The organism is Sphingomonas floccifaciens, assembly GCF_042681125.1.
In the GTDB taxonomy this organism is placed as follows: Bacteria; Pseudomonadota; Alphaproteobacteria; order Sphingomonadales; family Sphingomonadaceae; genus Sphingomonas; species Sphingomonas floccifaciens.
Genome location: NZ_JBHUFC010000003.1, coordinates 960,739 through 1,015,352, shown reverse-complemented (window position 1 = coordinate 1,015,352; position 54,614 = coordinate 960,739). Strand labels below are relative to the sequence as shown.

Annotated in this window: 56 protein-coding genes, 2 tRNA genes and 1 pseudogene (2 of these 59 only partly in view); 29 read left to right on the top strand and 30 right to left on the bottom strand. The window is 65.7% G+C overall.

Annotated features, from left to right (window positions below; genetic code table 11):
* Positions 1-548, top strand: the 3' portion of a protein-coding gene (locus ACFSC3_RS11890) for a LysR family transcriptional regulator (RefSeq protein ID WP_380940651.1). Its footprint begins 337 nt before the window's first position; only the last 548 of its 885 coding nucleotides appear in the window; its start codon lies beyond the left edge, outside the window; its stop codon occupies positions 546-548.
* Between the two features lie 254 nt (positions 549-802).
* Here the strand turns inward: ACFSC3_RS11890 and ACFSC3_RS11885 are convergent, their stop codons facing one another.
* Together ACFSC3_RS11885 and ACFSC3_RS11880 are read right to left on the bottom strand one after the other, a co-directional pair.
* The gene (locus tag ACFSC3_RS11885) at positions 803-1,462 is read right to left on the bottom strand and encodes a methyl-accepting chemotaxis protein (RefSeq protein ID WP_380940650.1); all 660 of its coding nucleotides are present in this window, start codon (positions 1,460-1,462) and stop codon (positions 803-805) included.
* Between the two features lie 58 nt (positions 1,463-1,520).
* Entirely contained in the window at positions 1,521-1,937 is a 417-nt protein-coding gene (locus tag ACFSC3_RS11880) for a globin family protein (RefSeq protein ID WP_380940649.1), read from the bottom strand.
* A 544-nt stretch (positions 1,938-2,481) separates the two neighbouring features.
* Between ACFSC3_RS11880 and ACFSC3_RS11875 the strand changes: the two genes are divergently transcribed.
* From ACFSC3_RS11875 to ACFSC3_RS11865, 3 genes are read left to right on the top strand one after another with little or no spacing between them, the layout of a single operon-like run.
* A complete protein-coding gene (locus ACFSC3_RS11875) occupies positions 2,482-2,976 on the top strand; it encodes a 2Fe-2S iron-sulfur cluster-binding protein (protein WP_380940648.1) in 495 nt (164 codons plus the stop codon).
* On the top strand, positions 2,973-3,962 hold the full coding sequence (locus ACFSC3_RS11870; protein WP_380940647.1) for an FAD binding domain-containing protein: 990 nt from the start codon (positions 2,973-2,975) through the stop codon (positions 3,960-3,962). Before ACFSC3_RS11875 ends, ACFSC3_RS11870 begins: the two co-directional genes overlap by 4 nt.
* Positions 3,959-6,304, top strand: a complete 2,346-nt coding sequence (locus ACFSC3_RS11865) for a xanthine dehydrogenase family protein molybdopterin-binding subunit (protein ID WP_380940646.1) — start codon at positions 3,959-3,961, stop codon at positions 6,302-6,304. Before ACFSC3_RS11870 ends, ACFSC3_RS11865 begins: the two co-directional genes overlap by 4 nt.
* Before the next feature lie 185 nt (positions 6,305-6,489).
* Here the strand turns inward: ACFSC3_RS11865 and ACFSC3_RS11860 are convergent, their stop codons facing one another.
* Positions 6,490-8,427, bottom strand: a complete 1,938-nt coding sequence (locus ACFSC3_RS11860) for a M13 family metallopeptidase (protein WP_380940645.1) — start codon at positions 8,425-8,427, stop codon at positions 6,490-6,492.
* Positions 8,428-8,618: 191 nt separating this feature from the next.
* Between ACFSC3_RS11860 and ACFSC3_RS11855 the strand changes: the two genes are divergently transcribed.
* Positions 8,619-9,149 carry a PadR family transcriptional regulator gene (locus tag ACFSC3_RS11855; RefSeq protein ID WP_380940644.1) on the top strand — a complete coding sequence of 177 codons (531 nt, stop codon included), beginning with the start codon at positions 8,619-8,621 and terminating at the stop codon, positions 9,147-9,149.
* Positions 9,150-9,428: 279 nt separating this feature from the next.
* Here the strand turns inward: ACFSC3_RS11855 and ACFSC3_RS11850 are convergent, their stop codons facing one another.
* Positions 9,429-10,037 (bottom strand): hypothetical protein, encoded by a 609-nt coding sequence (locus tag ACFSC3_RS11850; protein ID WP_380940643.1) that lies wholly within the window; start codon positions 10,035-10,037, stop codon positions 9,429-9,431.
* Between the two features lie 197 nt (positions 10,038-10,234).
* Between ACFSC3_RS11850 and ACFSC3_RS11845 the strand changes: the two genes are divergently transcribed.
* On the top strand, positions 10,235-11,005 hold the full coding sequence (locus tag ACFSC3_RS11845) for a response regulator (RefSeq protein WP_380940642.1): 771 nt from the start codon (positions 10,235-10,237) through the stop codon (positions 11,003-11,005).
* Here ACFSC3_RS11845 and ACFSC3_RS11840 read toward each other — a convergent pair.
* Positions 10,980-12,092: an anthrone oxygenase family protein gene (locus ACFSC3_RS11840; protein WP_380940641.1), complete on the bottom strand. Its 1,113-nt coding sequence runs from the start codon at positions 12,090-12,092 to the stop codon at positions 10,980-10,982. The genes ACFSC3_RS11845 and ACFSC3_RS11840 overlap by 26 nt on opposite strands.
* A gap of 591 nt (positions 12,093-12,683) precedes the next feature.
* The gene (locus ACFSC3_RS11835; protein WP_380940640.1) at positions 12,684-14,492 is read right to left on the bottom strand and encodes an ATP-binding protein; all 1,809 of its coding nucleotides are present in this window, start codon (positions 14,490-14,492) and stop codon (positions 12,684-12,686) included.
* Positions 14,493-14,632: 140 nt separating this feature from the next.
* On the opposite strand from ACFSC3_RS11835, the gene ACFSC3_RS11830 reads away from it, so the two are divergent.
* From ACFSC3_RS11830 to ACFSC3_RS11810, 5 genes are all read left to right on the top strand, one after another.
* Positions 14,633-15,241: a response regulator transcription factor gene (locus ACFSC3_RS11830; RefSeq protein WP_380940639.1), complete on the top strand. Its 609-nt coding sequence runs from the start codon at positions 14,633-14,635 to the stop codon at positions 15,239-15,241.
* Positions 15,242-15,506: 265 nt separating this feature from the next.
* A complete protein-coding gene (locus ACFSC3_RS11825; protein WP_380940638.1) occupies positions 15,507-15,923 on the top strand; it encodes a BLUF domain-containing protein in 417 nt (138 codons plus the stop codon).
* Between the two features lie 224 nt (positions 15,924-16,147).
* Positions 16,148-18,046: a sensor domain-containing phosphodiesterase gene (locus ACFSC3_RS11820; protein ID WP_380940637.1), complete on the top strand. Its 1,899-nt coding sequence runs from the start codon at positions 16,148-16,150 to the stop codon at positions 18,044-18,046.
* On the top strand, positions 17,962-18,825 hold the full coding sequence (locus ACFSC3_RS11815) for a PilZ domain-containing protein (protein WP_380940919.1): 864 nt from the start codon (positions 17,962-17,964) through the stop codon (positions 18,823-18,825). The genes ACFSC3_RS11820 and ACFSC3_RS11815 overlap by 85 nt, the downstream gene beginning before the upstream one ends.
* 224 nt (positions 18,826-19,049) lie before the next feature.
* Positions 19,050-22,280, top strand: coding sequence for a PAS domain S-box protein (locus tag ACFSC3_RS11810; RefSeq protein ID WP_380940636.1), 3,231 nt, complete (start codon positions 19,050-19,052; stop codon positions 22,278-22,280).
* Between the two features lie 569 nt (positions 22,281-22,849).
* Here the strand turns inward: ACFSC3_RS11810 and ACFSC3_RS11805 are convergent.
* The 3 genes from ACFSC3_RS11805 to ACFSC3_RS11795 form a co-directional block, all read right to left on the bottom strand.
* On the bottom strand, positions 22,850-24,796 hold the full coding sequence (locus ACFSC3_RS11805) for a site-specific integrase (RefSeq protein ID WP_380940635.1): 1,947 nt from the start codon (positions 24,794-24,796) through the stop codon (positions 22,850-22,852).
* 92 nt (positions 24,797-24,888) lie between these two features.
* Positions 24,889-24,963 (bottom strand) — tRNA-Gln (locus tag ACFSC3_RS11800).
* A gap of 50 nt (positions 24,964-25,013) precedes the next feature.
* A complete protein-coding gene (locus ACFSC3_RS11795) occupies positions 25,014-26,096 on the bottom strand; it encodes a branched-chain amino acid aminotransferase (RefSeq protein WP_380940634.1) in 1,083 nt (360 codons plus the stop codon).
* Between the two features lie 79 nt (positions 26,097-26,175).
* On the opposite strand from ACFSC3_RS11795, the gene ACFSC3_RS11790 reads away from it, so the two are divergent.
* On the top strand, positions 26,176-26,679 hold the full coding sequence (locus tag ACFSC3_RS11790; RefSeq protein WP_380940633.1) for a MarR family winged helix-turn-helix transcriptional regulator: 504 nt from the start codon (positions 26,176-26,178) through the stop codon (positions 26,677-26,679).
* A gap of 163 nt (positions 26,680-26,842) precedes the next feature.
* Here ACFSC3_RS11790 and ACFSC3_RS11785 read toward each other — a convergent pair whose 3' ends face one another.
* From ACFSC3_RS11785 to ACFSC3_RS11755, 7 genes are all read right to left on the bottom strand, one after another.
* On the bottom strand, positions 26,843-27,427 hold the full coding sequence (locus tag ACFSC3_RS11785) for a hemerythrin domain-containing protein (RefSeq protein WP_380940632.1): 585 nt from the start codon (positions 27,425-27,427) through the stop codon (positions 26,843-26,845).
* A 93-nt stretch (positions 27,428-27,520) separates the two neighbouring features.
* Positions 27,521-28,333, bottom strand: coding sequence for a pyrroline-5-carboxylate reductase (gene proC / locus ACFSC3_RS11780; RefSeq protein WP_380940631.1), 813 nt, complete (start codon positions 28,331-28,333; stop codon positions 27,521-27,523).
* Entirely contained in the window at positions 28,330-28,836 is a 507-nt protein-coding gene (locus ACFSC3_RS11775; protein ID WP_380940630.1) for a type III secretion system chaperone family protein, read from the bottom strand. Before ACFSC3_RS11775 ends, proC begins: the two co-directional genes overlap by 4 nt.
* A gap of 139 nt (positions 28,837-28,975) precedes the next feature.
* Positions 28,976-29,254 carry an accessory factor UbiK family protein gene (locus ACFSC3_RS11770; protein ID WP_380940629.1) on the bottom strand — a complete coding sequence of 93 codons (279 nt, stop codon included), beginning with the start codon at positions 29,252-29,254 and terminating at the stop codon, positions 28,976-28,978.
* 15 nt (positions 29,255-29,269) lie between these two features.
* Complete coding sequence (locus ACFSC3_RS11765; protein WP_380940628.1) at positions 29,270-29,824, bottom strand: TspO/MBR family protein; 555 nt, start codon at positions 29,822-29,824, stop codon at positions 29,270-29,272.
* A 31-nt stretch (positions 29,825-29,855) separates the two neighbouring features.
* Positions 29,856-30,623 (bottom strand): TlyA family RNA methyltransferase, encoded by a 768-nt coding sequence (locus tag ACFSC3_RS11760; protein ID WP_380940627.1) that lies wholly within the window; start codon positions 30,621-30,623, stop codon positions 29,856-29,858.
* Positions 30,624-30,748: 125 nt separating this feature from the next.
* Positions 30,749-31,582 carry an outer membrane protein assembly factor BamD gene (locus ACFSC3_RS11755; RefSeq protein ID WP_380940626.1) on the bottom strand — a complete coding sequence of 278 codons (834 nt, stop codon included), beginning with the start codon at positions 31,580-31,582 and terminating at the stop codon, positions 30,749-30,751.
* Positions 31,583-31,698: 116 nt separating this feature from the next.
* Between ACFSC3_RS11755 and ACFSC3_RS11750 the strand changes: the two genes are divergently transcribed.
* Both ACFSC3_RS11750 and ACFSC3_RS11745 read left to right on the top strand, forming a co-directional pair.
* Positions 31,699-32,538, top strand: coding sequence for a class I mannose-6-phosphate isomerase (locus ACFSC3_RS11750; RefSeq protein ID WP_380940625.1), 840 nt, complete (start codon positions 31,699-31,701; stop codon positions 32,536-32,538).
* 80 nt (positions 32,539-32,618) lie between these two features.
* A complete protein-coding gene (locus ACFSC3_RS11745; protein ID WP_380940624.1) occupies positions 32,619-33,185 on the top strand; it encodes a glycine zipper 2TM domain-containing protein in 567 nt (188 codons plus the stop codon).
* Positions 33,186-33,239: 54 nt separating this feature from the next.
* Here ACFSC3_RS11745 and ACFSC3_RS11740 read toward each other — a convergent pair whose 3' ends face one another.
* Positions 33,240-33,461, bottom strand: a complete 222-nt coding sequence (locus tag ACFSC3_RS11740) for a hypothetical protein (protein WP_380940623.1) — start codon at positions 33,459-33,461, stop codon at positions 33,240-33,242.
* A 146-nt stretch (positions 33,462-33,607) separates the two neighbouring features.
* Here ACFSC3_RS11740 and crcB point away from each other — a divergent pair, with 146 nt between their 5' ends.
* The 6 genes from crcB (at position 33,608) to ACFSC3_RS11710 (ending at position 37,592) form a co-directional block, all read left to right on the top strand.
* Positions 33,608-33,982 carry a fluoride efflux transporter CrcB gene (crcB, locus tag ACFSC3_RS11735; protein ID WP_380940622.1) on the top strand — a complete coding sequence of 125 codons (375 nt, stop codon included), beginning with the start codon at positions 33,608-33,610 and terminating at the stop codon, positions 33,980-33,982.
* Complete coding sequence (locus ACFSC3_RS11730) at positions 33,979-35,193, top strand: RluA family pseudouridine synthase (RefSeq protein ID WP_380940621.1); 1,215 nt, start codon at positions 33,979-33,981, stop codon at positions 35,191-35,193. Before crcB ends, ACFSC3_RS11730 begins: the two co-directional genes overlap by 4 nt.
* A gap of 218 nt (positions 35,194-35,411) precedes the next feature.
* The gene (locus ACFSC3_RS11725; RefSeq protein ID WP_380940620.1) at positions 35,412-36,011 is read left to right on the top strand and encodes an FMN-binding negative transcriptional regulator; all 600 of its coding nucleotides are present in this window, start codon (positions 35,412-35,414) and stop codon (positions 36,009-36,011) included.
* Positions 36,008-36,694, top strand: coding sequence for an HAD-IA family hydrolase (locus ACFSC3_RS11720; protein WP_380940619.1), 687 nt, complete (start codon positions 36,008-36,010; stop codon positions 36,692-36,694). The genes ACFSC3_RS11725 and ACFSC3_RS11720 overlap by 4 nt, the downstream gene beginning before the upstream one ends.
* Positions 36,691-36,900, top strand: a complete 210-nt coding sequence (locus ACFSC3_RS11715; RefSeq protein WP_380940618.1) for a hypothetical protein — start codon at positions 36,691-36,693, stop codon at positions 36,898-36,900. Before ACFSC3_RS11720 ends, ACFSC3_RS11715 begins: the two co-directional genes overlap by 4 nt.
* Positions 36,897-37,592: an ATP12 family chaperone protein gene (locus ACFSC3_RS11710; RefSeq protein ID WP_380940617.1), complete on the top strand. Its 696-nt coding sequence runs from the start codon at positions 36,897-36,899 to the stop codon at positions 37,590-37,592. The genes ACFSC3_RS11715 and ACFSC3_RS11710 overlap by 4 nt, the downstream gene beginning before the upstream one ends.
* A 133-nt stretch (positions 37,593-37,725) precedes the next feature.
* Here ACFSC3_RS11710 and ACFSC3_RS11705 read toward each other — a convergent pair whose 3' ends face one another.
* Positions 37,726-38,277: a Fur family transcriptional regulator gene (locus tag ACFSC3_RS11705; protein WP_380940616.1), complete on the bottom strand. Its 552-nt coding sequence runs from the start codon at positions 38,275-38,277 to the stop codon at positions 37,726-37,728.
* Positions 38,278-38,382: 105 nt separating this feature from the next.
* Here ACFSC3_RS11705 and ACFSC3_RS11700 point away from each other — a divergent pair.
* Positions 38,383-38,459, top strand: a tRNA-Pro gene (locus tag ACFSC3_RS11700).
* Positions 38,460-38,817: 358 nt separating this feature from the next.
* On the opposite strand, the gene ACFSC3_RS11695 is transcribed toward ACFSC3_RS11700, so the two are convergent.
* The 6 genes from ACFSC3_RS11695 to ACFSC3_RS11670 all read right to left on the bottom strand — a co-directional run bounded on the left by ACFSC3_RS11695 (position 38,818) and on the right by ACFSC3_RS11670 (position 43,442).
* Entirely contained in the window at positions 38,818-39,756 is a 939-nt protein-coding gene (locus ACFSC3_RS11695; protein WP_380940615.1) for a DUF808 domain-containing protein, read from the bottom strand.
* A gap of 19 nt (positions 39,757-39,775) precedes the next feature.
* Positions 39,776-40,432 (bottom strand): guanylate kinase, encoded by a 657-nt coding sequence (gmk, locus tag ACFSC3_RS11690; RefSeq protein ID WP_380940614.1) that lies wholly within the window; start codon positions 40,430-40,432, stop codon positions 39,776-39,778.
* 308 nt (positions 40,433-40,740) lie between these two features.
* On the bottom strand, positions 40,741-40,947 hold the full coding sequence (locus ACFSC3_RS11685; protein WP_380940613.1) for a hypothetical protein: 207 nt from the start codon (positions 40,945-40,947) through the stop codon (positions 40,741-40,743).
* Complete coding sequence (locus ACFSC3_RS11680; protein ID WP_380940612.1) at positions 40,944-41,159, bottom strand: hypothetical protein; 216 nt, start codon at positions 41,157-41,159, stop codon at positions 40,944-40,946. The genes ACFSC3_RS11685 and ACFSC3_RS11680 overlap by 4 nt, the downstream gene beginning before the upstream one ends.
* Before the next feature lie 53 nt (positions 41,160-41,212).
* Positions 41,213-42,595 (bottom strand): class II fumarate hydratase, encoded by a 1,383-nt coding sequence (gene fumC, locus ACFSC3_RS11675; protein ID WP_380940611.1) that lies wholly within the window; start codon positions 42,593-42,595, stop codon positions 41,213-41,215.
* A gap of 367 nt (positions 42,596-42,962) precedes the next feature.
* Positions 42,963-43,442, bottom strand: coding sequence for an SspB family protein (locus tag ACFSC3_RS11670; protein ID WP_380940918.1), 480 nt, complete (start codon positions 43,440-43,442; stop codon positions 42,963-42,965).
* A 99-nt stretch (positions 43,443-43,541) separates the two neighbouring features.
* Here ACFSC3_RS11670 and hisB point away from each other — a divergent pair, with 99 nt between their 5' ends.
* The 6 genes and pseudogenes from hisB (at position 43,542) to ACFSC3_RS11640 (ending at position 47,395) form a co-directional block, all read left to right on the top strand.
* Positions 43,542-44,129: an imidazoleglycerol-phosphate dehydratase HisB gene (gene hisB, locus ACFSC3_RS11665; RefSeq protein WP_380940610.1), complete on the top strand. Its 588-nt coding sequence runs from the start codon at positions 43,542-43,544 to the stop codon at positions 44,127-44,129.
* A gap of 1 nt (position 44,130) precedes the next feature.
* Positions 44,131-44,439 (top strand): YciI family protein, encoded by a 309-nt coding sequence (locus ACFSC3_RS11660; RefSeq protein WP_380940609.1) that lies wholly within the window; start codon positions 44,131-44,133, stop codon positions 44,437-44,439.
* On the top strand, positions 44,436-45,038 hold the full coding sequence (gene hisH, locus ACFSC3_RS11655; protein ID WP_380940608.1) for an imidazole glycerol phosphate synthase subunit HisH: 603 nt from the start codon (positions 44,436-44,438) through the stop codon (positions 45,036-45,038). Before ACFSC3_RS11660 ends, hisH begins: the two co-directional genes overlap by 4 nt.
* Before the next feature lie 163 nt (positions 45,039-45,201).
* Positions 45,202-45,912, top strand: a pseudogene (gene hisA / locus ACFSC3_RS11650) (1-(5-phosphoribosyl)-5-[(5-phosphoribosylamino)methylideneamino]imidazole-4-carboxamide isomerase); the annotation flags it as partial.
* A gap of 125 nt (positions 45,913-46,037) precedes the next feature.
* On the top strand, positions 46,038-46,796 hold the full coding sequence (gene hisF / locus ACFSC3_RS11645) for an imidazole glycerol phosphate synthase subunit HisF (protein ID WP_380940607.1): 759 nt from the start codon (positions 46,038-46,040) through the stop codon (positions 46,794-46,796).
* A gap of 284 nt (positions 46,797-47,080) precedes the next feature.
* Positions 47,081-47,395: a phosphoribosyl-ATP diphosphatase gene (locus ACFSC3_RS11640; RefSeq protein WP_380940606.1), complete on the top strand. Its 315-nt coding sequence runs from the start codon at positions 47,081-47,083 to the stop codon at positions 47,393-47,395.
* A 90-nt stretch (positions 47,396-47,485) separates the two neighbouring features.
* Here ACFSC3_RS11640 and ACFSC3_RS11635 read toward each other — a convergent pair whose 3' ends face one another.
* From ACFSC3_RS11635 to proS, 3 genes are all read right to left on the bottom strand, one after another.
* Positions 47,486-48,667, bottom strand: a complete 1,182-nt coding sequence (locus ACFSC3_RS11635; protein ID WP_380940605.1) for a BaiN/RdsA family NAD(P)/FAD-dependent oxidoreductase — start codon at positions 48,665-48,667, stop codon at positions 47,486-47,488.
* A 121-nt stretch (positions 48,668-48,788) separates the two neighbouring features.
* Positions 48,789-49,208 carry a hotdog fold thioesterase gene (locus ACFSC3_RS11630; RefSeq protein WP_380940604.1) on the bottom strand — a complete coding sequence of 140 codons (420 nt, stop codon included), beginning with the start codon at positions 49,206-49,208 and terminating at the stop codon, positions 48,789-48,791.
* Positions 49,208-50,743, bottom strand: coding sequence for a proline--tRNA ligase (gene proS, locus ACFSC3_RS11625; protein ID WP_380940603.1), 1,536 nt, complete (start codon positions 50,741-50,743; stop codon positions 49,208-49,210). The genes ACFSC3_RS11630 and proS overlap by 1 nt, the downstream gene beginning before the upstream one ends.
* A gap of 111 nt (positions 50,744-50,854) precedes the next feature.
* Here proS and ACFSC3_RS11620 point away from each other — a divergent pair, with 111 nt between their 5' ends.
* Complete coding sequence (locus ACFSC3_RS11620) at positions 50,855-51,154, top strand: alkylphosphonate utilization protein (RefSeq protein ID WP_380940602.1); 300 nt, start codon at positions 50,855-50,857, stop codon at positions 51,152-51,154.
* Positions 51,155-51,265: 111 nt separating this feature from the next.
* Here ACFSC3_RS11620 and ACFSC3_RS11615 read toward each other — a convergent pair whose 3' ends face one another.
* Complete coding sequence (locus ACFSC3_RS11615) at positions 51,266-51,715, bottom strand: DUF983 domain-containing protein (RefSeq protein ID WP_380940601.1); 450 nt, start codon at positions 51,713-51,715, stop codon at positions 51,266-51,268.
* 131 nt (positions 51,716-51,846) lie between these two features.
* Here ACFSC3_RS11615 and ACFSC3_RS11610 point away from each other — a divergent pair, with 131 nt between their 5' ends.
* Positions 51,847-52,752: a DMT family transporter gene (locus ACFSC3_RS11610; RefSeq protein WP_380940600.1), complete on the top strand. Its 906-nt coding sequence runs from the start codon at positions 51,847-51,849 to the stop codon at positions 52,750-52,752.
* Here ACFSC3_RS11610 and ACFSC3_RS11605 read toward each other — a convergent pair.
* On the bottom strand, positions 52,742-53,269 hold the full coding sequence (locus ACFSC3_RS11605) for a CcdC protein domain-containing protein (RefSeq protein WP_380940599.1): 528 nt from the start codon (positions 53,267-53,269) through the stop codon (positions 52,742-52,744). The two genes, ACFSC3_RS11610 and ACFSC3_RS11605, sit on opposite strands and share 11 nt — an antisense overlap.
* A gap of 174 nt (positions 53,270-53,443) precedes the next feature.
* Positions 53,444-54,614, bottom strand: the 3' portion of a protein-coding gene (gene gcvPB / locus ACFSC3_RS11600) for an aminomethyl-transferring glycine dehydrogenase subunit GcvPB (protein ID WP_380940598.1). 422 nt of this gene lie beyond the right edge of the window; the window shows 1,171 of its 1,593 coding nt (coding positions 423-1,593); its start codon lies beyond the right edge, outside the window; its stop codon occupies positions 53,444-53,446.

Genomic DNA, 54,614 nt, shown 5'->3' with positions numbered 1-54,614 from the left:
TGCCGCAATTTCTGCTCGATCATCCCGACGTGTCGGTAGAGGTCATCGTCGAGGATCGACTGACCGATCTGATCGCGGGCGGCTTCGATGCCGGCATTCGCCTTAACGAAACGGTCGAAAAGGACATGGTGACCGTCGCGGTCGGCGCCGAATTGCGCACCGTCGTGGTTGGCACGCCTGCATATTTCTCGCGCCATGAGCCTCCCGCGACGCCGTCCGACCTCGATCGGCACATCTGCGTCAATTACCGGCTCCTCGGAGGTGGCGGACTTCTGCCTTGGGAGTTCGAGGAAGAAGGCCGCGAGCTCCGACTGCGGGTTTCGGGGCAGCTCATCGTCAATGACGAGATTCTGGCGGCAGCGGCGGTCCGCGCCGGCGCCGGCCTCGGCTACATGATGGAACACGACGTCGCAGACGAGATCGCGGACGGTCGGCTGATCCAGGTGCTTGCGCCATGGTGCCCGTCCTATCCCGGATGTCGCCTTTATTACCCCGATCGGCGGGTCACACCCGCCCTTCGAGCTCTGATCGACGCGCTTCGCCTATGATTCAGTCGCGGTCATCCACGCTGGGGTATCGGTGACCGGAAAACGGACGTTTGTTCATGTTAGCCACGAAGGCTGGAGCAGGCAGAAGCCCTCGTCATTCGACGGGTTTCGGCGAAAGAATCGAATTTAGGCAGCCACTCCAACCGCCGCGCCGTGATCGCTTTCGCTTCAAACAGGTGCCTAGAAATCAGCGCGCCGGATCAATCGCGAGGCGATTAAGGACGGAATGTAGGCCTGACTGGTGGAGAGACTGATCAGGCTCGTTTAGCAATTTCGCGGGCGAGCATCTTTACCGCAACGGCCGTAGCGCCAACCCGACCAATAGAATTGGCAGCCGCGCTGACCCGCTCAGCGCCTTCGCTCGCAAGCATCGCAAGGCTGGAGGCGGTATCGCGCTGGTGCTTGGCGTGGTCTAGGGCAGAACCAAGCAGGTCCGCTTGGCTCGTCACTAGCCCATCCTGCGAGTGCACTAGGACTTGAACGGCGTGCACATCTCTCGCAATTTCCTCCGCCGAACTGCCGATGTCCCCCTTCGCCACCTGAGTGCGCTTCGCGAGTTCGGACATTTCAAACGCGACGGCGGCAAAGCCGCGGGCCTCCGGGCCACTCCGTGCTGCCTCGACTCTAGCGTTGATTGACAGCATCTTACTTTGACGCGCAATCTCTTGCACCGTGCGCGATATGATCGCCAGGCCTTCTGGCGAGCGTTCGAGCGCGTCCACGACCGGACGTTGTTCACTCAGCGCTGCACGAGCGGTCATCAGAACCGCATTGTGCTCGCGGACTTCACATTCCAGTTTCACCGCAGCAGCGTCTAGCAACTCGGCGAGAGAAGCGACTTGCTGAGCCTGATCGGTAAAGGCACGGATCGCACATGAGGCAGCCTCGGACTCCGAAGCGACGCTGGCCGCCATATCTGTCAGTCGCGCCGCGAGAATCGCGAGCGTGGGGCCATTTTGGTCGGATGGCACATCAAGCCGCCTGGCGGGCGGCGGCCTGCATGGTATCTGACAAGATTTGATAGGCAGCGCCCCATGCTGCCTCAGTATCGCGATCGAACATAGCGCCGAGACCAGCCCTTAGCGTTTCGATCAACGCTATGCCCACCGCGTTATAGTGGGCGGCTTTCGCCCCATAGGCGACATGCCGAATGGCAAGCTCCTGCGCAACAGGGACGATGGTGTCGAGGCGATCAAGCGCGTCTACGACGGTCGCCAGGGTAAGGAAGAGCTTTCGCCCTTGCTCCGCCATATCATTGAGAAACAATGAGCGGGTGTCCGGCGCATGCGCAAACAAATTGCCATAGAATATGGCTGCCGCCTCGTCAGTGATGGGGATCACGTAGGCGAAGCTCGCCTGCACAAGGTCGATTTGATGAGCGCTCAACATGATCGATGTTATAGCGGCGCGGGGCTGATCAAATGGTTAAGATCGCTAAAAAGAAATTTCATGGGCAACCCGCCTTCCTCGAGTCATGGGGGGCGGAGACGTTTAGGCGATGGCCCCGATCGCACCTACCAACCGCCCGGAAAGCAGCCGTGGCAAAATACGGCCCGATTGCCCTTCCTCAAATTTGCGGCTGTTCAAGATAGCTCGGCAAGAACGTGTCATAATATAGCGAATATGACCCAGTTTCGGTCGCCTAGGGCACAATTGGCGCAGCCCAAAAACGGAAATCTGTTCATCTTCCAATCGACACGACCATCGCGTCCCGTGTCCATATCGGACCCGTTAACCGGGCAGCCAGCCCAAGCGACGCCTTCGGGGACTTCTCGTCCGCCGCCGTTACGATCGCGAGCAGAGCATGTGGACACTACCTCAATCCAGGAGGCGAGCCGTCCGCGCCGGCTCACCGCTGCCGATTATGCTAGACATCGGCGTGTCTGAGGACTCTCTTGCTGGTCTGCCCTGCAACGACCATTGGAGTGCCGAAATGCCGCTGATCGTCAACGGAACAGATGTGCCGCTGCCTGCCGATGCCCGTGTGTCGCTGCTCGATCATCTGCGCGAGGCGCTGCACCTGACCGGGACCAAGAAGGGCTGCAATCAGGGTGCCTGCGGGGCATGCACCGTGCTGGTAGACGGCGAGCGGATCCTGTCCTGCCTCGCGCTCGCGGTGCAGTACGACGGCCGGCAGGTAACGACGATCGAGGGACTGGCGGATGGCGGCGACCTCCACCCGCTGCAGGCTGCGTTCATCGAACATGACGGATTCCAGTGCGGCTATTGCACGCCCGGTCAAATCTGTTCGGCGATCGGCATGGCGGGGGAGGCGCGACGCGGGGCGCCGAGCTATCTGAGCGACGACCTGTCCGCCGACGTCGCGCTGACCCGCGACGAGGTGCAGGAGCGGATGAGCGGCAACCTGTGCCGCTGCGGCGCGCACAACGGTATCATCGACGCGATCCGCGCGACGGTGGCGGCATGACTCCGTTCGACTATGCCCGCCCCGCCGACCGCGCCGAAGCGCTGCGGATGGGTACCGCGGCCGACGCCGCTTATCTCGGCGGCGGCACCAACATCGTCGACCTGATGCGCGAGCGGATCGCCAAGCCCGCGCGGCTGGTCGACGTGAGCCTGCTGCCCGCGGAGATCGTAGAGACCGACAGCGGCGGGCTGCTGATCGACGCGGCGGTGCGCAACACCGCGCTCGCCGAGCATCGCGTCGTCCGCGCGCGCTATCCGGTGCTGGCTCGCGCGATCCTGGCCGGCGCGTCGGCGCAGATCCGCAACATGGCGACGGTCGGGGGCAACCTGCTCCAGCGAACGCGGTGCACCTATTTTTATGATGTGGAAGGATCGCGCTGTAACAAGCGCGAGCCCGGGTCGGGCTGCGACGCGCGCGAGGGATTCAATCGCATCCACGCCGTGCTTGGCGCATCGGAGGCATGCGTCGCGACTCATCCGTCCGACATGTGCGTCGCGCTGGCGATGCTCGATGCGACCGTCCACTGTGACGGCCCGGCGGGCGCGCGCACCCTGACCTTCGGCGACTTGCACCGGCTGCCCGGCGACCAGCCCGATCGCGATACGACGCTGGAGGCGGGCGAGCTCGTCACCGCGATCGAACTCCCGCCGCTGCCGCTCGCCGCGACATCCACCTACCGCAAGGTCCGCGACCGCGCGAGCTACGCCTTCGCGCTCGTCTCGATCGCCGCGGCGGTCGAGATGGATGGTGACCGTATTGCCGACGTGCGGATCGCGTTCGGCGGGGTCGCGCACAAGCCGTGGCGCGCGACGACCGCGGAAGACGCGCTACGCGGTGGCCCCGCGACGCACCACGCGTTCCTCGACGCCGCCGCGGCGGAGTTCGCCAACGCTCAGCCTTTGCGCGACAACGGCTTCAAACCGGCGCTGGCGTCGCGAACGCTCGCCGCCGTGCTGGCCGAACTCACCGAGGAACACGCGGCATGAGCATCGTCGATACCGCCAAACAGGCCGCGCAGGGCCTGGTGCAGGGCGCGCTGGAAAAGCTCGTCCCGCTCGCCCCCGACAGCTGGATCCCGGGCGGCAAGCCCGATCCGCTGATCGCGCGCAAGCACGGGCTGATCGGCAAGCCCGTCTCACGCCTCGACGGCACGCTCAAGGTGACGGGCGCCGCCGCCTTCGCCGCCGAACACCGCTTCGACGACATGGTCTATGCCGCGCTCGCCTATGCGACGATCCCGCGTGGGCGGATCGCGGCGATCGACACGCATTCCGCCGAAGCCACGCCCGGCGTCGTGCTGGTAATGACGCATCTGAACGCCCCGCGGATGGCGCCGCCCCCGGTGTTCGGCTCCTCGCCCACCGCGGTTGGCCCCGCCGACCTGCCGATCCTGCAGGACGACCGCATCCACTGGAACGGCCAGCCGGTCGCCTGCGTGCTGGCCGAAACCCAGGAACAGGCCGACCACGCCGCCGCACTGATCGACGTGATCTACGACGTCGAACCGTCGACCACCGACCTTGCCGGTGCCAAGGCGAACGGAATCGAGCCGGGCCTGTTCATGGGCCAGCCGCTGTTGAATGAGATCGGCGATGCCGAGGGTGCGCTGGCCGTCGCCCCGCACCGGGTCGACCAGACCTATCGCACGCCGCGCCATAACCATAACCCGATCGAGCCGCACGCCGCGACACTCGCCTGGGTCGGCGACACGCTGGTGATCCACGACGCCAGCCAGATGGTGACGCAACAGGCGCAGACGATGGCCGACGTGTTTGGGCTGGACACCGATCAGGTCCGCCTGACTTCGCCCTATGTCGGCGGCGGGTTCGGCAGCAAGGGGCTGTGGGACCACCAGGTGATCGCCGCCGCCGCCGCGAAACTGAGCGGAAGGCCGGTGCGCATCGCCCTGTCGCGCGAGGGCGTGTACCGCATCGTCGGCGGGCGGACGCTGACCGAACAGCGCGTCGCGATCGGGGCGCGGGCCGATGGGCGGTTCGATGCGCTGATCCACACCGGCCTGTCGGTGATGACGCCGCACAACAACATGCCCGAACCGTTCATTCTCGGCACCCGCGCCGCCTATGCTGCGCCCAACATGCTGCTGAAGGTCGACATCGCGCGGATGAACATGCTCGCCAACACCTTCATGCGCGCGCCGGGCGAAGCGGTCGGCACCTTCGCACTCGAATCGGCGATCGACGAACTGGCTGTCGATCTCGGCATCGATCCGGTCGAGCTGCGCATCCGCAACGAGCCGGAGAAGGACCCGACCAGCGGCCTCCCCTTTTCGTCGCGCCACATCGTCGAGGCGTGGCGGCAGGGGGCCGAGCGGTTCGGCTGGCAGGACCGCCCGACCACGCCCGGATCGCGGCAGGATGGCGAGTGGCTGGTCGGCATGGGCTGCGCGACCGGCACCTACCCCTATTATCGGATGCCGGGTGCGGAAGCCCGGATCACGTTGACCCGCGACGGCGACGATGTCCGCGCGAAGGTGGAGGTCGCCGCGGCCGAGATGGGCATGGGCACGTCGACGACGACCGCGATCGTCGCCGCCGAGCGGCTGGGGCTGCCGCTCGATCGCGTCGAGGTCGGCTACGGCGATTCCGCCATCCCCGGCGCGATCATGGCCGGCGGGTCGCAGCAGACCGCCGCGATCGGGGCCGCCGTCATCGCCGCGCAGACCGAACTGGTCGGCGAACTGCTGAAGCTCGCCGGCAACGATTCGCCCCTCGCCGGCCTGTCGGCGGACGCGGTCGGCTGCGACGCCGGCGGGCTCGCCAGTCTGGACGATCCCGCGCGACGCGAAAGCTATGCCTCGATCCTAGGGCGCGCTCAGCGCGACAGCGTGACGGTGACCAAGGCGGGGTCGACCCCATTCGAGCTGATGCACTGGTCGATGCACTCGCACAGCGCGTTGTTCGCCGAAGTCCGGGTCAACGCGGTGACCGGTGAGACGCGGGTGACACGCTTCCTTGGATCGTTCGATTGCGGCCGGATCCTCAATCCCAAGACCGCCACCAGCCAATTCCGCGGCGGGATCATCATGGGGCTCGGCATGGCCCTGATGGAAGAAACCCTGTTCGACGAACGCAACGGCCGGATCATGAATCCCAGCCTCGCCGAATATCACCTGCCGGTGCATCTCGACATTCCGGAGATCGACGTCATCTGGACCGACATCCCCGATCCCCACGCGCCGATGGGCGCCCACGGCATCGGCGAGATCGGCATAACCGGTGTCGCCGCGGCCGTCGCTAACGCAGTCTATAACGCAACCGGATCCCGAGTGCGCGAACTGCCGATCACGCTGGACAAACTAATCGAGTAGCCCGCGAAACAGCTACACTCTGACCCAACATCCGACATTCAGCCGGCACTTGCGAATCACCCGAATCCGCCATTCGTTCATGGTCAAAGCCTCACGCGCGCCATCCCTTATCGGCGCCCCGGCAACGCTCTCCGAAAGATATGCACTTCGAAAAGCACCGTGTTGGCGAAGCTCGGCTAAATGCATCACCATATCCGAACTCTCCGCTCCGGCGGCAGGTACAGATCATGGTTGGCCGTTACGCCGAAGGCATTGTACCAGGCATCGAGATTGCGGACGACGCCGTTGACCCGGTAGCGTGCCGGAGAGTGGTAGTTCTGCTGCACGTGGCTACGAAGCGCGGTGTCCGTTTCGATCGTTCGCCAGAATTGAGCCCAACCCAGAAAGAACCGTTGCTCGGCGGTAAAGCCGTCGATGCGCCGCGTGAGGTCGATGCTATGCTCGGCCGCGTAAAGCCGGAAAGCGTCCAGCGCTAGCGTGACGCCAACCAGATCGGCCAGATTCTCGCCGAGCGTCTGCCTTCCATTGATCCGCAATCCCGGGAGCGGTTCGTAACTGTCATACTGCGCGACAAGTGCGGCGGCACGACGCTCGAATGCAGCACGACTGGCAGGCGTCCACCAATCGCGCAAATTGCCTTCGTCATCGAAATGCGACCCCTGATCGTCGAATCCATGCGCCATCTCATGACCTAGCACAGCACCGATTGCGCCGAAATTGACCGCGGGATCACTCGACGGGCTGAAGGCAGGGGCCTGTAGAATGCCTGCTGGGAAGCATATGGCGTTTAGCTGCGGGCTGTAGCTGCCATCAACCGTCTGCGGCGCAAGATGCCAGGGGTAGGGCCTTTCGGGCTGCGCTAGTTGCACGATGTCCCGCGCAGCCTGTGAAGCCTGCAGACGATGAAGGTTGCCGATCGGATCGGTCGGAACAATCCTGGTCTCCGCATAATCCCGCAGATTGTCCGGATAACCGAGTTTCAATGCCATCTTGTCGATCTTGGCGAGGGCGGTCGTACGGGTCTGGAGATCGAGCCACTCGGCATTGGCCAGACGTTTGGCAAAAGCGCGCTTCAGGTTGATCGCCATACCCATGATGGCGACACGATATGCTGGAAGAAAACGCCCGACGACATAAGCTTTGCCGATCAGGTCGGGCAGGTTGCGACTGACGAATTGCACCCCCCGGCTTTCTCTGCTGCGCTGCGTTTCCTGCTTGGCGAGCCGACGACCGTAAAAGTCGAAGCTCGTCTCCTGCACCGCAGCCGGCAGCAGATAGGCGTGGTTTTGGATCCAGTGGAACGCGAGATAGGATTGCCAGACCGGCACCGGCGTCTCGGCGAAGATCGCGGCGCTTGCACGGATCGCCGTGTCGGTATTCAGCACCACCGTCTCAACGGCCGGAAATCCCCGTGCCAGCAGGAACGCGCTCCAGTCGAAGCCCGGCGCATAGGTCTCGAGGTCAGCGCGGCGCATTAGATGGTAGTTCAATCGGCGATCGCGCAGTTGCTCGCCGGTCCATTGGACGGAAGCCAGCCTCGTTTCGAGCGCCACAACCGCATCAGCGCAACGTGGATCGTCTGAAACCTTCGCCAGCCCGAGCATTCTGGTGATGTGCGCGCGATAGGCGCTGCGCAGATCGGAGTAGTCGCCGCCTGACGCCGAATAATGATTTGCCGTAGGGAGACCAAGAAGCCGTGGCCCGAGAACCTGCTGATCGAGGTGAAGCAGGCTGCGCCGCGTGTTGGCGGCGTCTAAAAACACATAACTGCCGACAATGGAATGAGACATGGGCCGCGCCATGAAGGCCGCTACACCAGCATGATCTTTAATGGCCGCGATCGCGTCGAGACCCGGCTGGATCGGCGTCAGTCCGGCGCGTTCGATAGCGGCTGTATCGAGGAAGCTGGCGTAGAGGTCCCCAAGCTTTTGCCCAGCGTCGTTCTTCGCCTTGCGTTGAATGATGCCTTTAACCGCAGCTTCGGTGCGCAGGAACATGGCTTGCATCTCGCCATACTCGCCATAGCCAGCAGGGGCCACGGCCGTACGCAACCACCCTTCGTTGACGTAGTCGAAGAAAGCATCACCAGGTGCGACCGTCCGACTGATGGCGTTGAGATCCACCCCCCAAGCGCCCGTAGAAGCGCCTTGCTGCGCAAAACCCGGCCAAGCTGATAGCAGAGTAGGAAGGCCGACCGCCCCGAGCAAAAACGAGCGTCGGTCGGCGCCTGGGCTGCTATCGAAATCAAGCCGTGGCATAATGAACCTCACGAATACCGATAGTACGATTAGTACCATAGAGTTGCAGGAGTCAAATGCACGATCCGGATGGCCCTCTCACCGAACTCGAAGGCGCGATCCTTTCCGAGATCCACCATCGCGGTGCGGACACGGCGTTCAAAGTGCGCAGGGCGTTTCAGAACTCCCCCTCACACGAATGGAGCGGCAGTGCGGGCGCGGTATATCCAGCGATCCGTCGGCTGACCGGGCACGGCCTGATAGCGGCTGACACCTCGTCTACTGGTCGCAGAACCAGCATTCTGACCCTAACGGAAAAGGGCAGCGTGAAACTGAACGAATGGATCAGTGATGTCGACCGAGCTGCCAGCCTTGGCCTCGATCCGTTTAGGCTACGCTCGGGGCTATGGGATCATCTACCGCCCCAGCAGCGTCTACTTGGCCTCAAAGCGCTATTCACCAAAATCGAACGGCAACTTGAAGAGCTTGCCGCATACAAAGCGACACTCGACACCGTCGAGCAGCGCCGCATCGATCTGTCGATCGATCTTCAGCGTTTGCGCCTTGCGTGGATTGATGACGAAATGGCTCACTCAATAGATCGGTAATCGCATTTTGAACTGACGATAGCAGAGTTCAGGGCTTTCCCGATTAGCTGCCCCGCAACGACTGTGTTGACCCATTTGTGGTCGTTCAGCTTATCTTTCCGATCCCCAACTTACGACTTTCGTTCAGGATTAAGCCCGTCACGATCGACACCGCAGCCTGCCGCCGCTTACAGCCGCCACGAGAAACCTTTAACGCTGATCATGCAGAACTCGGTTGCGGGCCGATGCAGTCTGCAACCGGCTCACACCGACCCCGACAACCATCGTCTCATCTTAGCGTCAGCCGTCGAGCATCATGTCGCAAGGTTGCTCAGAGCGCGGCGCGTTTCGCGCAGCCGGTGGTGGGCCGCGACGCTCCCCAGCTGGAGGACCGCCGGCACCCAGCCCTCCGCCCGTACCACCCGGGCCGCGGCGGGCCGCCTCGCCACCATTTAGCCGTGCCGCCTCCGGGCGCGGCGGGGGCGCGCTGCCCAGGATCATGCCGCCCGTGCCCAGCACGCTGAGCAGCACGCGCTGGTCGGCCGGCTGCAGCACGCGGAGCGCCGCCACCAGATAGTCGGTCTGCGCCGCAGCCTGCGCCGCCGCAGTCGCATCGCGCTCATGCAGGGCCGCGGTCAGGTCGCCCAGCGGCAACGGGGTCTGCGTGCTCAACTGCTCGACCGCGCACTGCGCCGCGCGCGTGGCGCCACGGGCGATGCCTGGCTCGAGGATGGTCCGCAGCGCATTCAACCCGGCATCGGTCATCCCATTAGCACGAAGAACCGCCGCCGAACTCATCGGCGACAGCTCGGGTGGCTCGGGAGCCGACGCGGCTGGCGGTGGCGGCGGCGGCGCGGCGGGACCATAGAGGGCCTGCGCCAGAAGCGCGGACAAGAGCGAAGCAAGCATGATCGTCTCCAAGGTTTGATGTCGGCCCTGGCTATGGTCGGCAATTTGCCCACGAATTGCGGAACGTTGCACCGCTGCGATGTTCACAAATCGACGTGCGGGGCTTGGACTGTCGCGGCAAACGCCGCTGTGACGAATTTGCAACGCTTCGGCAGATTACACCAGATTGCAGCGGTGCAACGTGGCGGATACGCAGGATGACCACTCCGGCACTCATGCTGATGACCCGATTGGACCGCCCCGTGGACCTCGCCACCCGCCTGCTAATCGTCGACGACGACCCCGGAATCCGCGAGCTGACAGCGGGATTTCTGGAGCAGCACGGCTATCTGGTCGGCACCGCTGCCGATGCAACCGAGATGCGTGCGGCGATGGCCGAGGCGCCGTACGACCTGATCGTGCTGGACGTGATGATGCCGGGCGAGGACGGGCTGTCGATCCTGCGCACGCTCGACCGACGGAGCGGCCCCGCCGTCATCATGCTGTCGGTGATCGGGACCGAAGTCGACAAGATCGTCGGGCTGGAGATGGGCGCGGACGATTATATCGCCAAGCCCGCCAATCCGCGCGAACTGCTCGCGCGGATTCGATCGGTCCTGCGCCGGGCGAGCGGGGGCGAGGCGACAGCACCCCTCGCGATCACACCCGCACGAGAATTCTACCGGTTCGCCGGCTGGCGGCTCGACGCGGTCGGGCGCCAATTGTTCGATCCGGAGGACGTCGTCATTAACCTGTCGGACGGTGAATTCCGTCTGCTGCTTGCATTGGTCGAGCATCCGCGCCGCGTGCTGAGCCGCGATCAGTTGCTCGACCTGTCGCGCGGCGTGAACGCCGAGCATTTCGATCGCGCGATCGACGTGCAGATGAGCCGACTGCGCAAGAAGCTGGCGCGGACCGATGCCGAGGAAATGATCCGCACGATCCGCAACGAAGGCTATCTGTTCAGCGCCGAGGTGACCCGCGCATGACCGCGGCACTCGCTCGCCGGTCGAGACGCACGTCGATTGCGCTGCCGATCTTCGCATTGACGATTGTCTCGGTCATCCTGACCGCAATCCTGCTCTTTGCGGTGACCTTTCGCGGCCCCCCGCCGCGCGCGGCACCGGTACGGCTGGAAACGATTGCGACGGCCTTGCGCATCGGCGTGGCCCCGCCCCTGTCCGACCAGCCGTTGACCCTGGTCACAGGAGCGAACTGGTCGGGCCTTCCGCCCCACGCAGAACGGGTGCCGATGGCCGAGGGCATACTGGCGCAGATGCTGCGCATGCCTCGCACTTCGGTCCGTGTCGTGGCCTTCGAGGGCCAGCATGATCCCTTCGCCCTGCGCGGCCCCTTCTCTGCCGCCGTCCGCCGCGACGGAGGATGGCGCGTCCTGTCGAGCCGGCCGCCCCGGTTGTTCTCGAAATGGCATTGGTGGACGCTGCAGGCGATGGCGATGGCGTGCGTCGTGCTCGGCATCGTCGCATGGCTGATCGCGCGGGCGATCACCCGCCCGTTGCGACAGCTGTCACAGGCTGCCGCGCATGGACGCATCGGGCGCGGCATCGCCCTACCGAGCGGCGGCCCGCGTGAGGTTCGCGAATTGGGCGAGGCTTTGTCCGCCATGCACGGGCGGCTCGCGCGGCACGCCGAAAGCCGCATGGCGATGCTGGCGGCGATCGCGCATGATCTCGGCACGCCGCTGTCGCGGATCCCCCACGAAACCAACAGCGCACGGGTCGCCGGCCCGGCTTCCTCGGCCCCGATCATCTTGAGCCGCTTGTTGGTCGGCATGATCGCAAGCAGAGTGAACGGCCAGTTGGCGAGCAGGATAAGGCTCCCCAATACCCAGAGCACAGTGCCCGACAGATACCATGCGCCCATTCCGCTGAGGCCTCCGGCAACGGCTAGGCCGGACTGGATCGGCAGCGCCCTGTCATAGCTGGGCTTCCATTGCGCGAGCAGGGGGCCATCCGCCAGTTGGAGCCGTGCCGGATGCTCGACCAGCGTGATGTATCCGGCAGCGCCCGTGGACAGAGCAGCACAGGTCAAGGGAATGGTGGCAATGACAATCATGAGCACTCCTCGGCATCAGCCGGGAAGACGCAAACCCCACAGCCAGCGTCTTCCCAACGTATTGGGTCAACGCCGTGGCTGGGAATAACCCGTTAGACGGGCGCAGGAGCTACCGACCTGCTACTTTATTTTCGGCACTCTCAGCATGACGCGGCTTCGGCAGAACTGCAGGCGGCACGTCGCATCTCGCCTCTCTAGAAACGAACATCACGTGGGAAAGTGATCGCGCCGATTGCACCGACAGGCGTCTGAAGCACCCGCTTTCCCAAATTCTGTTCCCCGATGCCTCTCCGAAACAGCTGGGCGGTTAAGGAGAATTGGAAAAGCCGTGAGTTTCTCAAAGCGATACGTTGCGGGAAAACAACGGTCACCGTGAACGGCCGAGATGAACCATGCGGCGCTCAGCCGCTCGGCGTCTAGGTAGACTCAGTTCCGGCCACCCAGCCGCATCTGTTCCCTTCCCGGAAGCTGACGTTTGTTCAGCTCGCCAGGTTGGTTTGGCAATGCCTGCACACCAATTGCAGCATCTCCCATACCCTAAAGTTGCGAATCGATCCCGACAGCGCGCTGATGACTGATGTCTGTTGTCGTTTACGGTGTGGCATCGCCGCGATGTGACGGCAGCCGTAATGCAACACAGGTGCCGCTGTCGTCGGTCTGTTCGACCCAGATTTGCCCGCCGTGCGCCTCGACGATGGTGCGGCAGATGGTCAGACCGACACCTAGACCGCCGATCTTGCTACTGCCGAAAGCGGTGAAAACCGTTGCGACCCGTTCGGACGGAATACCACAGCCCGTATCGCGCACGTCGATGCGGACGCTGGCATCGTCGCCGCTGGTGGCGAGGCGAAGGACACGATCGTCGGTGTCTTCCATCGCCTCCACCGCATTCCGCATGAGATTGACGAGCACCTGCTGCAATTGCACCGCGTCCCCGCGCGCGACCCCGTGACGCGGACCCAGATCAACACGCACGCCCGACAATGCAGGGTTTGGCAGGGCTAGTGCCAGGGCGTCGTCAATCAGCTCCTTGAGCGGCACAGGCTGGACCTGTGTTTCGCCATGCGCCACCATCCGTCGGATCCGACGGACGATCTCGCCACTGCGCGATACTTCTGAGGCCGCCAGCGCAAGCGCTTCACGCGCCTCGTGCAAGTCGTTCGGATCGTCGCCTAGCAGAAGGCGCCTTGCTCCCGCGACGTAATTTCCGGCGCTGGCGAGCGGCTGGTTGATCTCATGAGCCAGCGCGGAGGCGATGGTGCCCATCGCGCTCACGCGGGACACGTGGATCAGTTCGCTCTGCAATTGCATGACACGCCGCTGCGCCTTCATCGGTTCGCTGAGGTCAGACATCGCGCCGATCATGCGGACCGGCACACCGTGCGCATCGCGGACCAGGAAGCCGCGATCGAAGACCGCGTGATAGCTGCCGTCGGCGTGGCGGAATTCATACTCGCACTGCCAGGTGCTGATCTCCTGCCGAATGAATCGACCGATGCTGCCGAGCACCCGGTCTCGATCGGCAGGGGCGATGCGCGACTTCCACCAATCCCCCGTCTGGTCCGGGCGCTCCCCGGCCAGATGCTCGATCGCCTCGTTCCAGGTGATCTCGTCGCGGATCAGATCCCAGTCCCAGATCGCGTCTTTGGTCGCGCGTGCGGCAAGCCGATACCGTTCCTCGCTCTCGCGGACCCGCGCTTCGGCGTTGTGCCGTTCGGTCATGTCGCGGGAAATGCCGATCACGCCGCGCATGTCGCTACCGACAATCCAGGGGACCTTGATCGTCTGGAACACCCGTTGTTCACCGTGGACCGGAATGATCTCCTCCACCGTGCAGGGGCGGCCGCTCTCGATCACCGATCGGTCCGCAGCGTCATACACCGCCGCCAGATCGGCATCATATATGTCGTGAACCGTCCGCCCGAGAAGGTCGGGCGAGACGTCGCGCAAGGCGCGGTTCACCAAGATGAAGCGACCGGCCATATCCTTGACGAAGATCAGATCCGGTGCGCTGTCGATGATGGTCTTGAGGAGCGTACTGGCAGCCGGTGGCGTGAGTTCGTCCCGGCTGGCACGGCGCTGGCCGGTGATGTCGCTGAGCAGCAATACATGATGTCCTTGCACGCCGACCGCGCGAACTTCGTACCAGTTCTCGAGCAGGGGAATGCAGGTTTCGAACCGTCGCCCCGGACCGATCCCGCGCGACTGTTCGCACACGTGACGGATGGCCTCCCAGTCTTTCCCGATCGGGGCATCCGCCAGCCCCCGGCCGAGCAGTCCGAGCTTTGCGAATTCGTGCTTCGCTGGCTCGTTGAGGTAGGTGAATGTCAAATCCGGCCCGATGACCAGCGCGGGGTCCTCGGCGATGGACAGAAGCTCGCAGGTGAGATGCGCAAACACGGAACGCCTTTAATAAACTAAACGTAGGTAAATCGTTTAATCCGCTGTCCTACCTTGAAAAAATCTCGGCGCCACGTGCATTCGTTCTGGCATGCCCCGACATCTGTTGTAGACCGCTTCTCAGGGGGTCGAGAAACTCTATGCGGTCGGTGTATGTCGTGGATGATGATGCGTCGATCCGGCGCTCGACCGCGTTTCTAGTCAGAAGCGCCGGTTACCTGCCGCGCGCGTTCACATCCTCGGCGGACTTTCTGAATGAGGCTCCGCATCTGGCGCCAGGCGTCCTGCTTCTCGATGTCCGCATGCCAGAGATCGACGGCTTCGGCTTGGTCGAAAGCCTGCCGGCGCCGCTCGGCGACCGGTTCCCGATCGTCATGATCACGGGCCATGGTGATCTAGCAACGGCTGTGCAGGCGATGCGGCACGGCGTTCGCGATTTTCTGGAAAAGCCGTACGAGGATCACGAACTGCTGGATGTGGTGGCGCGACTTTGGGACGAACTCGATCTCCAACTCCCTCTGATCGAGCTACGGGCTGCAGCGTCGGAACAGATCGACAGGCTGGCTGATCGAGAGCGCGACGTGCTGATCCTTCTGTCGGCGGGCAAGATGAACAAGGTGGTCGCGCATGAGCTTGCGATCAGTGTTCGCACGGTCGAGATGCATCGTGCGCAGATGCTCGAGCGGCTGGGCGTCCGGACCCTTGCCGAGGCGACCAGGCTGGCATTTGCGGCGGGGCTGATCAGATAGGAACACCCGACGCCCGCGTCCTCTATCAAGACCTGGATCGCCCGACGTGTCCCGACCGAAACGCAACACGGTTTTCAGGGTTGATCCACAGACCGCCGGGCGGACCATTCGGTCACGGACACCTGGCGCCCCTTACAACCCCTTCGCAGCCTCTTGATAGGCCGAACCTCTCGTGAAAAAGGAGGTGCGATCAGTGTTCGAATTGCGGTTGCGATCGTCGCCGGACGCGGCGGCACCCGCCACCGCGCGAAACCAAGAGAAGGCTATGCTCTCGAGTTGGATGTACGTCAGCCAGGCAACCTTTCCGATCGCAGATTCGCGAACCTACATCGAGCCGATCGAGATCGTCTCTCTCCGCCGCAATCCCGAACTGGACGTGACCGGAGCGCTGATCTTCGCCGTCCGCCACTTTGCGCAGTATATCGAGGGCCCGCCCGACGCGATCGCCCTTCTGCGGGCGGCGATCGAGCGGGATGGTCGGCACCGCGATCTGCATACAGTCCTGGAGGACAGTCCGGAGTTTCGCCGGTTCGCCGGATGGCAAGTGTCCTATTCGGGATTGGCAACTTATTTCGAAAAGACGATCGTCGCCGCGCAGGCAAATCCGATGACCGGTACCGAAAAGACGGCCGATCCGTTACTGCGATTGTTCCGGGAGTTTTCTCTGCCAGGTCGTCGCTGATCCGCTCGTCATCGATCATATCGCCGACTGACCGCGCACGCGACCGCGTCGTCGATACGGCGGACGTATCGCAGACGCGCCACAGGCAGGACCACGAATGACGAACGATTCATTATCGTATCGCTCGAAAGGTTAAGAATAGCCGGACGAGTCGTCCGTAATATCCCGATATGTCCGCGCACGCCCCGCCCCGGCACATTGGCCCGGGGTTGACGGAGGGGCAGATGACGCATGCAGAAACCGCAGAACGGCAGATCGGTCCGAGCAGGGAACGGCTGAAATCGGCGTTCGATGAATGTCTCGGCGCCGACCCCGAGTTCGATCATTTCGCGAGCCTGGCGGCAACCATTTGCGGAACGCCCGCGGCAGCCGTGACGCTGATCGCGCGCGACATGCAATGGATCAAGGGCGCGATTGGGATCGGCCGCGAAGAGATGCCCGCGGATTGCTCGTTCTGTATCCATACGGTGCGCGCCGGCCACTTCCTGTCGATCGGCGATACGTGGATCGACGAACGATTCCGCGCCCATCCGCTGGTGACCGGACCGGAGAGTATCCGGTTCTACGCCGGTGTCCCGCTTTCGATCGGGGGCACGCCGGTAGGTGCCCTTTGCGTCATCGACACCCGGCCCCGCGAGCAGGGTCTGGATTCGCAGCAGCGTCAGGCGCTCGAAATGCTCGCCGCACAGGCAAGCCTGCAATTGCAGCTGCGCCGGACGGTGGTGGAACGCGACGATGCGCTTAGCGAGTTAAACGCCGTTGTCGGCCAGTTGAGCTGGGCAGCGACGCACGATCATCTGACGGGTGTGGGGAATCGCGCCCTGCTCCGCCAGCGCCTCAGCGACCGCGTCCGGGAAAACGGCCCTCCCTTCGGATTGCTCGCCATCGACGTCGATCATTTCAAGCGGATCAACGATTCGTTCGGCCATCAGGTCGGCGACGAACTGCTGAAGGAAATCGCGCGGCGCCTGCAAGCGTCGCTGCGGCCGGACGATATCGTCATTCGCCTCGGTGGCGACGAGTTCGCGATCGTATCGGACCAGCTGGTGGACGGTAGGCGAATGGCCGAGCTTGCGGGACGTCTGCTGGATGCCATGCGCCCGCCCTTCCTGCACGACGGGCAGGCCCTGGAATGCCGTATCACGATCGGCGGCGCACTCTGGCCCCGGCATTCTTCCCAGGTCGGCGACGTCGTGCGCTACGCCGACGCCGCTCTGTACGAGGCGAAGTCGCGTGGACGCGGCGTCTTCGTGTCGTTCGAAAAGGGTCTCCTCGTCCGGCAATCGCAGCGTCGCGCCGAAATTGCCCGCGCCCGCTCAGCCCTGTCGGCCGGACATTTCATCCCCTTCTATCAGCCGAAAGTCGATCTGGAACGCGGCACGATCCTGGGGCTCGAGGCGCTGCTCCGCATCGTCGAGCCAGGGCGGGCCCCGGTCATGCCGCACACCATCGCCGCCGCGTTCGACGAGGTCGAGATCGCCCAGGCGATCGGCCGGAGCATGCTGGAGCAGATCCTGCGCGACATGCGGCATTGGCTCGATGTCGGGCTGCAGTTCGGCCGGGTCGCGATCAACGTGTCCGCGACCGAGATCGGCGATCCGACCTATGCCGATCGTCTGATGCTCGCGCTCCATCGATACGGCATCGCACCCGAGACAATCGAACTCGAGATCCTCGAGACGGTGCTGCTCGACCAACGCTCGAGCGCGGTGCTGGCCAGCGTGCGCGCCTTGTCCGAGGCCGGGGTCCGCATCGCGTTCGACGACTTCGGCACCGGCTATGCGGCGCTCGCGCATCTGCCCAGCTTTCCTGTCGATACGATCAAGATCGACCAGATGTTCGTACGCCAGCTCGAGGATCGGACGAATCAGGCGATCGTTCGCGCCCTCCTCTCCCTCGCCGGGGAACTCGGCCTCGAAGCCATCGCCGAAGGGGTCGAAACCAAGCAGCAGGCGACGCAGCTTCGCGCGCTGGGGTGCTCGGTCGGCCAGGGCTTCCTCTACAGCAAGGCGCTGCCGGCGAACGCGGTCGCCGCCGCATTGACCCGCACACCACAAGCCCACCGTCGCCTTCGCGGCGGCCCGATCGCCGGTCGATCGGTTCCAACCTGCCAGGCGGCATAGACGAGAAAGGACAATCGCATGATGACTACCCTGAAGCTGACACAGTCGTTTATCGATGCCGTTCTTCCTTCGCGCTGCGACGGCAGTCCGCCGGATCAGCGCCACAGGCCGAGCGTTCCCCCGCTTCAGAACAACGCGTCGAACCCCGCGTCCAGGCCGCGCTGAGCGCTGAGGTGTTGGCTGGGGGGCAGTCCTATCCTGCCCGCATTGCCAATATCTCCACGACGGGACTGACGCTCGTTTTTAAGATGCCGGTGCCGCTGTTCACGGGGGCTCATCTTCTCGTGCGGACCGGCGCGCATGCGCCCTTCACCGGCTCGGTTCGCTGGGTCAGGGAAAGGGAATGCGGCATGGTCTTCAACCGCGCGTTGGCGGACGAAGTCCTGCAGGACGCGTCGGCGCTGTTCGATCCCGGCAAACGGGTCCGTCCCGGTCGCGCGAGGGTTCACCTGCGGGCGACGGTTCGGGGTCCCGGTCTGGATCGCAAGGTGACGATCGAGAATGTCGGGTCCGGCGGCATGGAACTCGTGACGGGCTTGACGCTGCCGGTCGGCACCGGGGTGATGATCGATATCGACGGCCTTATGCCGATCGGCGGTTACGTGCGCTGGAGCGAGGCGGGCCGGTGCGGCGTGATGATCCACAAGCTTCTGCCGCTCTCGGCGGCCGAGGAAATCGCCCGGCGCTGCAACGTCCACCCGTCGTGGCTGAAGGATCTGCGCGAAGCGCATTCCGCAATCGTCGAGACGGGGTCGGATCGACCCGAGAGACCGCTGTGATCGGCCGGATTCGGGCGCTTCCTGACCGACGATCTCGGCCAGCCGCGCGGCTGTGCATACCGCGCTTCGGCGACACCCCGCACCGCAGAGGCTGGTTTGAGATTGAAACCGTCTTTTCCTTCGGACATCAATGACCTAATCCTAATTCGTGACAGGGTCGCGCAGACGATCAGAGCTGTGGCATAGGGGATTGGTGCGATCGAATGTCGTTCGATGACGCTGTGATGAGCTCGACGTCGAATTTCCCGATCGCCGGCGGCGAGACCGGCGCGCTGATGAGGGCGCACGATTGGTCCGCGTCGCCACTCGGCCATCCGAACGATTGGCCGCAGTCATTGAAATCTGTCGTGGGGCTGCTGCTCAGCTCCAAGTTCCCGATGTTCGTGGCTTGGGGCGAACGTCTTGGGTTCCTCTACAACGATGCCTATGCCGAGATTCTGGGTAGCAAGCACCCGACCGCGCTGGGCGCCCCGTTCCACGGCATCTGGGCCGAGATCTGGCCCGACATTTCGCCGCTGGTCGACGCGGCGATGGCCGGGGAGGCGGTGTACAGGGAGAATCTGCCGCTCGTCCTGAATCGCCGTGGCTTCGACGAGCAGGCCCATTTCACATTCTCCTACTCCCCGGTCCGCGACGAAGCCGGGCACGTCGCCGGGCTGTTCTGCGCCGTTGCCGAAACCACGTCGGCGGTCGTCGCGGAGCGGGCCGTGCGCGAAAGCCAGGCGCGCTTCAGGAACATGGCGGACCACGCGCCGGTGATGATGTGGGTCACCGATGCCGGTGGCGTGTGCACCTATCTCAACCGGCGCTGGTACGAATTTACCGGACAGGCGGCCAGCGCCGGCGAAGGTGATGGGTGGCTCGATGCCGTGCACCCGGACGACCGGGCCGCGGCTCGGCAGGCGCTTGCCCGGGCGTATGCCGAGCAGGCGGATTACCGCGTCGATTTCCGCCTGCGCCGACACGACGGCAGCTATCGCTGGGTCATCGATGCCGCTGCCGCGCGCTTCAATACGGACGGCCGATTCCTGGGATATGTCGGTTCGGTGATCGACATCGACGATCGCAAGGACATCGAAGACGCGTTGCAGGACAGCGAGTCACGCCTCAGGCTCGCGTTGGACGGCGCCAAACTCGGCACCTGGGACTGGGACTTGCGGACAATGCGTGGCACCTGGTCGCCGCGGACCGTCGAAATTCTGGGCGTAAGCGACGGCGAAGACGTCACCGTGGAGCGTCGCAGCCAGTCCATTCATCCCGACGACCGCGGGCGGGTGTGGCGGGAATTGAGTGACGTGATGCAGGCCGGCGACGACCTGAATTCCGAATATCGCGTGCTGCGCCCGGACGGAGAGGTTCGGTGGATCGCGTCGCGCGGGTCCATGCGCCGCGACGAAGATGGGCGGCCAATCGGAATGGCCGGCGTCGTGATGGACGTGACCGCACGCGCGCGCGCCGATATTGCGCTGCGCGAACTGAACGAGACACTAGAACATCGCGTCGCTCAGGCTGTCGCCGAACACAAGGTGTTGGCCGACATCGTCGAATCGACCGACGCATCGGTCCAGGCGATTGACCGGGACTTCCGTTTCATCGCCATCAACGAACCGGCACGACAGGATTACGAAGATCTCTTCGGCGTGAGCCCTGTCGTCGGCCAGTCGTTGACGGACACGCTCGCGCATCTGCCGTCGGAACGCGACGCCGCCCACCGCGCGTGGCGCCGGGCGCTGGAAGGCGAAACCTATCAGGACGTCGCCTGGTGGGGCGCGTCGACGCACGAACGCCGTGCGTTCGAGATGCGGTTCCAGCCCTTGCTCGACGATGCCGGAGAGGTGGTTGGAGCGCATCTCTTCGGCCGCGACATTACCGATCACCTGCTGGAACAGGCGCGGCTGGCTGCGGCGGAAGCCGCCCGGCGCGAGGCGGACGCACTCTATCGCGCCTATTTCGAGAACACCGCCGAGGCGCTGTTCGTCATCGGCGTGCGGCGCGATGGCGGTTTCGTCATCGAAGACCTTAATCCGGCGCATCAGGCGACGATCGGCCTGCCGCTGGCCGACGTGGCCGGCAAGCGTATCGACGATGTGCTGTCGCCGGACCTCGCCGATGCGGTGCTGCTGCACTATCGCCGCGCGATCGAAGCCGATGGCGTCTATCAGTATCGCGAGCAGTTCGAGCTTCACGGCCGGGAGACCTATTGGGATACGGTGCTGGTGCCGGTCCGGGATGCTGACGGGCGGATCGTCCGACTGATCGGCGCCAGCCGCGATCTCACCACGCAACTGGCCGCGGAGGAGCAGCTTCGGCAGTCGCAGAAGCTCGAAGCCATCGGCACGCTGGTCGGCGGCGTAGCGCACGACATCAACAACCTCCTGAGCCCGATCGTCGGTGGCCTGGACCTGCTGCAGCGGCGCGGCGTCGGTGACGATCGCATGCAAAGGCTGGTCGACGGCGCCATGCAGTCAGCCGAACGGGCTCGCATTTTGGTGCAGCGGCTGCTCGGCTTCGCGCGGCGCCAGCCGCTGCAACCCGTCGCCATCGATGTGCGCGACCTTATCCTGGGTATGGCGGATCTGATCAGGAGCACGTCCGGACCGCGCATCACATTGAACGTTGCCCTGGCGTCGGATTTGCCCGCGGTGCAGGCCGACGCCAACCAGCTGGAAATGGCGGTCCTCAATCTCAGCGTGAACGCCCGCGATGCGATGCCGGACGGCGGTCGCCTGACGCTCGCTGTTGGTCTGGAACAGATCGGACCACGCCATCGCTCGGGATTGCCCGGCGGCCGCTATGTCCGGATTTCGGTTTCCGATACCGGCACCGGAATGGACACGGCGACGATGAAACGGGCCGTGGAGCCGTTCTTCTCGACCAAGGGGGTGGGGCACGGCACCGGTCTGGGGCTGTCGATGGCGCATGGCCTGGCCGCGCAACTCGGTGGTGCCCTGGCCATTCGCAGCAAGGTGGGACTTGGCACGACGGTCGAGATGTGGCTTCCCATCGCCCAGGGTCAGCCGGCAAAAAGCGCGGCGGACGCCAAGATCGGCGCGAAGGTCGGGGCCGGTGTGGCGCTGGTCGTCGATGACGAACACCTCGTCCGTACCACAACTGCGGCGATGCTGGCAGACCTTGGGTATTCGGTTCGCGAGGCGCAGTCCGCGGAAGACGCGCTGAGGCTCGTCGATGAGGGGCTGGACCCCGATCTGGTCGTGACCGATCACCTCATGCCCGGTATGAATGGAGCCGACCTCGCTCGCAAATTGCGTCGGCGCAGACCGGAATTGAAAGTGCTGATCGTCTCGGGCTTTGCCGATGTCGACAGCATCACGCCTGACCTGGACATGCTGCGAAAACCGTTTCGTGCAACCGATCTTGTCGACGCTCTCAACGAAACTGGCCGCGGGCGGCACATAGCGACTGAGCGTCATGTCCCAAATCCCGGTCAATCCTGATCGTTGCTCAACTTCGATTGGTAAACGGCAGGTGTGGGATTCGGGAAGCTGGGCTAAACGCTCAATTATGTGCCGCGAATGTGCCGTCTCGCTATCGATGAATGAGCGTCAGCCTACGCGGTCCATCGCCGTAGAGCGGCCATTCCGCTTTCCACCCAAATCGTGCCAATGACCAGGCCTCAACAAACGTCTGCTTTCAGGACTGATGATCGTCTAGCGAATGACCGGAACTGGGGCGCGAAGCTGCCCATCCGCGATACCTGAACGGATGGCTGCTTAGCCGACCTGCGCGCCTAAACGCGGACAGGCCGCTTTCCACCCCAAACCCCGAAATTTCCAGGTCGTTTGGTGGTAAACTGCAATACTGAATGACTGACCGGCGACGAAGGCCTATGACGAAAGATACCCTGGCAAGGTCGGGGTGCGGACGATGAGCAGGTATAAGGATAAGTCGAGCCCACTGGTATAAAGGCTTTGGGGGCACCCGATCTAAGCATCTGAATTTTTTTGGTTCTGATGCCATGGTGATTTCTCCCATATTCTTCACACCGAACATCGTCGGTACGAAGTCACCCGCGTACCTTTAATCGCGCAGGACGAGGCTGACGGTTAACCGAGGGGAGAAGCCTTGTCGGCAGCGACGGGAGGCGGTCGGTAACCTTGGGAATCTGGTCCACGGCCTCCTTTAGCCGGATCAACCGTGCCGCCTTCGAGTAACGCCCGGCAGTTTCCCCACTCATGGTATGGCCGACGAGATCCGCACGGGTTTCGAGGAATACCTCACGGTGCTTCAGCTCCGTCGTGACGGTGTGCCGGAACGAATGAATGGCCTGACCCGGCTCGATGAAGTCCAGCTTCCGGGCGATCTTCATCCACCAGTTTTTGTAATAGACGTCCCCATAGCTCCGCTTGCCGGACGCGGTCCGAAGTTCGGGAAACAGCATCGTCTCGCCAGCCGCGTGCAGCGCCTTGACATAGCCCGGCAGCCCAAGCCGGATCAGTTCATCGGCGAATGGCACCAGTCGAACTGCCGCCCTGTTCTTGACGCGCCCGCCGTTCTCGTCGGTGATCGTGAAGAACCAGATTCCGTTCTCCTCACCGATGTCGTCGAGCGTCAGCTGGCAGATTTCCTCGCGCCGGCAGCCGGTGTACCAGGCAATGGGCAGCACCCAAAAGCCCCCGTCGTGCCAAATTTCGGTCCCCTGCTCGAGCCGGCGCCCGAGCGATCGCGACCCGGTCCAGATCGGCAGGCGAAACAGTTGCCGCCCCTCCTCCTCGGTGTACGCGTCGCGCTGATCGCGCGCGTCACGATCATCCTCATACAGGAAGTCCGACCAGTCGATGGTGCCGACGCCGTCGACCTGCTTGCCGACCCAAGCCATCAATTCCTTCAGGAAGAGGAAGTGGCGGTTCGTGCTGGTCGACTGGAGTCCGATCGTCTTCGCGTCGCGCGTGCCGGCCTTGATCTCCTCCTCCGCTTCGCGACAGATTTCCTCGAGCGACATCGCGTCGTGGCGCCGCGACTTGTGGTGGCTGACGGGCAGACGGGAGAAATGCTCGTTAAGCCGGACCACGTCCTCGCGCACGACGAGGCGTATCGGGCGGGCACCGTAACTTTTCTCAAGCAGGCGCGCCGCCGACAAGAATTGCGTCCGCGTCTTCTCCGTCCAGCGGGCCTTACGTCTCGCGTCGCCGACGATCTTGGGATTGTCGGCGATGAACCGCTCCGCTGCCTGGGTCGGCGTCATCGACGCCCAAGGCTCGGCCACCTCCGGCTCGCGCGGCGGAACCGGAACCGGAGCAGCCGCCGGCGCGGCGGCGACAACGGCGATAGGCATCGGCGCGGCAGAGACACGATCGTCGGTCATGGCCGCCCACATCGTCGCCGGATCGAAGAGGCGACGCCGATATTCCAGCGCTGCCGCCAGCCGCCCTTCGAGATTGACCTTCCGGGCGATGTCGAGATTATCCTCGGTCTCGGCGACGCCCACCGTTCGAAGATCCTGAGCCGCCTTGTCATGCGACCGTTCGCGCCAGTCCGGCCGGTCTGCGAAGAAGTCGATCAGCGTCTCCTTCTGCTCGTCCGTCAGCCCGGAAAAGCGTGCCTCGACGTGCTCGCGGCTGCCCACGTTCTCCGGGACGCCGTTCACGACGAAATCCCTCAGCATAACCTCGTAGATGCCGACGAGGCCCTCGATCATAAAGGTCGCGTCGGGATCGATGCGCTGGTAGCCGACGTGGACCCGCTCGAGATGATCCCGCATCCCCTTCATCGCCTCGCGGAAAATTCCGGCCTTCTGGACGGTCGTCAGACTTGCGGCTCGGCCGTTCTGGCCCAAGGTCATCTTCAGCGTCTCGCTCTTCGCCGTCATCGCGCACCCCATGCTGCGCGCCACCGCCTGGGCGGTCGTTCGGAGGCTGAGGCGTAGGGTAAAAGGCTTACCATCCTGAAAACGGACGGTACGGCGCCAGTAATAGACGGCGCCTCGGCGCTCGACGTTCTGGATCGCAGGCACGGCATCTCCACATGGAGCCGTCACACCCACCGGCCCAATCCAGTGGCTGCGATTGATGTTCTGCCGTTAAAACAATAACTTAGATGGCAATATGGCTGGGGCGGCAGGATTCGAACCTACGAATGCCGGTACCAAAAACCGGTGCCTTACCGCTTGGCGACGCCCCAGCAGAGTGGCGGGCTTATAGCGTGCCCGTGGCGGTTGGGAAGCCCGCTTCTCAGGCGATGCGCTGGAGCCAGCCGTGCGGGTCGGGCGCGCGGCCGCGTTGGAGGTCGCTGAGGCGGGCGAGCAGGCGTGCCGTCGTCTGCCCGGTGCCGCCGCTGCCGATGGTGAAGTCGTAGCCGGGACCGGCGACGCGGCCGATCGGAGTGACGACCGCCGCCGTGCCGCAGGCGAAGCTTTCGACCAGCGCACCGCTCTCCGCGTCCGCGCGCCATTGCTCGATCGCGTAGCGTTCCTCGCGCACGGTCAGGCCTTCGTCGCGGGCGAGCTGGATCAGCGAGGCGCGGGTGATGCCGGGGAGGATGGTGCCGCCAAGCGGGGGCGTGACGAGGCTACCGTCGGCCATTACGAAGAAGATGTTCATGCCGCCCAGTTCCTCGATCCAGCGGCGCTCGACCGCGTCGAGGAAGACGACCTGGTCATGACCGCGCGCGATCGCGTCCTGCTGCGCGACGAGGCTGGTCGCATAGTTGCCGCCGCACTTCGCCTCGCCGGTGCCGCCGGGGGCCGCGCGGGTATAGTCGTGGCTGACCCACAGCGACACGGCACGCGCCCCGCCCTTCCAATAGGCGCCGACCGAGGAAGCCAGGACGCAGTAGAGATATTCGGCCGCCGGCTTCACGCCCAGGAACACTTCGGACGCGATCATGAACGGGCGCAGGTAGAGCGCGCCGCCGTCGACGTTCGGAATCCAGTCGCGGTCGGTCAGCACTAGCTGCTTGCAAGATTCAACGAACAATTCGTCCGGCAGTTCTGCCATCGCCATCCGTTGGGCCGACTTGCGGAAACGCGCGGCATTGGCGTCGGCGCGGAACATTGCGATGCCGCCGTCGTCGAGGGCATAGGCCTTCAGCCCCTCGAAAATCTCCTGCGCATAGTGGAGCACCGCGGTCGCCGGATCGACCGTCAGGGGACCGCGCGCGGTGATCTTCGCGTCGTGCCAGCCCTTGTCGGCGGAATAGCGGATAGTCGCCATGTGATCGGTGAAGATGCGCCCAAAGCCGGGGTCGGCGAGCAGGCCACTGCGTTCGTTGACGCTCATCGGCGTCGGATTGGGTTCGAACGCAAAACCGGTCATGTCGCGCACAGCTCCGTAACAAATCGCGCCCGTATCGGCGCTTGCCCGCGGCGTATCGGCGGTGGCAGAACAGGTCAACATGGCTGGCCCACTTCCCGACGCATCGCGCGCTTCGCCGCTGTTCCTGACCGAGCCCGAGATCCGGCGCGGGATCGAGCTGCTCTATTTCGGCTACAGCCATTTGACGCGCGCAATCGACGCGGGGCTGGCCGAACAGGGGCTGGGCCGCGCGCATCACCGCGCGCTGTACTTCATCGCGCGCAAGCCGAACCTGGCGGTGGGCGAGTTGCTACAGCTGCTGGCGATCACCAAGCAGGCGCTGAACCGCGTGCTGACCGAATTGACCGCACGGGGGCTGGTCGAGACGCGGACCGGCGACCGCGATCGTCGCCAACGACTGCTGAAGCTGACGGACGCGGGCGCGGCGCTGGAACGGCAGTTGTACAGCGCACTGAGCGCGCGGCTGGCGTCGGCCTATTCGAGTGCAGGCCAAGCCGCGGTCGGTGGTTTCTGGGCCGTGCTGGAAGGGTTGATCCCCGCGTCGGAACGGCCGCGGGTGGCGGGTCTAGGGCGTTCGTCTTAAAGCGGTTTCCGACCACTCTAGCATCGTCGGCAGAGAATCGCCGTCATTCCGGACTTGATCCGGAATCCAGAGTCAGAAGAGACACGGCTCTTGGCTCTGGATCCCGGGTCGAGCCCAGGATGACGAACAATAATCAGGCCTGTCAGGGCGCGTCACTGCAGCTTCAGGCCAGCTTGAAGCCTTCCTTGTTCATCGCCATCGTCAACTGCTTGTTGCGCTCGGGCGACAGCTTGGCCTTCAGCTTGGGGAACAGCTCCTGTTCCTCCTCGCGCATATGGTCCTCGATGTCGGTGCGGAACTTGCGGACCTTTTCCAGGAACGCGGCGCCGTCATTCGGCATATTCTCCAGCTCGTAGAGATATTGCTTCACATAGCCGTGTTCGGCGTTGAGCTCATCGGCGCCCGCGACTTCACCTGCCTCGCGCAGCGCGGGGTACACGGTATTCTCCTCCTCAAGCGCATGTTTGGCCAGCGCGTGCTTCATCTGCGTGAGCAGGATCGTGCGCTTGGTCGTCGCCTCGGGGCCGGTCGCCTCCAGCGCATCGAACAGCTTCAGCACCGCCTTGTGCTCGGCGGCCAGCGCCTCGTCCCACTCGCCCGCCAGATAGGTCGGCGCCTGTACCGCCGCCTTGCGTGCGATCATCGCCAGCACGCCCAGCGCCACGCCGGCGACGCCCGCGCCGGCCAGCTTGCCCAGCGTAGGATTGGTGTCCGAGGTCTTGTCGCGATTGGCTTCCGTCGTCGCCATGCCGTCCTCCATGTATCGGTTATCGCAAGCAAAAACCGGTGGCGGCGGCCGGGCGTTCCGTGGGAATCGTCTTGATAAGGGTTTAGAGCGTGTTTAGGCCGCGCCCTTCGCCGCGTCGGCCAGTTCCTCGCTGCGCCGCGCCGCCGCGGTCAGCGTGGCGGCGACCAGGCGCCGAATCGCGTCCCCGTCGTCGAGTACGTCCAACCCGGCTCGCGTCGTGCCGCCGGGACTGGCGACGCGGTCGGCGAGCGCATCGGGCGTGGCGCCGGAGGCACTTGCAAGGGCCGCCGCCCCTTCCACCGTCGTGACTGCGAACCGTTGCGCCTGGTCCGCGGGGAGGCCGAGGGTGGCCCCGCCCTCCGCCAGCGCGGCGATGAAGCGATAGACGAAACCGGGACCCGATCCCGACAGCGCGGTGACGGCATGGAACAGGGTTTCGTCATCCAGCCATTCGACGAGGCCGAGCGGCGCCATCAGCGCCTCCGCCGTGTCGCGTGCGGGCGTATCCGCAGCGTCGGAATGGAGCGCGACCACGCCCTGCCCCAGCGACACCGGCAGATTGGGCATAGCGCGCACGATCGTGGCGGCGGGGATTCGCGCGGCGATCGTGGCAGCCTCGACCCCGGCGAGGATGGAAACCAGCAGCCCCGGACGGCACGTCGCCAGCGTAGGCGCGACGGCATCGAGCAATTGCGGCTTGATCGCGAGCAGCAGAATGTCAGGGCTTTCGCCCTCCGGCGCGGCATCAACGCGGGCGACGCCGGCAGGAAGCGTCTTCGCGCCCGGATCGATCACCAGCAACTGGTCGGGACGGAACACGCCGCCTGCCAACCACCGCTCCAGCATCGCACCGCCCATGTTGCCGGCGCCGACCAGCCACAGCCGGCCGGGAAGGGACGCGCTCACGCCTCGCCCTGCGTCTCGATCAGCGCCGCGGCCAGCGCTTCCTTCGGCGTCTTGCCGCCCCACAACACGAACTGGAAGACGGGATAGAAGCGCTCGCACTCGTCGATCGCGCTTTCGACGATCAGTTCCGCCCCATCCAGGCTGAGCGCGGGCGCATCATCGCCGGCGATCACCGCGGCGTGGCGGTAGAGCAGGATGCCGCTCGACGACCAAAGCTCGAAATGGCCGATCCACAGCTGTTCGTTGACCAGCCCGATCGCCTCGTACATCGCCGCGCGTGCATGGTCGGCGACGCGCACGTCGGGGAAGGCCAGGAACTGGAGCACCGAATCGTCCTCGCGCCAGATCGCGCGCAGCTCATATTCGGTCCAGCTGCCCTTGACCTTGGCGACGATCTCGTCGTCGTCGCGCTCGCATGACCAGCCATGCGCCGCGAAATAGCGTTCCAGCATGTCGATCGGCGCAGCGTCGTCGCGGTCGTGTTCCAGGTCTTCGATCGTCATCGCGGGCGAAAATGCCAATCTTCACCGCAGCGCACAAGCGCCGCGGGGGTGGAATGCTGTGGAGAAGTGAGCGACCGGCCGATCCGGTCCGCCCCCGTCACGTCGTCCGGTCGTGGCGACGTGACGGGCAGTATAGGCTTCAGACCGTCGGCGCAGGAGAGGCCGGGGTCGACGTGGCCAGCTTCGCTTCCAGCGCCTCCAGCCGTGCCTTCAGCGCGTCGTTCTCGTCACGCGCGGTGGCGGCCATCGCCTTGACCGCGTCGAATTCCTCGCGGGAGACGAAGTCCATGCCGCCGACCCACGACTTCAGATGCTCGCGCGCGCTTTCGCCAGCCTCGCGGCCCATACCGGCCATCGTGCCGGCAGCGCCGTTCAGGACCTTCACGAAATCGTCGAAGATGCGGTTGTCGCTCTGCATGTCTGAAAAATCTCCTCAGAGCGGAATTTGGGTGGTCGCAGACCCCGGCACAAGGGCTTCGGCATCGGGGTTCAGCTGGTGGATGCCGAGCGTCAGCATGCCGGCGAAGCTGAGCCAGACCATATAGGGGACCAGCAGCCAGGCCGCCGCCTTGCGGATGCGGGCAAAGGCGAAAGTCGTCGCGATCGTGACCAGCAGGATCAGCACGATCAGGACAAGCGCGGCGACCACCTTGTGCGCGCCGAAGAACAGCGGCGTCCAGGCGAGGTTGCCGATGAACTGGAGCGCGAACAGTCCCAGCGCCGTCCCCCGCCCCCGCGCGCCGCGCGCATCCGCTATCATGGCGACGGCCAGGCCAAGCAGGATGTAGAGCGTCGTCCAGGCGACCGGGAACACCCAGCCCGGCGGCGTCAGCGCCGGCTTGGCGAGCGCGGTGTACCAGACATTCTCGCTGCCCGACGGGACCAGCCGGCCGGACGCGAAACCGAGCAGGAGGATCAAAGGAACGGTGACGATCGCCCACCGCAAGTACGACATACGCAACTGACCCTTCGACGCGATCTCGCTCACCGACAGCCCCTTGTTCGTTTCGTACGTGGCCTTAATCGACCGCAATATCTCCGACAACGCCTTCGGCAGATTTGTGTGCCAAAATGAGAAATTCTATGTTGCCTTCCGGTCCGGTGATCGGACTGGTCGTCAGTCCGTCCACGACCCAGCCGATCGTCTCCAGCCAGTCGGCGACCTCGCGACAAACGCGGTCATGGATCGCGGCATCGCGGACGACGCCGCCCTTCCCTACCTCGTCGCGCCCTGCCTCGAACTGCGGCTTGATGAGCGCGACCAGCCGCGCGCCGGGCGTCGCGAACCCAAGCGGCACGGCCAGCACCTTGGCCAGACCGATGAAGCTCGCATCGCACACGATCAGGTCGACCGGCTCGGGGATATGCGCGGGCGTCAGGATGCGGGCGCTGGTCTGTTCGTGGACGAGGACGCGGTCGTCCTGCCGCAGCTTCCACGCGAGCTGGTTGGTTCCCGAATCGACCGCGTAGACGCGCGCCGCACCCTTGGTCAGCAGCACGTCGGTGAAGCCGCCGGTCGACGACCCGACGTCGATCGCGACCATGCCGGTCACGTCGATGGCGAAATGCTCAAGGGCATGCGCCAGCTTGATCCCGCCGCGCGACACCCAGGGATGGTCGCGGCCCTTCACCTCGATCGCGGCATCGGCAGAGAGCATCTGGCCGGGCTTGTCGATCTTGCGGTCACCGACGAAGGCAAGGCCGGCCATGATCAGCGCCTGCGCGCGCGTGCGGCTTTCGGCCAGGCCGCGATCGACGATCAGTTGGTCGGCGCGGGATTTGGTCATATCACGCCCTCTGACCTGTCATCCCCGCGAAGGCGGGGATCCATCTCCCCCGCTCGCCCGGACGTCGGTCCGGGAGATGGGTTCCCGCCTGCGCGGGAACGACGGGGTAGGATGATCGTCGCCCCTCAGCTCTTCACCGGCTTGAGCGCACCCACCGGGTCCTTGGCCGGCTGCGGCGGCAGGACCGGATTTTCGTTCATCAGCTTGTACGCCCGCTCGTACCAGTCGGTGCCCGGATAGTTGGCGCCGAGCACGGCAGCCGACTTCTTCGCCTCTTCGCGCACGCCAAGGGCGAGATAGGTCTCGACCAGGCGCATCAACGCCTCCGGCGTGTGGCTGGTCGTCTGATACTGCTCGACGACGCTGCGGAAGCGCATCGAGGCGGCGAGCCACTGGCCGCGGCGTTCGTAGAAGCGGCCGATCTCCATTTCCTTGCCCGCCAAGTGGTCGCGGACCAGGTCCATCTTCAGCCGCGCATCGGCGGCATAGCGGGTGTTCGGATAGCGGCGGCTGAGTTCGCCCAGCGCGTCCATCGCCTGCTGCGTGATCTTCTGGTCGCGGGTCACGTCGCTGATCTGCTCGTAATAGCTGAGCGCGATCAGATAATAGGCATAGGGAGCGTCGCGGTTGCCGGGGTGGACCGACAGGAAACGCTGCGACGACTGGATCGCCTGGGTGTAATCCTGCGCGAGGTAATAGGAGAAGGCGCCCATGACCTGCGCGCGGCGTGCCCAGATCGAATAGGGATGCTGGCGTTCGACCTCGTCGAACAGCGCGGCGGCTTCCTTGTAGAGGCCGCGGTCGAGCCGGTCCTTCGCCGCGGAATAGAGCGTGCCCACGTCGCGCGCGACATAGGGCGTGTCGGCCCTGTTGCCGCCCCGCCCTGCGCAGGCAGAGGTGACGAGCGCGGTGAGGACCAGGGTGGAGAGCGCGGCGGCGCGGGATACGGACATACGCATGCTGGAGCCGCGTTTAGCGGAGCGGAGCGCGGGCTCAAAATGATTTTACGTGTGGCCGAAACCGGCTAGGCGCAGCTGTCGTTGTGCGACCGCACAATTTGCCTGGGGACCACCGCATGACCGCCACGAAGCTCGCCACCCACCGAGTCGAAAAGCCCTGGGGCCGCCACGACCTGTGGCCGGGCTTTGCCGATCCGGCGAAGGACGGCGCGCCCATCGGCGAGGTCTGGTTTCAGACGCCGGGCGACAGCGAACCCGACCTGCTGGTGAAATATCTCTTCACCTCCGAGAAGCTGTCGATCCAGGTCCACCCCGACGACGAACAGGCCCATGCCCGCGGCCTGCCGCGTGGCAAGGACGAATGCTGGCTGATCCTGGCGGCCGAACCGGATTCGACGATCGCGATCGGCACGCACGAACCCGTGGATGCCGAAACGCTGCGCGCCGCCGCGCTCGACGGGTCGATCGAGCAGCTGGTCGACTGGAAGCCGGTCAAGGCGGGCGACTTCTTCTATTCGCCCTCCGGCACCATCCATGCGATCGGCGCCGGGCTGACGGTGATCGAAATCCAGCAGAATTCGGAAACGACGTACCGGCTCTACGACTATGGCCGTCCGCGCGAGCTGCATCTGGACGACGGTATCGCCGTGACCGACGCCGAGCCGTTCGTGCCGCAGCCGGCGCCGGGTCGCGTGTCGGAGGATCGTGAGATCCTGGTCGAGGGGCCGAAGTTCGTGCTGGAGCGCTGGTCGGCGGGCACGCGCGACGTGACGTTGCCCGATGGCGTCAGCGGCTGGCTGGTGCCGATCACCGGGTCGGGCACGGCCGACGACGTGGCGTTCACGGCCGGCGAGTGCGTGACGGTCACCGGCACCGCGACGATCGCCAGTGATGACGACGCCGACCTGCTGTTTGCCTACCCCCTCACGCAGCGGATCGACCTGTCGATTAGGTGAACGCGACGTAGTTTACGGTTCACGCAACTCCAGACATTTGCACGGCGTTCTTCCCGCATTCCATCTCACAGGAGCATGTTATGCGTACCGCCATTCTGGCACTGGCTGCCGCTGCGACCGGACTGACCGCCCTTCCGGCCGCCGCGCAGCAGACCCCGCGCGAGGCTGCGCGCGACTATAACCGCGACGTCCGCGATGCCCAGCGCGACTATGAGCGCGACCTGCGCAACGCCGATTCGCGCCGTGATGTCCGTGACGCGCGACGCGACTATAACCGCGATGTGCGCGACGCCCGCCAGGACTATCGCCGCGATACGCGCAACTGGCGCCAGTATCGCAACTACGACTATAATCGGTACGAGCGTGGCCAGAACCGCTATTATGCCGACCGCTATTACCGTGACGGGCAATATTATCAGGTCCGCCGCCTGGGCCGGAACGACCGCATCTATCGCGGCTATGACAACCGCTATTACTGCCGTCGCGGCGACGGCACGACCGGTCTGATCGTCGGCGGTGTCGCCGGCGGGTTCCTCGGCAACGCGCTGGATCGGGGCGGTTCGGGCCTGCTCGGCACGCTGCTCGGCGCCGGCGGCGGGGCGCTGCTGGGTCGCGAGGTCGACCGCGGCAACGTGCGCTGCCGCTAAGCGACTAAGTGGAAACGCAGGAGGCCCGGCGAGCGATCGCCGGGCCTTTTTCTATCAGAGGACGCCGCCCAGGATCGACCCGCGCACGATCGCGATGACGATCAGCACCAGATTGATGTTGCGGCCGGTGTTCTTGCTGGACAGCATGCCGATGATCAGGCCGACGATGGCGATCGGCAGCGCAAGCCAGTTCAGCCAGCCGAGCAGCGGAACGACGCCCGGGATCACGAAGATCAACGCGACCAGGCCGGTGAGGATCGAAAGGATATTGAGCATGCCGGCAATATGGGGGCGAACGGGTGTGTTTGCAAGATAATACACTTCCGTGTCCCCGCCCCTTCCGCACTTGTCGAAGCCGGACCGTCGGGTATCCCCGACAATCAAAAGGTGACGCCAACGCGCGTCCGCGCTACCGCGGGAGCATGGGCAACCTCTTTATTGTGATGGCCGGCGGGGCGGTCGGGTCCGGTGCGCGGCATCTGTTCGGGCGGTGGACGCTCGCGACCTTCGGGCCGGATTATCCCTGGGGCACGCTGGGCGTGAACCTGATCGGCGGGCTGCTGATGGGCCTGCTGGTCGGCAGCCTCGCGCGTGCCGGGGGCAGCGAGCCGGCACGTCTGCTGCTTGGCGTCGGCGTGCTCGGCGGTTTCACCACCTTCTCCGCCTTCAGCCTCGACACCGCCCTGATGATCGAGCGTGGCGCGCTGGTGATGGCGGCGGGATATGTCCTTGCCTCGGTCATCGGCGCACTCGCCGCGCTGTTCGGCGGGCTGGCCATCGCACGGAGCATCGCATGAGCGAGGTTCGGGAATTTAAGGTCGGGGCCGACGACGACGGCATCCGGCTCGACCGCTGGTTCAAGCGGCACATGGCCGACGTCAGCTTCAACACCGTCTCGCGCTGGGCGCGCACCGGGCAGTTGCGCGTCGACGGTGCGCGCGTGCAGCCGGGCGACCGGTTGGCGGCGGGCCAGATCCTGCGCGTGCCCCCCGCCGAGGCACCGACGCCGGCCAAGCCCGGCCGACCGAAGCGCGAGCGCCCGCCGCTGAGCGACGACCAGATCGATTTCGCGCAGAACATGGTCATTCACCGCGACGCACAGGCGTTCGTGCTCAACAAGCCGCCGGGCCTGGCGACGCAGGGCGGGACCAAGACCGACGAGCATGTCGACGGACTGCTCGACGCGCTGCAATATGACCTCGAAGGCCGGCCGAAGCTGGTCCACCGGCTCGACAAGGATACGTCGGGCGCGCTGCTCGTCGCCCGCACCGCGCGCGCGGCGGCCTATTTCTCGAAGAGCTTCTCGGGCCGTACCGCGCGCAAGATCTATTGGGCGCTGGTCACCGGTGTGCCGGACATCGCCGACGGCCTGATCGACCTGCCGATCGCCAAGCAGCCCGGCACCGGCGGCGAGAAGATGCATGTCAGCGAGCATGAGGGCCAGCCCTCGCGCAGCCGCTACCGCGTCATCGAACGCGCCGGCAATCGCGCTGCGTGGGTCGAGCTGCAACCGCTGACCGGGCGCACGCACCAGTTGCGCGTCCATATGGCGGCGATCGGTCATCCGATCGTCGGCGACGGCAAATATGGCGGGGCCGACGCCTTCCTGACCGGCGGGGTCAGCCGCAAGATGCACCTCCACGCACGGCGCATCCGCATCGACCATCCCGATGGCGGGCGGGTCGACGTGACGGCGGAATTGCCCGAGCATTTCGCCGATAGCATGAAGCTGCTTGGCTTCGACCTGACGCTCGGCGATCGCCCGCTGGAGGACGAAGGCCCCGCCCCGACCCGCGCCGAGGAAAAGCAGAAGGCCAAGGCGCACGCCAAGACCATCCGCAAGGATCGCAAGGGCGAACGCCGCGGGCGTGGCGACACGCGCGCCGAAACTGCGAAGGACGCACCCAAAGGACGACGGGCGCCGGTCAAGGGCAAACCCGCTCCGGCACGGGGCAAGCCGGCTCCGGACAGATCCAAGCCCCCGCCGCGGCCTCGGGGTAGGACGTGAGGAAGATTTGACTCACACGAAGGCACAAAGACACGAAGATTTTCAGGATTTCACGCTGACGGAGAATATGTTCGGCCGTCTCGCGCCAGCGAGGCACTTGAAAGCCGCTTCGCGGCAGACGTATTGCCGCCGCCCCCTTTCGTTTCTCTTCGTACCTTCGTGTCTTCGCGTGATTCAAACCTAATTCTCCCCAGCCCACCTGGTACGACTGAGAAGAAATGCACCCCAATCCCTCCTTCCGCTGGGACGACCGCGACGCGCTACGAGTCTTCGTCCGCGACATCGCGTTCGGCCAGTTGTTCGCACAGACCCCAGACGGATCACGCGTTGCGCAGGTGCCGGTGGTGTGGCTCGACGACACGACGCTTGGCCTGCACCTCGCCCGCGGCAATGGGCTGACCCGGCATCTCGACGGCGCGACCGCGGTGTTCGCGGTGCTGGGGCCGGACGGCTATATCAGCCCCGACTGGTACGACCTCGACCCCGATCAGGTGCCGACGTGGAATTATGCGGCGGTCGAACTGGAGGGAACGGCGCGCCGGATGGACCGCGACGCCCTGATCGCGCAGATCGACCAGCTGACCGCGGAGAACGAGGCACAGCTCGACAAGCCCGCCTGGACCCGCGCGAAGATGGACCCGCGCAAGTTCGATGCGATGCTGAACGCGATCACCGGCTTCACGCTGGAGGTTACCGCGTGGCGCGGCACGCTGAAGCTCGGGCAGAACAAGCCTGACACCGCCCGCCTTGCCGCCGCCGACGCCAGCGAGGCGGCGGGCCGTCGCGGGATCGCGCAGCTGATGCGGGGGCTGGCATGACGCGTCTCGCGCTGTTCGATTGCGACGGCACTTTGGTCGATTCGGCCGCCAACATCTGTTTGGCCGTGGAGCGCGCGTTCGACGCCCATGCGCTGGCCCCACCATCGCGCGCGGCGATACGTGGCATCGTGGGCTTGAGCCTGCCGCAGGCGATGGCGGTGCTCCACCCGCTCGCCGACGGGGCGTTCCACGACGTGCTCGCGCAATCCTACAAGGACGCGTTCGTCGCGATGCGGGGCACGCCCGATTTCGCGCACGAACCGCTCTATCCCGGAATCGCCGAAGCACTGGCGACGCTGGCCGACAGCGGCTGGGCGTTGGGCGTCGCGACCGGCAAGTCCGACCGCGGCCTGTCGATCATCCTTGCAACGCACGGCCTGACGTCCGCCTTCGTCACGCTCCAGACCGCCGACCGCCATCCATCGAAGCCGCATCCCGCAATGGCGCGCGCGGCGATGACGGAGGCCGGGGCGCTGCCTGCCGACACGGTGATGATCGGCGACACCAGCTACGACATGGCGATGGCCGTCGCGGCGGATGCGCATGCGGTCGGTGTCGCCTGGGGCTATCATCCGCGTGAGAGGCTGGCCGCCGCCGGTGCGGCCTGGGTCGTCGATCATGCCGACGATCTGCCCGCGACGATGCTTGCCTGCGTCGCGCGACCCTCTATCTCGGCGGCATGAGCGAAGACACACAGGCCCGCAACCGCTGGTTCGCGATCGTTGCCACACGGCTGGCCGCGACGGCGGGAGCCGTCCTCGGGCTGCTCCTGCTGGCGCGGGCGACCGATTGGCCGACCAAGGTGCTGGGCGTCGCGATCGTGCTTGCCGCGCTCTACATGATGGCGGTCGTCCCGCGCGCGCTGGCGCACCGGTGGCGCAGTCGATGAAGCGCTTCTGGACGGATGTGACGGTTACCGCAGAGGGCGACGCGCAAGGCATAGCCCTCGACGGCAAGCCGATCCGCACGCCCGGCCGCGCCCTGCTGACCGTCCCGACGCGCGCGCTGGCCGAGGCGATCGCCGATGAATGGCGCGGCGTGGAGGGCGATGTCGACCCCCGGGCGATGCCGCTCACCGGCCTAGCCAACGCGAGCATCGATTCGATCGCGCGCGACCCGGCGGGCTTTGCCACTACATTGGCGAAATATGGCGAAAGCGACCTGCTCTACTACCGCGCCGAAGAGCCCGCGCCACTCGTCGAGCGCCAGCGGGCGGCCTGGGACCCCGCACTCGACTGGGCGCGTACGCGATACGACGTGCATTTCGAAACCGCGACCGGCGTGATGCACCGCGCCCAGCCGCCCGCGACGATCGAACGGCTGCGCGAGGCGACGGCAGCGCGCGACGCCTTCGCGCTCGCCGGGCTGCATCATATCGTCACCGTCACCGGGTCGCTGGTGCTGGCGCTCGCGCTGGCCGAAGGCGCTATGACGCCCGACGCCGTATGGCACGCGGCGCGGATCGACGAAGACTGGCAGATTGAGATGTGGGGCGAAGACGACCTCGCCGCCCAGGCAACCGCGGCGCACAAGGCGGACTTCGACGCCGGGGCTCGGTTTCTGGCGCTACTGTTGAACTGAAGGCAAAGTCATTCGCCGTTCTCGACCCCGTTCACCCTGTGCGAAGTCGAAGGGCAGTCCTACAACAGGTGCTTCGACTGCGCTCAGCACGAACGGATGCCCCGCCCAGTCTCGAAGGCGCGACCGTTACAGGCTAGTTCGCCTGCCCTTCGCCGCACGTCGCACAGGTCCCGCGCACCTCGATCACCGGCCGCACCGGCGCGAAGCCTGCGCCGCTGGCTTTTGCGCGCACCGTGTCGGTGATGCGGTCGTCGTCGATATGCGTGGTCTGGCCGCAGCTGTCGCACACCAGGAAGATGCAGTCGTGCAGGCAATCGGGATGCGCGTTGGCGACATAGGCGTTGGCGCTTTCCACCCGCCGCGCCAGGTTCGCGCCGACGAACAGGTCAAGGATACGGTAGACGCTGTTCGCCGCCACGCGCCGCCCCTGCGCCTTCGACACGGCCTCTGCGATGTCATAGGCAGATGCCGGCTTCTCGAAGCCGGCCAGCGCATCAAACACCTGCGCGCGCATCGCGGTCCATTGTTCGCCGGCCTTGACCAGCGCCGCCTCGGCCGCACTGGCCAGCGCGTCGCCGCTGTGTTCGTGGTGATGATGATGCGCCATGTAACCGATGTAAGCCTCTGTTCGATCGGGAACAAGCCGGCCGCCGCCACGCGCCAAAATCGCCGCGGTCGTGGACATGCCGAAAGGCTGGCGCGGAATCCTGAAATCACCGCTTGAAACCCCGCCCCACCCCCGATATAGGCCGCGCCTCGCCAGCAGGGGTTCGCCCCCGTCGGCGCCGGTCGGGGAATAGCTCAGCCTGGTAGAGCACTGCCTTCGGGAGGCAGGGGCCGGAGGTTCGAATCCTCTTTCCCCGACCAATTTTCCTGCGGTCGCGACGACGCGACGATGCCGTCTAGGGAGACGGCGCAAGCGATATCGATGGTGAGACGCGACGGACGGCCGAGTAACGGACCGATCTGCGTCGGATTTCGTGCACCGGTGCCGTCCGGCGCATCGGCCTTTTCAGCCCTTACGCTTGCCAACGCTTCGGCCTGCGCCGCAGCGCAGCTATGCTGAACGCCAATCGGACTTAGTCGCAACGCCAGCGCCTGAAGACATCTGCTACGTTCGCCCCCCGTTCGCCCTGAGCGAAGTCGAAGGGCAGCCCTCCACCAAGTGGTTCGACTTCGCGCATCACGAACGGTTGAACAAAGCCGATCGAATCGACCCTAAGCCTCAGTGCGCCCCGCGTGCCTTCGCGACAGCATGGTGGATGGCCACGATCACGCCACCGACGATCCCGCCGACGATCGCAGCACCGATCGCGCCGACGATCCAGTGGACCACGCCATGCGCGACCGGGACGGCATTCGCCGCGCCTTCCGCGACATGCTCGATCGTATGCGGGATTGCGCCCAGCCCGAAGACCTCCAATCCGTGCGAGATGATGCCGCCGCCGACCCAGATCATCGCCGCAGTGCCGATGATCGACAGCGCCTTCAGCAGCTTCGGCATCGCCGCGACCAGGCCGCGGCCGATCGTCTGCGCGGCGGACGAGCCGGATTTGGCCAATCGCAGGCCGACATCGTCCATCTTCACGATCAGCGCGACGACGCCGTACACGCCGATGGTGATAGCGATGCCGACGACCGCAAGCACGGCGCCCTGGGTGACGAGCGTTTCGCCCTCCAGGTCCGACAGCGCGATCGCCATGATCTCGCCCGACAGGATGAAGTCGGTCCGCACCGCCCCCGAAACCTGACGCTTTTCCAGCTCGACCGGGTCGGTGATCTCCGCGACCTCGGCCTCGTGATGCTGCCCGGAGAGCGCCTCCCACACCTTCTCCGCGCCTTCGAAGCAGAGATAGGCACCGCCGACCATCAAGATCGGCGTGATCGCCCATGGTGCGAAGGCACTGAGCAGCAGCGCGGCCGGAAGCAGGAACAGCAGTTTGTTGCGCAGCGACCCCAGCGCGATCTTGCCGATGATCGGCAATTCGCGGTCGGGGCTGAGGCCGGTCACATAGCGTGGCGTGACCGCGGTATCGTCGATGACGACACCCGCCGCCTTCGTGCCGGCGCGTCCCGCAGCACCCGCGACGTCGTCGAGCGAGGCGCCCGCCAGCTTGGCCAGCGCGGCGATGTCGTCGAGCAGGGCAACCAGGCCACCGGGCATCGCGTAATCCTCGTAAAGGTCAGACGGTCTTGGTCAGGTGCCGGATCAGCCCGATCAGGCCGGTCTGGCGCGAACGCTTCAAACGCTCGGCGGCCAGAATGGTCCGCACATGCTCGAAGCATTGTTCCACGTCGTCGTTGACGAGGACATAGTCATAGCCGTCCCAGTGGCTGACTTCGTTCGCGGCCCGCGCCATACGGGCGTCAATCACCGCCTGGCTGTCGGTCGCGCGGCGCTCCAGCCGCTGGCGCAGCTCGGGCATCGACGGCGGCAGAATGAAGACGCGGACCACGTCGCCGCCGGCCAGCTGGTGCAGCTGCTGCGCGCCCTGCCAGTCAATGTCGAACAGGATGTCCTGCCCCTCGCCCAGCATGTGGAAAACGTCGGTCTTCGGCGTGCCGTAGCGGTGGTCGAAGACGTGCGCCCATTCCAGGAACTCATGCTCGTCGACCATCTCGCGGAAGCGTTCGAGATCGACGAAATGATAATCCTTACCATCGACTTCGCCGGGGCGCATCGCGCGGGTGGTGTAGCTGACCGAAACCTTCAGATCCTGTTCGGCCGCGAGCAGCTTGCCCGCGATCGTCGACTTGCCCGCGCCCGACGGCGAGGACAACACGAACATGAGGCCGCGGCGCTTGAAGCCGTGCGGATCGGATTCGGTACGGGTCGGCATCGCGTGCCTCTGACGCGCGCGGGCGGCGGGGTCAACCGGGGTTGGCTTGGGGTCGTTGACGGAACCAGGCCATTCCCTCGTGCAGACAGGCGGCGCGTCCGTCAGATTTCGTTCGCCCTGAGCCTGTCGAAGGGTCGTACTGCGATGCCAACGTCATTCGCTCGCGGCACGAACTACGGTGCTTCGACAAGCTCAGCACAAACGAGGATGAAACACCGTCGCGGTCGCAGTCCAGGCTTTGATCCTCCGCGCGATCCGCGACGGCTCGATCCTCAACGTGGTGACGCTCGCATCACCCGTGGAGGCGATCAGAAATTGGCAGGGCGCCTGGACGCCTTGTGGCGGTCGTACGCCTTCTTGGCGACATAACCACCGCCCAGGATCATGCCGAGCGGACCCATGCGCCGCAGCATACCCGCTGCCGCCATGCCCATCACGGCGCCCTTTGCACCGCCCGACCCGTCGCGACGGTCCATTTCGCGCCCGACGAGCGCGCCGATAATCTTGCCGATCATGATCCTGTCCTTTTCCCGAAAACCGAGTCCTTGGCGACTTCGAGGCCCTTGAGCACGCCCCAGCCGACCGCATAGGTCACCGCGATCGGCACGAGCGTGCGCACGACGATCGCGGTCGCCGCGCCCGCCAGCGCGCCGTCCATCGTCGAGTCGTCACCGTCCGCTCCATCGATCGCGCCGCCGATGAGGGCGCCGAGGGCCGTGCTCAACATAGATTGCCTCCTCGTTCGTCGCGGTGAAGCGCTGAGCCGGCAAACAAGTTCCGTCAGATCATCGCATCGGGCCGGACGACGCGGTCGAAGGTGGCTTCGTCGACCAGCCCCAGCTTCAGCCCGGCCTCCTTCAGCGTCAGGCCATGCTCATGCGCATGCTTGGCGATCTTGGCCGCGTTGTCGTAGCCGATCTCCGGTGCGAGCGCGGTGACCAGCATCAGCGATCGATCGACCAGCTCGCGGATGCGACGCTCGTCCGCTTCCAGCCCCTCGACGCAGCGCTCTGCAAAACTCTCCATCCCGACCGCCAGCAGGTCGATCGAGCGCAGGACCGCCGCGCCGATCAGCGGCTTGAAGACGTTGAGCTCCAGATGACCCTGCATCCCGCCGACCGTCACGGCCGTGTGGTTGCCGATGACCTGCGCGGCGACCATCGTCAGCATCTCGCATTGGGTCGGGTTGACCTTGCCCGGCATGATCGAGCTGCCGGGTTCGTTCGCTGGCAGGACGAGTTCGCCGATGCCCGAGCGTGGGCCGGAACCGAGCAGGCGGATGTCGTTGGCGATCTTGGTCAGCGCCACGGCGAGGACCGACAACGTACCGGACACGTCGACCAGCCCGTCGTTCGACGCCAGCGCCTCGAACTTGTTGTCGGCGCTGGTGAAGGCGAGGCCGGTCAGCTCGGCCAGCGCCGCCGCCATCGCCGGACCGAACCCGTCGGGCGCGTTGAGCCCCGTGCCGACCGCCGTTCCGCCTTGTGCGAGCGGAAACAGGTTGCGCTCCGACGCCTTGGTGATGCGGACGAGCGCGTTCTGAAGCTGCGCGACATAGCCCGAAAATTCCTGCCCCAGCGTCAGCGGCGTGGCATCCTGCAAGTGCGTGCGGCCGATCTTGACCAGCCCCGCCCAGCCTTGCGCCTTTTCGTCGAGCGCCCGCGTCAGCCGCTCGGCGGCCGGAGCCAGCTTGTCGCGGATCGCCAGCGCCGCCGCGACATGCAGCGCGGTCGGAAAGCTGTCGTTCGACGACTGCCCGCGGTTGACGTCGTCGTTGGGATGGACCGGCGTCTTGCCGCCCCGCGTGCCCGTCAGCACTTCGTTGGCGCGCCCCGCGATCACCTCGTTGACGTTCATGTTCGACTGGGTACCGCTGCCCGTCTGCCAGATGACCAGCGGGAACTGATCGTCGAGGTGGCCGGCGGCAACCTCCGCAGCGGCCGACTCGATCGCATCGGCCTTCTCGCGACCCAGATCGTCGCGGTTCACCCGCGCCGCGGCCTGCTTCACCAGGGCCAGCGCATGAATGATACCGATCGGCATGCGTTCGCTTGGCGCGAAGGGAAAATTCTCGATCGATCGCTGCGTCTGCGCGCCCCAATAGGCGTCGGCAGGAACCTCGATGGCGCCGATCGAGTCGGTTTCGGTTCGGGTGGTGGTCATGCGCGAAATATGCGTGGCCTAAGGCGGTTGTTCCACCCCGCCCTCGTCCCGCCGCCGCGAAGCTTCTTTGATAAGTCCTCGCCGCTTTGCGGAAACCGTCATCCTGACGAAAGTCAGGATCCAGGGCCAAGCAAAACAACGGTTTGGGCAGAGAAACCCTGGATTCCGGCGTTCGCCGGAATGACGGAAAAGAAGGGGGAGATTTTCGCGGAGGGCCGCCTTCCTGAGAGAGAGAGCGGGTGTTTCCGGAGACAGCCGTCATGGTAGTAAATCCCATGACGTCGGTCGCTGCATGGCCGCGCCGGCCGGCGGTTCGCGTCGCGCAGTCGCGCGACCGGCGATTAGCATTCGCTACTCGCCTCGCTCCCTACTTCTTTCGCTTGAAATCCACCGCCACGACGTTCGACCCGTCCTCGACCGGCTTCGCGATCGGCTCGTCATTGTCCGCCGGTTCGTGCGGCTCGACATCGCCCTCGTCGTTTGCCTGGAAGCGCAGTTCGAAGTTGACTGCCGGATCGTGGAAGCCGGTAATCGCCGCGAACGGGATGACCAGGGTCGAGGGTACCTGATTGAACGACAGGCCGACGGAGAAGCCCTTGTCGGTCACCGTCAGATCCCAGAAACGATGCTGGATGACGATCGTCATCTCGTCCGGGAAACGCTCTATCAGCCGCTTGGGAATGTCGACGCCCGGCGCGCGGGTCTTGAAGGTGATGTAGAAGTGATGCTCGCCGGGGAGCCCGCCCGACTCGGCAATGCTGCCGAGCACGCGGCCGACGACGGCGCGCAGCGCCTCCTGCACGATCTCGTCGTACGGAATCAGGCTATCGGCTACACCCGTGGTCATGCCCGCCTTGCTGACGCCAATCGGCGTGTCGGTCAAGCTTGGGCATCGACAAAGCAACATTGATTGCATGGCGCGCCCGCCGCGCTATTGGCTCGCCCCATGCGCACCGCCACCATCGCCCGCAAAACCAGCGAGACCTCGATCGATGTGACCGTCGGCCTGGACGGCACCGGCCGCTACCAGATCGCGACCGGGGTCGGCTTCTTCGATCACATGCTCGAACAGCTTTCGCGCCATTCACTGATCGACATCGAGGTAAAGGCGGTCGGCGACCTGCATATCGACGAGCATCACACCGTCGAAGATACCGGCCTTGCGCTGGGCCAGGCGATCGCCCAGGCGCTGGGCGACAAGCGCGGCATCCGTCGCTACGGTGACGCGCTGTCCCCGATGGACGAGACGCTGACCCGCGTGGCGCTCGACATTTCGGGCCGCCCCTGGTTCGTCGGCAACCTCCCCTTCACCCAGAAGCGACTGGGCGAGATGGACACGGAAATGTTCGCGCATTTCTTCCATTCGTTCGCGCAGACCGCGGGACTCACGCTGCACATCGACACGCTGTACGGTGAGAACAATCATCACATCGCCGAAGCCGCGTTCAAGGGCGTTGCGAGGGCGCTGCGCACCGCGATCGAGATCGATCCGCGCAAGGCGGACGCGATTCCGTCGACGAAGGGGACGCTGTAACATGGCCCGCCTCAACGCCGCGCCGGTATCGATCGTCACGTTGACCTATGTCGCGCCGATCGAAGAGGTCGATGCCCAGATGGCCGCCCATGTCGCCTGGTTGCAGGCCGGGATCGACGCCGGTGTCCTGCTGCTGGCCGGGCGCCAGGTACCTCGGACCGGCGGCGTGCTGATCTTCCGCGGCCACCGCGCCGAGGTCGAGGCGCTGGCGGCAAGCGACCCGTTCGTCACCTCCGGCGTCGCGACCTTCGCGGTGACGGAAATGGCGGCCAGCCTGGCGACCGACGCGGTCGCGACCGCCCTGTCGTGACGATCGCGCTGATCGATTACGGCGCCGGCAATCTGAAGTCGGTCCACAACGCGCTGCTCGCCGCCGGTGCGAGCGACATTGCGGTGACGGCAGACGCGGACGTGGTGCGCAAGGCCGACCGCGTGGTCCTGCCCGGCGTCGGCGCGTTCGGCGCCTGCGCGGCGGGCCTGCGGGCGATCCCCGACATGGTGGCGGCGATGGAAGAGGCCGTATTCGCCCGCGCCCGACCGTTCCTGGGCGTTTGCGTCGGCATGCAGCTGATGGCGACGACCGGGTACGAGATGGGCGAGCACGCCGGGCTTGGCTGGATCGCCGGGGAGGTCCGCGCACTGACGCCTGCACCGGGCGTCCGCGTGCCGCACATGGGGTGGAACGATGTGCGTCCGACCACACCCCATCCGCTGATCGTGCCGGGCGAGGCCTATTTCCTGCACAGCTTCGCCTTCGCCGGTGAGAATGTGCTCGCGACGACCGAGCACGGCGGCACCGTGACCGCGGCGATTGGGCGGGACAATTTGCTGGGTGTGCAGTTTCATCCGGAAAAGAGCCAGGCGTACGGGCTGGCGCTGATCGAGCGGTTCCTGACGTGGACGCCGTGACCGCTCCAATTCCTCCTCGAGCTTGCTCGGGGAGGGGGACCGCTCGGCGTAGCCGAGTGGTGGAGGGGCTGGCGAAGTACGCTCCAAGCCCCTCCACCACCGACCTGCGGTCGGCGGTCCCCCTCCCCCAGACAAGCTGGGGGAGGATTTTTAGGAAAGTCCCATGATCATCTTCCCGGCCATCGACCTCAAGCAGGGCCAGGTCGTGCGCCTCGCCGAAGGCGACATGGACCGCGCCACGATCTACGGTGACGACCCCGCCGCCCAGGCCCGCGCCTTCGCGGCCGTCGGCGCGGATCATCTCCACGTCGTCGACCTCGACGGCGCCTTCGCCGGCGGATCGGTCAACGGCGACGCGGTGCGCGGCATCGTCGCCGCTTTCCCCGGCCGGGTGCAGCTTGGCGGCGGTATCCGCACGCGCGATAGCATCGACGCCTGGCTGGACATTGGCGTCGCCCGCGTCGTCATCGGCAGCGCGGCTCTCCGCAACCCGCAGCTGGTGAAGGACGCCGCCCGCGCGCTACCCGGCCGCATCGTTGTGGCGGTCGACGCGCGCGACGGCTTCGTCGCGACCGAAGGCTGGGCCGATGTGTCCGACGTCACCGCCACCGACCTCGCCCGCCGGTTCGAAGACGCCGGCGTCGCGGCGCTGCTGTTCACCGACATCGGCCGCGATGGGTTGCTGAAAGGGTGCAATGTCGAGGCGACGACCGCGCTTGCCCGCGACGTAGCGATCCCGGTGATCGCCAGCGGCGGCGTCGCGGGGATCGACGACATCCATGCGCTGAGGGGACAGCCGGGGATCGAAGGGGTCATCACCGGCCGCGCGCTGTATGATGGGCGGCTGGATTTGACGCAAGCGATCGCGGTGGCGAACCAGACTCCCTCTCCCCCTCGGGGAGAGGGTCGGGGAGAGGGGCAGGTGTCTCACCGAGCGGCCGGTCTCGCTGAGAGCCCGCCCCTCTCCCAACCCTCTCCCCAGAGGGGAGAGGGCACGAAGTGACCGTCCGCGCGCGCGTCATCCCCTGCCTCGACGTGGCGAACGGCCGCGTCGTGAAGGGCGTCAACTTCGTCGATCTGCGCGACGCCGGCGACCCGGTGGAACAGGCGCGCGCCTATGACGCGGCCGGCGCCGACGAACTCTGCTTCCTCGATATCGGCGCATCCCACGAAGGCCGCGATACCATCGTCGACGTCGTCCGCCGGACCGCCGAAGTCTGCTTCATGCCGCTGACCGTCGGCGGCGGGGTGCGTTCGGTCGAGGATGCGCGGACGCTGCTCCTTGCCGGAGCCGACAAGGTCGCGGTCAATTCCGCCGCGGTCGCCCGCCCCGAACTGGTCGCCGACATCGCCGAGCGGATGGGCAGCCAGTGCGTCGTCGCATCGGTCGACGCGCGCCGCGTCGACGGGCGTTGGGAGGTCTTCACCCACGGCGGACGGCGCGCGACCGGAATCGACGCGGTCGCCCACGCATTGAATCTGGCGCGACTCGGCGCGGGCGAATTGCTCGTCACGTCGATGGACCGCGACGGGACGAAGGACGGCTATGACCTCGACCTGATTTGCACCATCGCGACCCAGGTCGACGTGCCCGTCGTCGCTTCGGGCGGGGTCGGCACGCTCGACCATCTGGTTGCCGGAATCGTCGAGGGCCAAGCGTCGGCTGTGCTCGCCGCGTCGATCTTCCATTTCGGCGAAGCCACCGTCGCCGATGCCCATCGCGCCCTCGCCGCGGCCGGCGTTCCGGTTCGGGCTTAACACGACGTTCATTTCGTGCGCATAATGACGGCAAGTGTCGGGCGACCATCGGACAGCAACCAATTGAACGCCACCATCCGCACATGCCAGGCGCTGGCGGTGATGGCGTTCGTGTCGCCCGACACCCATTTTCTTCCAACCCGTTAGCGGCGAATCATCGCAAACGATGTCGCTTCGTCACAGGTCATGCCGACCGTGACCGCTGCGATCTGCGCCGCCCTCTCGATAGGTGAGCGGGGTGACTGGGATTGACGCCGCCACTCGACCAATCCAAGCGGTCGCCCATGGACGCCTTCGCCCAACTCGAAGCCACGATCGCCGATCGCCTGCGCGCCGACCCCGGCAGCAGCTATGTGGCGTCTCTCGCCGCCAAGGGCCGCGCCAAGATCGCGCAGAAGGTCGGCGAGGAAGCGGTCGAAACCGTCATCGCCGCGATCGCCGACGACCGTGCGGGGCTAGTCGGGGAAGCGGCCGACCTGATGTTCCATCTGACCGTGCTGCTGCATCACATGGGGCTCGGTCTTGACGACGTGCGCGCGGAGCTGGCGCGGCGCGAGGGGGTTTCTGGGTTGGTGGAGAAGGCGGGACGCGCTTCCTAGCTAACCACGCTCTTGCGCAGGCGGGAGCCCAGGGTTTCAAAGGACGTCGCCTGTGGCTCTGGGCTCCCGCCTGCGCGGGAGCACGGACGGCTAAATCGCCTCCCCACAGGCCCGACCGCTCGCCCAGGCCCATTGGAAATTATACCCGCCGAGCCACCCAGTGACGTCGACCGCTTCGCCGATCGCGTAGAGTCCCGGCACCGTTTTCGCCTCCATCGTCTTCTGCGACAGCCCGTCGGTCGCGATGCCGCCGACCGTGACTTCGGCCTTTGCAAACCCTTCCGTCCCGTTGGGATGGAAGCGCCAGTCGGCCAGCTGCCGCTCCGCTGCCTCCAGCGCGCGGTCGGGGATGTTCGCCAGTTCGCCCGCCAGCGCCAGCCGCTCGGCCAGCGCGTCCGCCAGCCGTTCGGGCAAGCCCAGAGCCCGCTTCACGCCGACCCGCGGCTGGTCGCGCTTGGCCGTCCGCAACCACCCCGCCGGGCGGTCGGGCAACAGGTCGATCGCCACCGCCTCCCCTAGCCGCCAATAGGACGATGCCTGGAGGATCGCAGGCCCCGACAGCCCCCGGTGAGTGAACAGCGCCGCCTCGCGGAACGCCGCCTTGCCCGCGCGGGCGACGACGTCGGTCGATACGCCGGCGATACCGCGAAACAGCATCTCGTCGCCGCCCAGCGTCAGCGGCACCAGCGCCGGACGCGGCTCGACCACCTTCAGTCCGAAGCGGCGGGCGAGGACATAGGCGAAATCGCTCGCGCCGAGCTTGGGGATCGACGGTCCGCCGGTGGCGATGACGAGCGCCGGGGCCGACGCGGTTCGGTTCCCGAACGTGACGGAGAAGCGCCCATCGGCATGACCGACGTCCCGCACCGGATGCCCGGTCGCGATCGCCACATCTCCCTTCGCACATTCGTCGAGCAGCATGTCGACGATCTGCCCCGCCGATCCGTCGCAGAACAGCTGGCCCAGCGTCTTCTCGTGCCAGGCGATACGGTAGGCGTCGATCAATTCGAGGAAGTCGGCTGCGGTGTAGCGGCCGAGCGCCGACTTGGCGAAATGCGGGTTGGCGCTGATGTAGCGGTCGGGCGCGGTGTGGATGTTGGTGAAATTGCACCGCCCGCCGCCGGAGATCAGGATCTTCTGCCCCACCCGCGGGGCATGGTCGACGACCAGCACCTTGCGGCCACGCTGGCCGGCGGTGGCGGCGGCGAAGAGGCCCGCGGCGCCGCCGCCGAGGATGATGGCGTCGTAGGTTTGGGTTGGTGGAGACGTCATGCCGCTCCCTACACCGTTCGTGCTGAGCTTGTCGAAGCACTGCCCTTTCTTTGAGCGGCAAAGCCTGTCGCCCGAGGAAGAAGGGCAGCCCTTCGACAAGCTCAGGGCGAACGGGTGTAGGTCAGGCCTCGATCACCGCCATCGTGATCCGCGACAGGCACACCAGCTTGTCGGCGTCATCCACGATGCGGATCGTCCACACCTGAGTCGTCCGCCCGATCGCTTCCGCCGTCGCGGTCGCATGAACATGACCCGACATCGCCGGGCGGATGTGGTTGGCGTTGATCTCCAGCCCGACCGCCGCCTTGCCCTCAGGCGCCGCGAGCCACGCGCCGACCGACGCGACCGTCTCCGCCAGCACCACGGAAGCCCCGCCGTGCAGCCGGCCGAACGGCTGGTGCGTGCGATGATCGACCGGCATCCGCGCGGTCAGGCTGTCTTCGCCCACGCCGGTGAACTCGATTCCGACATGCCCGGGCATCGTCGCCGCACCGAGCGCGGTCAGGCGCGACAGGTCGACCGGGCGCTGCCAGATCGCCATCAGTAGGACCGCCCGATCAGCACCCGCTCCACTGCCGGCTCGCCAGTGAAGATGCACGCGCCCGTATCCGTTCCGGTCTGGCCCAGCGGCGCGTTGCGGATGGTCAGCTTCAGCGCCTTCAGCCGCTCGACGACCTTCTCCAGCGCCTCACCGGTCGGCTTCGACCAGCGGACGTCGGCCCAGCCGGGGCGGCCGCCAGTCTCGGCGAACATCCGCTCGATGTCTGCCCAATCGTCGATCGGCGCGATCGCGGCCTTCATCCGCGTCTCGGCCTGTTCGAACAGGTCGCCCTGGATCGCCTCCAGCATCGCCGCCGCCTCGCCAACGAAGGCATCGCGCGGCAGGATCGCCGAGTTGAGCTTGCCGTCCTCGCGGTACAGCGCGGTGCGGCGGATGACCGACACGTTGCCGCCGGCGACGTCGCGCCCGCCGACCTCAATCACGATCGGCGCGCCCTTCTTCACCCAGCCCCAGCGCTTGGTCGCGGCCTTGGCGGGCTTCAGGTCGAGCAGCGCGCGGATCGGTTCGCCCAGCGCCATCTGCTTCGCCAGATCGGCCTGCAACGCCTTGCAGTAATCGACGATCGCCGCGTCCTCGTCATTGTCGCGCAGCATCGGCACGATCACCACCTGCCACGGCGCGATCCGCGGCGGCACACGCAGGCCATCGTCGTCGCCGTGGGTCATGATGACCCCGCCGATCATCCGCGTCGACACGCCCCAACTGGTGGTGTTGGCATAGTCGAGCTCGCCTTCGGCATTCTGGAAACGGATGTTCTGGGCATGGGCGAAATTGGTGCCGAGGAAGTGGCTGGTGCCCGCCTGCAGCGCCTTGCCGTCCTGCATCATCGCTTCGATGCTGTAGGTCGCGACCGCGCCGGGGAAGCGCTCGTTCTCCGGCTTCTCGCCCGCAACGACCGGCAGCGCCAGGCAGCCTTGCGCGAACTCGCGATAGACTTCGAGCATCTTCAGCGTCTCTTCGCGCGCCTCGTCCGCGGTGGCGTGGGCGGTGTGCCCCTCCTGCCACAGGAATTCGGCGGTGCGCAGGAACATCCGCGTGCGCATTTCCCAGCGGACGACGTTCGCCCACTGGTTGATCAGCACCGGCAGGTCGCGCCACGACTGGACCCAGCGCGCGAAGGCGGTGCCGATCACCGTTTCCGACGTGGGGCGCACGACCAGCGGCTCCTCCAGCTTGGCGCTGGGGTCAGGCGTCAGCCCGCCGTTGCCGTCGGCGATCAGCCGGTGGTGCGTGACGACCGCCATTTCCTTGGCGAAGCCGTCGACGTGCTCGGCCTCCTTCTCGAAATAGCTGAGCGGGATGAACAGCGGGAAATAGCAATTCTCATGCCCCGTCGCCTTGATGCGATCGTCGAGCAGGCGCTGGATGCGCTCCCAGATGCCATAGCCCCATGGCCGGATGACCATGCACCCGCGGACGCCCGATTCCTCGGCCAGGTCAGCCTCCGAAATGACGGACTGGTACCAGGCGGCGAAGTCAGCTTCGCGCGTGACGGAAAGGGCGTGCTTGATCATGGGAAGCGCCGATAGCGCGGCGCGGGGCGCACGTCACTATGGCGGCGCCATACCCCCCATAATGGCGGACTCGCGTTGGCGTTCAGGGCGCGCGGCGGCTAAGGCGCGCCCATGTCCGAAGACTATGTGTTCGATGAAGCCAGCGGCGAATGGCTCCCCGCTGCCGAAGCCGCCGCCCGCGCCGCTGCCGCGGATGTCGTGGAAGTCCGCGACTCAGCGGGCAATCTGCTGACTGATGGCGACAGCGTCATCACGATCAAGGATCTGAAGGTGAAGGGCGCCGGCCAGACGCTTCGCAAGGGCACCGTCATCAAGTCGATCCGCCTGACCGGCGACGCGCAGGAAATCGACTGCCGGTTCGACGGCATCAAGGGCCTGGTCCTGCGCGCGGAGTTCGTTCGCAAGCATTGATCACAGCCTCGTCATCCCGGACTTGATCCGGGATCCAGGGCCGCAAGCGATGTGACCCGTAACTCTGGATCCCGGATCAAGTCCGGGATGACCCCGTAGTTGGCTCAGAAATTACTGGTCGAAATCCCCCCGCTCGGTCCCGTGCAGCTTGGACCATAGCGCCTGCGTCCCAGCCTCCTGCGCGCGGTTGACGAATTGAGACGCGACCAGCCAGCCCTTGATCGGCCTGAGCGGCAGCAGCGTCCCCGCAACCATCACCGGCAGCGACGTGACGAGGTGCACCCACCCCGGCGGATCGAACGCAACCTCGATCCACACGACCAGGAAGATCAGCGGCAGCGCAATGATGCAGAGCGAGAAGAACGCCGGGCCATCATCAGGCGCAGCGAAGCGATAGTCGAGATCGCAGACCGCGCACCGGTCGACGATCCGCAACCACGACCGGAACATCCGCCCCTGCCCGCAGCGCGGACATAGGCCCCGCCAACCGCAATGGAGGATCCAGCGGAAGCGGCCTTGGGCATCAGGCGCCGGTGCGGGCTGCGAAGATTCGTCGGACATATCTGGCAGATAGGCCGCAGCGTCCCGGCCGCAATTGGACGAAATGCCTCATCCCAACCCAGGTCAGGACAGACGCGAAATTTTCTCCGCCTGCCTTCGCATCCGCGCCAACGTCCCCTAGGGCGAGCCCCATGTCCGCCACCGACCGCATCCTGCCGGCCATCGGCTATCGCCTCGCGTCGGTGGTGGCGTTCGCGACGATGGGGGCGCTCATCAAGCTCGCAGAGACGCGCGGGGCGGGGTTGGTCGAGCTGCTGTTCTTCCGCCAGGCGGGGTCGATCCCGGTCGTCGTCGCCTGGGTCGCGCTGGGGCCGGGGCTGGCGTCGCTCAGGACGGAGCGGCTGTCGGCGCATGCGGTGCGCTGTGCCGTCGGGCTGAGCAGCATGACCTTCATGTTTTCGACCTTGCTGCTGCTGCCGCTTGCCGAAGCGACCACGCTCCAGTTCACCGTGCCGATCTTCGCCACCATCCTGGGCGCGGTGTTATTGCGCGAGAAGACCGGCATTCATCGCTGGAGCGCGGTCGTGCTAGGATTCGTCGGCGTGCTGGTCGTCGCCCAGCCGGGCAGCGGGCTGATCCCGTGGCAAGGCGCGGTCACCGGACTGCTCGCCGCATCGCTCAGCGCCGCCGTGTCGATTCTGATCCGCCGCATGGGCACCAGCGAGCCGCCGGCGACGATCGTTTTCTATTTCTCCGTGCTGTCGATGGTGCCGCTGTTCCCGGCGTTCCTGTGGACGCTCGGCACGCATGACGCGGGTACGTGGGCGATGCTGGTGTGCATCGGATTGGTCGGGGCGATCGGGCAGTTGACGATGACGACCGCGATCACGCTGGCGCCGGTGTCGGTGGTGGTGCCGATGGACTATTCGGGGCTGATCTGGGCGACGCTCTACGGCTGGGCGCTGTTCGGCGTGCTGCCGGACGCGTGGACGTGGATCGGCGCGCCGCTGATCGTCGCGTCGGGGCTGTACATCGTCTGGCGCGAGCAAAGGCTGGCGCGCGGCATCGCGCGTTCGGCGCCCGCGGTCAGCGACTGAGCCGGCGCGCCTCGTCGAGCAAACGTCGGCCGCGCAGATACATCTCCAGCCGCTGGACCGCGAACAGGCCAAGCCCGAAGGCAATCAGCATGTCGGTGACGGCAATCGCGTTCAGGTGCAGCATCGCAGAGCCGCCGCCGCTCGCCAGCGCCGCGCGGCCGGCGTTGCGTGCCAGGATCAGCGCGACGATGAACAGGACCGCGGCGGGGCTCGACGACTGGTTGAGCGTGTGGGTTTCAGGGTCGACCGTGATCCGCATGAACTTGCCGCGCTGCCAACCGAGCGCGGCGCCGAGCAGGAGGGCGACGAAACAGAACGCCCAGGCCCAGCCCTGCGGCGGGTGGGTCACGTACATATAGACCGCGAGCGCACCGTATAGCGCCGGGAAAATCCAGAGATGCTCCAGCTTGAGCGGGCGGACCTTGCTCATCCGCTTCCAGCGGATCGCCAGGACGACGGCGATGATGATCGCCGTGATGCCGTAGCTGATCCAGATGTTCGGGCCGGTGGGTTGCATCCGCCCCTTCTATCCGCTCGCGATGAACGAAGTCGAGGGACGAGCTCCCCCACCCCGTTCGCACTGAGCTTGTCGAAGTGCTGTCCTTCCTTCGAGCAACAGTCTTTGCGGCACGAAGAAAGGGCAGTGCTTCGACAAGCTCAGCACGAACGGGTTTGGGGGACGGGCGGGAAGCTACTCCGCCGCCTCCGCGACTGGCGCATCCTTCCACACCAGCACGGGTTTCCGCGCGGCCAGCGTCTCGTCGAGCCGCCGGCGCGGGGCGTAGTGCGGGGCGCTCTTCAGCGCCGGATCGCCCGCCTTGGCCCGTTCCGCCACGCTCCGCAGCGCGCCGATGAACTGGTCGAGCGCTGCCTTCGATTCGGTCTCGGTCGGCTCGACCAACATCGCGCCGTGGACGACCAGCGGGAAGTAGACCGTCATCGGGTGATAGCCCTCGTCGATCAGTCCCTTGGCGATGTCGAGCGTCGAGAAACCCTGCGGCAGCCCGGCGTCGGAGAAGATCGCCTCGTGCATGCACGGCCCCGAACCCGCGAACGGCGCGTCGAGTGTGTTCTCCAGGCTGCGCAGGACATAGTTGGCGTTGAGCACCGCATCCTCGGCAACCTGCTTCAGTCCATCCGCGCCGTGGCTGAGGATGTAGGTCAGCGCGCGGGTGAACATACCCATCTGGCCGTGGAAGGCGACCATGCGGCCGAAGCTGTCGAGCTTGCCGCCGAAATGCTCGTTCGAGAATTCCTCGGCGCGCTCTTCCTCGATCAGGTGGACATAGCCGTCCGCGGTCCGCGCCGTGTAGGGCAGCGGGCCGTAAGGCGCAAGCGCCTCCGACAGCACGACCGGCCCCGAGCCCGGCCCGCCGCCGCCGTGCGGGGTCGAGAAGGTCTTGTGCAGGTTGATGTGCATGGCATCGACGCCGAGGTCGCCCGGCCGCACGCGCCCGACGATCGCGTTGAAGTTCGCACCGTCGCAATAGACGTAGCCGCCGGCCGCATGGACCGCGTCGCTGATCTCCTTCAGGTCACGCTCAAACAGCCCGCAGGTGTTCGGGTTGGTGATCATCACGGCTGCGACGTCCGGGCCGAGGCGAGCCTTCAGCGCAGCGGTGTCGACTCGGCCTTCGGCGGTCGCAGGAATGTCCTCGACCGCGAAACCCGCGAAGGCGGCCGTCGCCGGGTTCGTGCCGTGCGCCGACTCCGGCACCAGGATGACCTTGCGATGCCCCTCGCCGCGGGCTTCGAGTGCGGCCTTGATGCACAGGATGCCGCACAGCTCGCCATGCGCGCCGGCCTTCGGGCTCATTGCGACGCCGTGCATGCCGGTCAGCTTGATGAGCCACATCGCCAGT

Bases quoted from the DNA above. Each gene is read 5' to 3' on its own strand.
- ACFSC3_RS11885 (WP_380940650.1), bottom strand. From the start codon at position 1,462: ATGGCGGCCAGCGTCGCTTCGGAGTCCGAGGCTGCCTCATGTGCGATC.
- ACFSC3_RS11880 (WP_380940649.1), bottom strand. From the start codon at position 1,937: ATGTTGAGCGCTCATCAAATCGACCTTGTGCAGGCGAGCTTCGCCTAC.
- ACFSC3_RS11875 (WP_380940648.1), top strand. From the start codon at position 2,482: ATGCCGCTGATCGTCAACGGAACAGATGTGCCGCTGCCTGCCGATGCC.
- ACFSC3_RS11870 (WP_380940647.1), top strand. From the start codon at position 2,973: ATGACTCCGTTCGACTATGCCCGCCCCGCCGACCGCGCCGAAGCGCTG.
- ACFSC3_RS11865 (WP_380940646.1), top strand. From the start codon at position 3,959: ATGAGCATCGTCGATACCGCCAAACAGGCCGCGCAGGGCCTGGTGCAG.
- ACFSC3_RS11855 (WP_380940644.1), top strand. From the start codon at position 8,619: ATGCACGATCCGGATGGCCCTCTCACCGAACTCGAAGGCGCGATCCTT.
- ACFSC3_RS11850 (WP_380940643.1), bottom strand. From the start codon at position 10,037: ATGCTTGCTTCGCTCTTGTCCGCGCTTCTGGCGCAGGCCCTCTATGGT.
- ACFSC3_RS11845 (WP_380940642.1), top strand. From the start codon at position 10,235: ATGACCACTCCGGCACTCATGCTGATGACCCGATTGGACCGCCCCGTG.
- ACFSC3_RS11840 (WP_380940641.1), bottom strand. From the start codon at position 12,092: ATGATTGTCATTGCCACCATTCCCTTGACCTGTGCTGCTCTGTCCACG.
- ACFSC3_RS11830 (WP_380940639.1), top strand. From the start codon at position 14,633: ATGCGGTCGGTGTATGTCGTGGATGATGATGCGTCGATCCGGCGCTCG.
- ACFSC3_RS11825 (WP_380940638.1), top strand. From the start codon at position 15,507: ATGCTCTCGAGTTGGATGTACGTCAGCCAGGCAACCTTTCCGATCGCA.
- ACFSC3_RS11820 (WP_380940637.1), top strand. From the start codon at position 16,148: ATGACGCATGCAGAAACCGCAGAACGGCAGATCGGTCCGAGCAGGGAA.
- ACFSC3_RS11810 (WP_380940636.1), top strand. From the start codon at position 19,050: ATGAGCTCGACGTCGAATTTCCCGATCGCCGGCGGCGAGACCGGCGCG.
- ACFSC3_RS11795 (WP_380940634.1), bottom strand. From the start codon at position 26,096: ATGACCGGTTTTGCGTTCGAACCCAATCCGACGCCGATGAGCGTCAAC.
- ACFSC3_RS11790 (WP_380940633.1), top strand. From the start codon at position 26,176: ATGGCTGGCCCACTTCCCGACGCATCGCGCGCTTCGCCGCTGTTCCTG.
- ACFSC3_RS11785 (WP_380940632.1), bottom strand. From the start codon at position 27,427: ATGGCGACGACGGAAGCCAATCGCGACAAGACCTCGGACACCAATCCT.
- ACFSC3_RS11775 (WP_380940630.1), bottom strand. From the start codon at position 28,836: ATGACGATCGAAGACCTGGAACACGACCGCGACGACGCTGCGCCGATC.
- ACFSC3_RS11770 (WP_380940629.1), bottom strand. From the start codon at position 29,254: ATGCAGAGCGACAACCGCATCTTCGACGATTTCGTGAAGGTCCTGAAC.
- ACFSC3_RS11760 (WP_380940627.1), bottom strand. From the start codon at position 30,623: ATGACCAAATCCCGCGCCGACCAACTGATCGTCGATCGCGGCCTGGCC.
- ACFSC3_RS11755 (WP_380940626.1), bottom strand. From the start codon at position 31,582: ATGCGTATGTCCGTATCCCGCGCCGCCGCGCTCTCCACCCTGGTCCTC.
- ACFSC3_RS11750 (WP_380940625.1), top strand. From the start codon at position 31,699: ATGACCGCCACGAAGCTCGCCACCCACCGAGTCGAAAAGCCCTGGGGC.
- ACFSC3_RS11745 (WP_380940624.1), top strand. From the start codon at position 32,619: ATGCGTACCGCCATTCTGGCACTGGCTGCCGCTGCGACCGGACTGACC.
- ACFSC3_RS11740 (WP_380940623.1), bottom strand. From the start codon at position 33,461: ATGCTCAATATCCTTTCGATCCTCACCGGCCTGGTCGCGTTGATCTTC.
- crcB (WP_380940622.1), top strand. From the start codon at position 33,608: ATGGGCAACCTCTTTATTGTGATGGCCGGCGGGGCGGTCGGGTCCGGT.
- ACFSC3_RS11730 (WP_380940621.1), top strand. From the start codon at position 33,979: ATGAGCGAGGTTCGGGAATTTAAGGTCGGGGCCGACGACGACGGCATC.
- ACFSC3_RS11725 (WP_380940620.1), top strand. From the start codon at position 35,412: ATGCACCCCAATCCCTCCTTCCGCTGGGACGACCGCGACGCGCTACGA.
- ACFSC3_RS11720 (WP_380940619.1), top strand. From the start codon at position 36,008: ATGACGCGTCTCGCGCTGTTCGATTGCGACGGCACTTTGGTCGATTCG.
- ACFSC3_RS11715 (WP_380940618.1), top strand. From the start codon at position 36,691: ATGAGCGAAGACACACAGGCCCGCAACCGCTGGTTCGCGATCGTTGCC.
- ACFSC3_RS11710 (WP_380940617.1), top strand. From the start codon at position 36,897: ATGAAGCGCTTCTGGACGGATGTGACGGTTACCGCAGAGGGCGACGCG.
- ACFSC3_RS11705 (WP_380940616.1), bottom strand. From the start codon at position 38,277: ATGTCCACGACCGCGGCGATTTTGGCGCGTGGCGGCGGCCGGCTTGTT.
- ACFSC3_RS11695 (WP_380940615.1), bottom strand. From the start codon at position 39,756: ATGCCCGGTGGCCTGGTTGCCCTGCTCGACGACATCGCCGCGCTGGCC.
- gmk (WP_380940614.1), bottom strand. From the start codon at position 40,432: ATGCCGACCCGTACCGAATCCGATCCGCACGGCTTCAAGCGCCGCGGC.
- ACFSC3_RS11685 (WP_380940613.1), bottom strand. From the start codon at position 40,947: ATGATCGGCAAGATTATCGGCGCGCTCGTCGGGCGCGAAATGGACCGT.
- ACFSC3_RS11680 (WP_380940612.1), bottom strand. From the start codon at position 41,159: ATGTTGAGCACGGCCCTCGGCGCCCTCATCGGCGGCGCGATCGATGGA.
- fumC (WP_380940611.1), bottom strand. From the start codon at position 42,595: ATGACCACCACCCGAACCGAAACCGACTCGATCGGCGCCATCGAGGTT.
- ACFSC3_RS11670 (WP_380940918.1), bottom strand. From the start codon at position 43,442: ATGACCACGGGTGTAGCCGATAGCCTGATTCCGTACGACGAGATCGTG.
- hisB (WP_380940610.1), top strand. From the start codon at position 43,542: ATGCGCACCGCCACCATCGCCCGCAAAACCAGCGAGACCTCGATCGAT.
- ACFSC3_RS11660 (WP_380940609.1), top strand. From the start codon at position 44,131: ATGGCCCGCCTCAACGCCGCGCCGGTATCGATCGTCACGTTGACCTAT.
- ACFSC3_RS11640 (WP_380940606.1), top strand. From the start codon at position 47,081: ATGGACGCCTTCGCCCAACTCGAAGCCACGATCGCCGATCGCCTGCGC.
- ACFSC3_RS11635 (WP_380940605.1), bottom strand. From the start codon at position 48,667: ATGACGTCTCCACCAACCCAAACCTACGACGCCATCATCCTCGGCGGC.
- ACFSC3_RS11630 (WP_380940604.1), bottom strand. From the start codon at position 49,208: ATGGCGATCTGGCAGCGCCCGGTCGACCTGTCGCGCCTGACCGCGCTC.
- proS (WP_380940603.1), bottom strand. From the start codon at position 50,743: ATGATCAAGCACGCCCTTTCCGTCACGCGCGAAGCTGACTTCGCCGCC.
- ACFSC3_RS11620 (WP_380940602.1), top strand. From the start codon at position 50,855: ATGTCCGAAGACTATGTGTTCGATGAAGCCAGCGGCGAATGGCTCCCC.
- ACFSC3_RS11615 (WP_380940601.1), bottom strand. From the start codon at position 51,715: ATGTCCGACGAATCTTCGCAGCCCGCACCGGCGCCTGATGCCCAAGGC.
- ACFSC3_RS11610 (WP_380940600.1), top strand. From the start codon at position 51,847: ATGTCCGCCACCGACCGCATCCTGCCGGCCATCGGCTATCGCCTCGCG.
- ACFSC3_RS11605 (WP_380940599.1), bottom strand. From the start codon at position 53,269: ATGCAACCCACCGGCCCGAACATCTGGATCAGCTACGGCATCACGGCG.